Source organism: Actinoplanes sp. NPDC051861, assembly GCF_040681145.1.
Classification (GTDB): Bacteria; Actinomycetota; Actinomycetes; order Mycobacteriales; family Micromonosporaceae; genus Actinoplanes.
This window is the reverse complement of record NZ_JBFAYE010000020.1, coordinates 1-57,671: the sequence shown is the minus strand read 5'-3', so window position 1 is coordinate 57,671 and position 57,671 is coordinate 1. Positions and strand designations below refer to the sequence as shown.

General features: G+C 69.6%; 41 protein-coding genes (1 of these 41 running past the window's edge). 24 read left to right on the top strand and 17 right to left on the bottom strand.

Features of this window, described 5'->3' with window-relative positions:
- Together AB0M02_RS36055 and AB0M02_RS36050 are read left to right on the top strand one after the other, a co-directional pair.
- Positions 1-914: the final stretch of a TIR domain-containing protein gene (locus AB0M02_RS36055; RefSeq protein ID WP_364235394.1), read on the top strand. Its footprint begins 2,452 nt before the window's first position; only the last 914 of its 3,366 coding nucleotides appear in the window; its start codon lies off the left edge, out of view; the stop codon is at positions 912-914.
- A gap of 182 nt (positions 915-1,096) precedes the next feature.
- Positions 1,097-2,707 carry a lysyl oxidase family protein gene (locus AB0M02_RS36050; protein ID WP_364235392.1) on the top strand — a complete coding sequence of 537 codons (1,611 nt, stop codon included), beginning with the start codon at positions 1,097-1,099 and terminating at the stop codon, positions 2,705-2,707.
- 63 nt (positions 2,708-2,770) lie between these two features.
- Here the strand turns inward: AB0M02_RS36050 and AB0M02_RS36045 are convergent, their stop codons facing one another.
- Entirely contained in the window at positions 2,771-5,965 is a 3,195-nt protein-coding gene (locus AB0M02_RS36045) for a VCBS repeat-containing protein (protein WP_364235390.1), read from the bottom strand.
- A 234-nt stretch (positions 5,966-6,199) separates the two neighbouring features.
- Between AB0M02_RS36045 and AB0M02_RS36040 the strand changes: the two genes are divergently transcribed.
- Positions 6,200-7,021, top strand: coding sequence for a helix-turn-helix transcriptional regulator (locus AB0M02_RS36040; RefSeq protein ID WP_364235388.1), 822 nt, complete (start codon positions 6,200-6,202; stop codon positions 7,019-7,021).
- 20 nt (positions 7,022-7,041) lie between these two features.
- On the opposite strand, the gene AB0M02_RS36035 is transcribed toward AB0M02_RS36040, so the two are convergent.
- A complete protein-coding gene (locus AB0M02_RS36035) occupies positions 7,042-7,248 on the bottom strand; it encodes a DUF397 domain-containing protein (protein ID WP_364235387.1) in 207 nt (68 codons plus the stop codon).
- Positions 7,249-7,548: 300 nt separating this feature from the next.
- Between AB0M02_RS36035 and AB0M02_RS36030 the strand changes: the two genes are divergently transcribed.
- Positions 7,549-8,472, top strand: coding sequence for a GGDEF domain-containing protein (locus AB0M02_RS36030; protein ID WP_364235385.1), 924 nt, complete (start codon positions 7,549-7,551; stop codon positions 8,470-8,472).
- A gap of 30 nt (positions 8,473-8,502) precedes the next feature.
- On the opposite strand, the gene AB0M02_RS36025 is transcribed toward AB0M02_RS36030, so the two are convergent.
- Positions 8,503-9,429: an NADP-dependent oxidoreductase gene (locus tag AB0M02_RS36025; RefSeq protein WP_364235384.1), complete on the bottom strand. Its 927-nt coding sequence runs from the start codon at positions 9,427-9,429 to the stop codon at positions 8,503-8,505.
- A gap of 97 nt (positions 9,430-9,526) precedes the next feature.
- Here AB0M02_RS36025 and AB0M02_RS36020 point away from each other — a divergent pair, with 97 nt between their 5' ends.
- Positions 9,527-11,839: a tetratricopeptide repeat protein gene (locus tag AB0M02_RS36020; protein ID WP_364235382.1), complete on the top strand. Its 2,313-nt coding sequence runs from the start codon at positions 9,527-9,529 to the stop codon at positions 11,837-11,839.
- Positions 11,840-11,842: 3 nt separating this feature from the next.
- Here the strand turns inward: AB0M02_RS36020 and AB0M02_RS36015 are convergent, their stop codons facing one another.
- The 5 genes from AB0M02_RS36015 to AB0M02_RS35995 all read right to left on the bottom strand — a co-directional run bounded on the left by AB0M02_RS36015 (position 11,843) and on the right by AB0M02_RS35995 (position 17,875).
- Complete coding sequence (locus tag AB0M02_RS36015) at positions 11,843-13,084, bottom strand: hypothetical protein (RefSeq protein ID WP_364235380.1); 1,242 nt, start codon at positions 13,082-13,084, stop codon at positions 11,843-11,845.
- A 125-nt stretch (positions 13,085-13,209) separates the two neighbouring features.
- Positions 13,210-15,192 (bottom strand): PAS domain S-box protein, encoded by a 1,983-nt coding sequence (locus tag AB0M02_RS36010; protein WP_364235379.1) that lies wholly within the window; start codon positions 15,190-15,192, stop codon positions 13,210-13,212.
- Positions 15,193-15,270: 78 nt separating this feature from the next.
- Positions 15,271-15,771, bottom strand: coding sequence for a PAS domain S-box protein (locus tag AB0M02_RS36005; RefSeq protein WP_364235376.1), 501 nt, complete (start codon positions 15,769-15,771; stop codon positions 15,271-15,273).
- Positions 15,772-15,840: 69 nt separating this feature from the next.
- Complete coding sequence (locus tag AB0M02_RS36000) at positions 15,841-16,632, bottom strand: SDR family oxidoreductase (protein WP_364235374.1); 792 nt, start codon at positions 16,630-16,632, stop codon at positions 15,841-15,843.
- A 25-nt stretch (positions 16,633-16,657) separates the two neighbouring features.
- A complete protein-coding gene (locus AB0M02_RS35995) occupies positions 16,658-17,875 on the bottom strand; it encodes an MFS transporter (RefSeq protein WP_364235371.1) in 1,218 nt (405 codons plus the stop codon).
- A 125-nt stretch (positions 17,876-18,000) separates the two neighbouring features.
- Between AB0M02_RS35995 and AB0M02_RS35990 the strand changes: the two genes are divergently transcribed.
- From AB0M02_RS35990 to AB0M02_RS35960, 7 genes are all read left to right on the top strand, one after another.
- Entirely contained in the window at positions 18,001-18,603 is a 603-nt protein-coding gene (locus AB0M02_RS35990; protein ID WP_364235370.1) for a TetR/AcrR family transcriptional regulator, read from the top strand.
- Between the two features lie 281 nt (positions 18,604-18,884).
- Positions 18,885-19,388: a hypothetical protein gene (locus AB0M02_RS35985; protein ID WP_364235368.1), complete on the top strand. Its 504-nt coding sequence runs from the start codon at positions 18,885-18,887 to the stop codon at positions 19,386-19,388.
- Positions 19,389-19,417: 29 nt separating this feature from the next.
- The gene (locus AB0M02_RS35980; RefSeq protein ID WP_364235365.1) at positions 19,418-20,476 is read left to right on the top strand and encodes a peptidoglycan-binding domain-containing protein; all 1,059 of its coding nucleotides are present in this window, start codon (positions 19,418-19,420) and stop codon (positions 20,474-20,476) included.
- A gap of 11 nt (positions 20,477-20,487) precedes the next feature.
- Entirely contained in the window at positions 20,488-21,168 is a 681-nt protein-coding gene (locus tag AB0M02_RS35975) for an ABC transporter ATP-binding protein (RefSeq protein ID WP_364235603.1), read from the top strand.
- Entirely contained in the window at positions 21,165-22,349 is a 1,185-nt protein-coding gene (locus tag AB0M02_RS35970) for an ABC transporter permease (RefSeq protein WP_364235364.1), read from the top strand. Before AB0M02_RS35975 ends, AB0M02_RS35970 begins: the two co-directional genes overlap by 4 nt.
- A gap of 178 nt (positions 22,350-22,527) precedes the next feature.
- Positions 22,528-23,451 (top strand): alpha/beta hydrolase fold domain-containing protein, encoded by a 924-nt coding sequence (locus AB0M02_RS35965; RefSeq protein ID WP_364235362.1) that lies wholly within the window; start codon positions 22,528-22,530, stop codon positions 23,449-23,451.
- Positions 23,452-23,560: 109 nt separating this feature from the next.
- Positions 23,561-24,958, top strand: a complete 1,398-nt coding sequence (locus tag AB0M02_RS35960) for a reverse transcriptase family protein (RefSeq protein ID WP_364235360.1) — start codon at positions 23,561-23,563, stop codon at positions 24,956-24,958.
- Between the two features lie 212 nt (positions 24,959-25,170).
- Here AB0M02_RS35960 and AB0M02_RS35955 read toward each other — a convergent pair whose 3' ends face one another.
- Positions 25,171-26,175, bottom strand: coding sequence for a LacI family DNA-binding transcriptional regulator (locus AB0M02_RS35955; protein ID WP_364235359.1), 1,005 nt, complete (start codon positions 26,173-26,175; stop codon positions 25,171-25,173).
- Positions 26,176-26,475: 300 nt separating this feature from the next.
- Between AB0M02_RS35955 and AB0M02_RS35950 the strand changes: the two genes are divergently transcribed.
- Genes AB0M02_RS35950 through AB0M02_RS35920 form a run of 7 tightly spaced genes read left to right on the top strand, consistent with a single transcriptional unit; the run spans position 26,476 to position 36,946 of the window.
- Entirely contained in the window at positions 26,476-27,411 is a 936-nt protein-coding gene (locus tag AB0M02_RS35950; protein WP_364235357.1) for a sugar ABC transporter permease, read from the top strand.
- A complete protein-coding gene (locus AB0M02_RS35945) occupies positions 27,408-28,229 on the top strand; it encodes a carbohydrate ABC transporter permease (protein WP_364235354.1) in 822 nt (273 codons plus the stop codon). The genes AB0M02_RS35950 and AB0M02_RS35945 overlap by 4 nt, the downstream gene beginning before the upstream one ends.
- Positions 28,226-30,820: a family 78 glycoside hydrolase catalytic domain gene (locus AB0M02_RS35940; RefSeq protein ID WP_364235352.1), complete on the top strand. Its 2,595-nt coding sequence runs from the start codon at positions 28,226-28,228 to the stop codon at positions 30,818-30,820. The genes AB0M02_RS35945 and AB0M02_RS35940 overlap by 4 nt, the downstream gene beginning before the upstream one ends.
- A 24-nt stretch (positions 30,821-30,844) precedes the next feature.
- Positions 30,845-32,098, top strand: coding sequence for an extracellular solute-binding protein (locus AB0M02_RS35935; protein WP_364235349.1), 1,254 nt, complete (start codon positions 30,845-30,847; stop codon positions 32,096-32,098).
- Positions 32,095-35,193, top strand: a complete 3,099-nt coding sequence (locus tag AB0M02_RS35930) for a family 78 glycoside hydrolase catalytic domain (protein WP_364235347.1) — start codon at positions 32,095-32,097, stop codon at positions 35,191-35,193. Before AB0M02_RS35935 ends, AB0M02_RS35930 begins: the two co-directional genes overlap by 4 nt.
- 56 nt (positions 35,194-35,249) lie before the next feature.
- Positions 35,250-36,413, top strand: a complete 1,164-nt coding sequence (locus AB0M02_RS35925; RefSeq protein WP_364235345.1) for a family 1 glycosylhydrolase — start codon at positions 35,250-35,252, stop codon at positions 36,411-36,413.
- Positions 36,410-36,946, top strand: a complete 537-nt coding sequence (locus AB0M02_RS35920) for a hypothetical protein (RefSeq protein WP_364235342.1) — start codon at positions 36,410-36,412, stop codon at positions 36,944-36,946. The genes AB0M02_RS35925 and AB0M02_RS35920 overlap by 4 nt, the downstream gene beginning before the upstream one ends.
- A gap of 120 nt (positions 36,947-37,066) precedes the next feature.
- Here AB0M02_RS35920 and AB0M02_RS35915 read toward each other — a convergent pair whose 3' ends face one another.
- The 8 genes from AB0M02_RS35915 to AB0M02_RS35880 form a co-directional block, all read right to left on the bottom strand.
- The gene (locus tag AB0M02_RS35915) at positions 37,067-38,089 is read right to left on the bottom strand and encodes a hypothetical protein (RefSeq protein WP_364235341.1); all 1,023 of its coding nucleotides are present in this window, start codon (positions 38,087-38,089) and stop codon (positions 37,067-37,069) included.
- Positions 38,090-38,148: 59 nt separating this feature from the next.
- Positions 38,149-38,772, bottom strand: coding sequence for a hypothetical protein (locus AB0M02_RS35910; protein ID WP_364235339.1), 624 nt, complete (start codon positions 38,770-38,772; stop codon positions 38,149-38,151).
- A gap of 61 nt (positions 38,773-38,833) precedes the next feature.
- The gene (locus AB0M02_RS35905; RefSeq protein ID WP_364235336.1) at positions 38,834-42,682 is read right to left on the bottom strand and encodes a ThuA domain-containing protein; all 3,849 of its coding nucleotides are present in this window, start codon (positions 42,680-42,682) and stop codon (positions 38,834-38,836) included.
- 172 nt (positions 42,683-42,854) lie between these two features.
- Positions 42,855-43,298 carry a DDE-type integrase/transposase/recombinase gene (locus tag AB0M02_RS35900; RefSeq protein ID WP_364235334.1) on the bottom strand — a complete coding sequence of 148 codons (444 nt, stop codon included), beginning with the start codon at positions 43,296-43,298 and terminating at the stop codon, positions 42,855-42,857.
- A gap of 571 nt (positions 43,299-43,869) precedes the next feature.
- Positions 43,870-45,513: an allophanate hydrolase gene (gene atzF / locus AB0M02_RS35895; RefSeq protein ID WP_364235332.1), complete on the bottom strand. Its 1,644-nt coding sequence runs from the start codon at positions 45,511-45,513 to the stop codon at positions 43,870-43,872.
- Positions 45,510-49,079: an urea carboxylase gene (gene uca, locus AB0M02_RS35890; protein WP_364235330.1), complete on the bottom strand. Its 3,570-nt coding sequence runs from the start codon at positions 49,077-49,079 to the stop codon at positions 45,510-45,512. Before uca ends, atzF begins: the two co-directional genes overlap by 4 nt.
- Entirely contained in the window at positions 49,072-49,680 is a 609-nt protein-coding gene (locus tag AB0M02_RS35885; protein WP_364235327.1) for an urea amidolyase associated protein UAAP2, read from the bottom strand. The genes uca and AB0M02_RS35885 overlap by 8 nt, the downstream gene beginning before the upstream one ends.
- Positions 49,677-50,522, bottom strand: a complete 846-nt coding sequence (locus AB0M02_RS35880; RefSeq protein WP_364235325.1) for an urea amidolyase associated protein UAAP1 — start codon at positions 50,520-50,522, stop codon at positions 49,677-49,679. The genes AB0M02_RS35885 and AB0M02_RS35880 overlap by 4 nt, the downstream gene beginning before the upstream one ends.
- A gap of 136 nt (positions 50,523-50,658) precedes the next feature.
- Here AB0M02_RS35880 and AB0M02_RS35875 point away from each other — a divergent pair, with 136 nt between their 5' ends.
- The 5 genes from AB0M02_RS35875 to AB0M02_RS35855 all read left to right on the top strand — a co-directional run bounded on the left by AB0M02_RS35875 (position 50,659) and on the right by AB0M02_RS35855 (position 57,525).
- The gene (locus AB0M02_RS35875) at positions 50,659-51,303 is read left to right on the top strand and encodes a TetR/AcrR family transcriptional regulator (protein ID WP_364235323.1); all 645 of its coding nucleotides are present in this window, start codon (positions 50,659-50,661) and stop codon (positions 51,301-51,303) included.
- A 112-nt stretch (positions 51,304-51,415) separates the two neighbouring features.
- On the top strand, positions 51,416-52,903 hold the full coding sequence (locus AB0M02_RS35870; RefSeq protein WP_364235321.1) for a sodium:solute symporter family protein: 1,488 nt from the start codon (positions 51,416-51,418) through the stop codon (positions 52,901-52,903).
- A gap of 407 nt (positions 52,904-53,310) precedes the next feature.
- Complete coding sequence (locus tag AB0M02_RS35865) at positions 53,311-53,625, top strand: hypothetical protein (RefSeq protein ID WP_364235318.1); 315 nt, start codon at positions 53,311-53,313, stop codon at positions 53,623-53,625.
- Between the two features lie 215 nt (positions 53,626-53,840).
- A complete protein-coding gene (locus AB0M02_RS35860) occupies positions 53,841-54,191 on the top strand; it encodes a hypothetical protein (protein ID WP_364235316.1) in 351 nt (116 codons plus the stop codon).
- A gap of 22 nt (positions 54,192-54,213) precedes the next feature.
- Positions 54,214-57,525, top strand: coding sequence for a hypothetical protein (locus AB0M02_RS35855; protein ID WP_364235314.1), 3,312 nt, complete (start codon positions 54,214-54,216; stop codon positions 57,523-57,525).
- Positions 57,526-57,671: the final 146 nt, after the last annotated feature.

The following is a 57,671-nucleotide window of genomic DNA, read 5'->3' as shown; positions in this document are numbered from 1 at the left end:
GCGCCACCGTACGCGTCCGCGACGGGGCCGCCGGGATGGCGGCCGTCAGCCCGTCCGGCGGCCTGATCGCCGTGGGCGGATTGACGGACGGCGCGCGGGTGACGCTCACCGACGTCAGCGACCCGAGCGCGCCGAGAACAGCCGGTGGGGTGCCCGGCGGGGAACCGGACGGGCGGTTGACGTTCAGCCCGGACGGGCGCACGCTCGCGGTCGACATCGGGGCGTACACCATCATGCTCTGGGACGTCACCGACCCGTACCGGCCCGATCCGGTGTCCATCCTGGACGGCGAGGGCTGGGTCGAGGCCATCACCTACAGCCCGGACGGGAACACGGTCGCGGTGGGCGAAGGGCGGTCGGTCGTTCTCTGGGACGTGACCGACCGGTCGGAGCCGGTGCGGCGCACGACGCTCAAGGGACACTCCGACGCCGTACTGGCGGCGGCGTTCAGCCCGGACGGGCGCACGCTGGCGACCGGCAGCGCCGACCGGACGGCGGCGGTCTGGGACCTCACCGGCCGGGCTCGCCGGAAGGCGATCCTGACCGGCACCAAGGCCGCGGTGTGGTCGGTGGCGTTCGGGCCGGACGGGCGGACGCTGACCACCGGGTCCGAGGACGGCTCGGTGGCGTTCTGGGACGTGGGGGAGCAGTCCGGGCCGGTCCGGATGACGTCGATGCGGCGCGCCTCACTGGGGTCGAAGACGTTGCTGCCGCATCCGGACGGGCGGACGCTGACGGCTGGCGGAGGGGAGACCGGTGGCCGGCGCGCTGTGCTGTGGGACTACTCGTCGTTGATCGCGCTGCGGGACGAGCCCGCGACGGTCGCCTGCGGGGCGGCGGGCGGCGGTTTCACGGCGGACGAGTGGGCCGCGTACATCCCGGAGGTGCCGTACCAGCCGACCTGCCCGCATTAGCGGCGGGGTGGACACAATGGACATCGATGGGGTGAAATGTCGGAGGCGCGACGAGGACTACGGGGGAATCGCGATGCCGCATCCGCATGACCTCACCGGGGGAACTGATCGTTGTCTTGACGCGACAGATCCGACTCGTTGCGACCCGACAACTCGGTTCCACTGTTCGGGGAGGATCTCGTATGACCAGCACCGCCCGCTCCAGGCGCCGATGGCGTCCGTTCGTCGCGCTCGCCATGGGCGCCTGCCTTGTCGCCACCGGCACAGCGGCGGCCAAGGCCGACACCACGCCGCCGCCACCACTGAGTCTGGTCACGACGGCGACCGACGTCACCCTCACCAGGTACGTGTACGAGTTCGGCTCCTTCTTCCTGGACCCGAACATCGGTGTGTACCTCATCGCCGGCAAGGATCCGTTCGAGATCGAGGTGAAGCGCAAGTCGTATGCCGACCCGATCGTCGCCCAGCAGGTGGTGACCAAGAACGGTAAGAAGTCCAAGGTCACCCTGCCCGCGGGTATGGTCACCGACTTCGGCGGTCTCCAGGACTTCACGACCGTCACCATGGCGGACGCGGACGGCACGGCCGTGATCTCCGGCAGCCAGGACTTCTGCCCCAACACCTATGAGTCCAGCCGGGCCCGGCCGGACGCGCCGGACACCACCCCGTACCCGGTGGACTGCTTCAACAGCAACCCCTTCCAGATCGGCAACGTCTGGGGCATCCAGAGCGGATGGACGGCCGCCATCGCGCCGAGCGAGCTGGAGGGGCTGCCGGACGGCACCTACCAGGCCAGCGTCGACATCGCCCCGAGGTACCGCGACTACTTCAAGATCGCAGGCGCCGGGACGAACCTCACGATCAAGATCGAGAGCGTGTACGAGGGTGAGCTCTCCGCGGCGGATCGCGCCCGCGTCTCCTCGTCGGATCGCGCGAAGGCGAAGGTCGAGGCCGCCCAGCCCGCCGCCGCCGGCCACGATCACGCCACCGAGGGCGATGCCGCCCAGCAGGTCTCGGCGTACTCGCCCGATCTGCGACCCGCGGCCCGCCGCCCGGAGACGGTGGCCAGCCGGGCGGCTCTGCCCAAGGGGCCCCGCCCCGACCTGCGCTCGTTGCCTGCCTGGGGCATCAGCATGTTCGACGGCGCGGACCTCGGCAGCACCCCGGGCCGTCAGTACGTCGTCTTCGGCGCCACCGTTTGGAACGCCGGCACCTCGCCGCTGGTCGTCGACGGCTTCCGCCGCACCGGCACCGACCTGATGGACGCGTACCAGTACTTCTACGACGCGAAGGGCAAGCAGGTCGGCTCGATGAACGCGGGCACCATGGAGTGGGACAGGCGGGAGGGCCACCTGCACTGGCACTTCACCGACTTCGCCCAGTACAACCTGCTCACGGCGGACCAGACGGAGGCCGTGCGCAGCGGCAAGGAGGCCTTCTGCCTGGTCAACACGGACGCGGTCGACTACACGATTGCGAACGCCAAGGTCCGGCCGACCAACACGGATCTCTCCAGCTCATGCGGCGCCAACACCGCCGTCGCCGTCCGTGAGGTGCTCGACATCGGCAACGGCGACACGTACACGCAGTTCCTGCCCGGCCAGTCGTTCGACGTCACCGACCTGCCGAACGGCACCTACTACATCGAGGTCAAGGCCAACCCGTCGGATCGGCTGGCAGAGCTCAGCACGACCAACAACACCTCCCTGCGCGAGGTGATCCTGAGCGGCTCCGGCGAAGACCGGAAGCTCGAGGTGCCGGCGGTCCACGGGCTGGACGGCCCGACCCGATAACCGCACCGCTGGGACGGGCCCGGGTCAGACGGCTGACTGACCCGGGCCCGGAACCCCGGCTGATCAGTCCGCGTGACCCCAGTCCAGGACCCCGGACACGACGCTGGTGGCGAACCCGCTGCCGGTGGAGGCGGAGCAGGACAACCGGGTGTCGGTGACGCTGCCGCCGACCCGGCGGCAGTAGTCGGCCCGGCCGTCGCCGTTGACGTCCGCCCAGCCCCGGCCGACGTGGAAGCCCCAGTCGACGGTCGTCACCGAGTTGACCTCGGCGCCGAAGCCGGTGCCGGTCGACAGCAGGCAGGACACGAACGAGTCGGTGTGGTTGGCGGTACCGCGGACGCGGCAGAAGTCCGCCTTTCCGTCACCGTTCACGTCGTTCCAGGTGCGGCTGCCGGGCTGGCCCCAGTCCGCCAGGCCGGAGACGAACGTCGGGCCGAAACCGGTGCCCGTCGAGGGCGTGCACGCCATCCTCGGCTCGGCCATGGAACCGACACGGCGGCAGTAGTCGGCCTTCCTGTCGCCGTTGACGTCCGCCCACACCCGGTCGGAGCCGAACCCCCAGTCGGTCGCCTGGGACACGTACGTCGCCCCGAAGCCGCCGCCGGTGGAGACGGTGCAGGACACGTACGCCGAGGTGTGGTTGACCGTGCCGACGACCCGGCAGAAGTCCGCCTTTCCGTCGCCGTTGAAGTCGGTGAACGCCCGCCCGGCGGCGGCGCCCCAGTCCAGGTTGGACGAGTTGACGTCGGCGCCGAAACCAGTTCCGGTCGAGGGGGTGCAGGACACGAACCCGTCGGTGTGGTTGGTGGTTCCGCGCACCCGGCAGTAGTCCGCCCTGCCGTCGCCGGTGACGTCCGCCCAGGCCCGGCCGACGGAGTGCCCGGCGTCGAGCTTCGCGGAGACGATGGCGGAGCCGAAGCCGGTGCCGGTGGACGGCGTGCAGGCCGCGTACGCGTTGGCACGGTTGTCGGCACCGCCGATCCGGCAGTAGTCGGCCCTCCCGTCCCCGTTGATGTCGGCCCACTGCCGCCCGGTGAGGTATCCCCAGTCCATGACGCCGGACGTGATCGTCGCGCCGTAGCCGGTGCCGGTCGACAGCGTGCAGGAGACCCTGCTGTCCTGCTGGTTGACCGTGCCGACGCGGCGGCAGTAGTCCGCCTTGCCGTCACCGTCGGCGTCGGCCCAGGTCAGCGCCGCCGGCCCGTACTCGCGGATCCCCGCCAACTGCTTGTCCAGCACCATGGGCAGGCTGGACGAACACGCCGGCGACTCGGGGCAGCTCGCCGCCCGTTCGACGTTGCCCTGCAGCGCCCGGTAGAGCACCCCGGCCTCGTTGACCATGAGGGTGCCGTCCGAGGGCGTGAGTGGCATGGCGGTGTAGGCGCGGCTCGGGATCCGCTGGACCCGCTCGGACCATTTCGGGCCGATGACCGCGGTGGCGTCCGCGCCGCTGCCGAACGGGACGCGTGCGCCGCCGACGACCTGTGCGACCGCCGTCAAGGTGCCGCCCGCCTTGCCCTGCACCAGGGTCTTCCCCGCCGGCGCGGTCGGCAGTGCCTGATATGCGCGTGGTGGCACCGCGCGTACGTGCAGGGCCCATTCGGCGCCGTAGCCGACGTCGACGACCTCCTGCGGGTTGGCGAAGGGGACCACGGCACCGCCGACGATCTTGGCGACCGGGGTGCTGCCGTTGATGCCCTGGATCAGGGTGCCGTCGGCCGGTACGTCCGCACGGAGCTCGTTGAACGCCCGGATCGGGATGATCTGGACCTTGCTCGGCCAGTCCGTGCCGTAGCCGGCGTCGATGACCTCCTGCGGGCTGCCGAAGTTGATCCGCGCTCCGCCGACCATGGTCGCCACCGGCGTCGACGCACCTCCGCCGGCGCCCTGGATCAGGGTGTTGTCGGTGGGCACCCGGGCCCTCGCGTTGAAGAACCGGGCCGGGACAGCGCGAACCTTGCTCGCCCAGTTCGTGCCGTGCCCGGAATCGATGACCTCCTGCGGGCTGGCGAACGGGATGATCGCCTTGCCGGCGAGCGCGGCCACCGCGGTGGAGACACCACCGGCCACGCCCTGGATCAGCGTGCCGTTGGCCGGGTCGAACCCCAGCGTGTGATAGCTGTTGCCGCTGATCGCGGTCACCTTCCGCCCCCAGTCGGTGCCGTGACCGGTCTCGATGACCTCCTGCTCGTTCGCGAACGGCACCAGCGCACCACCCAGCGTCGCGGCGACCGGCAGATCGGTGCCGTTCGACACCGCCTGCACCAGGTTTCCGTCCGCGGGCAGCCGGTTCATGTGCTCCCGGGCATCGATCGACCAGTCGGACACCTTCACCGGTGTGCCGCAGTTGACCGGGGCGGCGCACGAGTCCTGCCAGAGCGGTGCGCCACCGACGAAGAGGTACACCCTGCCGCGCTGGTCGATCGCCGACGAACCGTTGCGCGGCGTGGCCGGACCGGCGTTGATCACGCTCTGGTTCGTCGGCCGAGACTGCGGCTCACAGATCCCGTTGTCGCAGGTCGCCTGCCACACCGGCGCCCCACCCACCATCTTGTATATCCGTTTCGTATCCGTCGTCGCCAGCACCGTGCCGTCGGCCACGGTTCGCACGTCCGTCACCGGCTGCGGCCCCGGCGGCGTGGGCGGCGTCGTGCCGCCGGTGCCCGGTCCCTGGCCCGAACGGATGACGCCGACCCCGCACTCCTCCTCGAGCGTCATGTTGTCGTGCACCTTGCATCTGCCCCAGGACGTGGGCACCCGAGCCACGGACGCCGAAATCCCGCAGTAACCGCTGCCGTCGGTCTTGTTCCACTTGGTGATCACTTTGACGAAACGGTGCAGGATGTACGGGGTCATCGTCACGAACTCACCAGGGACGGTACGCACGACCTCGCTGTCCGACTCCGCCTGGACCACCGAGATCTGCGACTGATACACGCCACCCAGCTCGAGAACCTTCCCGAGATCCAGCGAACCCTCGACCGTGATCGAAGCCGACCGAGTCGTCGACCAGTTCACGGCGTACGTCTGCTCGGTAGCAATCGTTCTGTGTCCATATCGCCGCCGGACCAGATCAGGCGCCGCCTCCAACTCCGTCTCGGCCCACGACAGCACGATGTTCTCCTGCTGCGCGTTGAAACACGGATCCCGATACCAGTCGTCGGCCGCCGCCGGCGCGGGCCCGATCACCACTCCCACGGCCGACACCAGCACGGCCATGGCCATCAGCATGAGCAGTGGCCGCCCGCGTCTGTCCATGAAACTGAAATTCCCTGACATTGAAATATCCCAATCTTGTGGCGATTTGCCAGGGAGGATAGGGACGCTCGCTTACATTTCTCTTGCGTGACGCTGGCGCAGGAACGCGGGGGTGCGGCCCGGCTCCATAACACGTTCGGTGCGCAACGACGGGTCGCCTGTTGACAGCGCGGCGTTGCGGGTACGGTAGTCGGCGTCACCGTCCACATGGGTTCGGCAAGGCGGAGGTAAGGCGTGCCGGTCACAGGCCAACGCGTCGTGCGGCGAGCGTTGGGGCGGCGGTTGACTCGGCTGCGCATGGCGTCCGGCATGAGCCGGCGAGACGTGGTGGAAGCGCGCCTGGGCATCTCGGAGCCGACGCTGCACCGCATCGAGACGGGCAAGGTGCCGGTCACCGGGGCGAACGTCCGCGCGCTCTGCTGGCTCTACGGTGCGGACCAGAGCATCACCGACGCGCTTGCCGATCTCGCGCTGGGCACGTCACAGCAGGAGTGGTGGGACGCCAGCCCGGTCATCCCCGAGTGGTTCAAGCTTTATGTCGGGCTCGAGGCGTCCGCATCCCGCATGTTCGGGTACGAGGCCGAGGTCATTCCCGGCGAGCTGCAGACCCCGGATTACGCGCGAGCCGTCTTCGGCGCCCAGCAGCCGGTCGACACGGAGGTCGCCGAGCGCCACATCAACCTCCGCATGCAGCGGCAGAAGACGCTGTTTCTTCGCAACCCACCGATTCGCCTCGTGACGGTTCTCGGTGAGGAGACATTGACGCGGCCGGTCGGCGGCGAACAGGTGATGAAAGGGCAGATCGAGCACCTGCGGCGGCTGTCCCGAGAGGAAACGGTCGACATCCGGGTGCTGCCGTTCTCGGTCGGGGCGCACGCGGCGATGGCCGGTGCCTTCCGGATCCTGGAGTTCGACGATCCGGACGACCCCGACGTGGTCTACCTCGAATCCCACGTCGGTGCGCTCTATTTGGAGGAGCAGGCCGAGATCGACGAATACCGGCGGATCTTCGACCTCATCAGCAAGGACTCAGTACCCGTCGGAGAGTTCCGGTAACACCTGAACGGCCGGCGTGATCAGTCGGTCAGGAGCTCGTCGAACTCGCCGCGCTTGGCGCCGAACAGGAACGAGTCCCACTCCTCGATCGTGAACACCACGGTGCCGGCCTCGCGTGCCTTGCTGTTGCGGACCTCGATGAGGCCGTCCTGGCGGCGGGCCTCGACGCAACTGCCTCCGTTGCCTGCCGACCTGCTGGAGATGATCCAGCCAGTTTCGCTACTCATCAGTGCTCCTCCCCGTGGAGCGCTCACTGTGGGTAATCGATCTGCCACCGATTGATGGGCCGAGTGTGGCCCTCAAATCCCGCCCGACGTGCAGAATCGCAATCTCATGTCCAAGGGCGGCTCTTTCACCACGAAAGTGCACGTACATACGGTAGCCGAAACCCGCCTTCGATGCATCATGTCATCGCGACAGTTGTCTCCGTGAAATCTTGCACGGGCCTTGGTCGACTGTCATGATTCCACTGTGGCGCCAGGCGATCCCTCGCCGCTGGTCCACCGCAGGTTTTGAGAGGACGGCCGATGCGGATCCTCGATCCCGCCGCCGCCGACACGGGCGGTGTACTGCAAGATGACGCCCAGCGGGGGACCGAGTCCGAAACCGCCCGCCTCCAGGCTCGCATCGATCAGCTCGCGGCCCACGTCCAGCAGCTGGAGCAGGAGCGAGCCTCGCTGCGATGGCTGGCCAGCCACGACGAGCTCACCGGACTCGCCAACCGCCGCCTCTTCCACGCGCTCGCCCCGGAGGTGCTGCGCGGCGACGATTGCGCGTCGGCCGTCCTGATCCTCGACCTCAACGGTTTCAAGCCGATCAACGACACCTACGGGCACGATGCTGGCGACGAGGTCCTCTGCATGGTCGCCCGGCGCATGGCTGACTGTCTCGGCGACCATCTGGTGGCCAGGTTCGGCGGTGACGAGTTCGCCGCGCTGCCGCGCGCGCCGCGCGCCGACGTCCCGGAGGCGTGGTGGCACGAGGTGGCCGGCTCGCTGAGCGCTGCGATCGCGCCGCCGATGCAGGTGCGGGGCCACACCCTTTCCGTCACCGCCTCGATCGGCGTCGTGCCGGCCGGGCGCCCCGCCGAACTTCCCGATCTGCTGCGCCGCGCGGACCAGGCGATGTTCAGCGCCAAGCGGCACGCGAACACCACCGACAGGACCGGTATCACCTGGGTCGTGGCTACCGAGAGCGGGGAACACATCGAGACGTACGAGCCGGCTCCGCAGAAACTGCCCGCGTACCGGCCGGGCGACCGGGTGTGGGTGCACCGGAGCAGCACCCGCCGTGCGGGAGTCGTCGAGAGCGCCTGCGAGTGGGCGGCGCTGGTCCGTTACCGGTGCCTGGACGGTGCCGGCACGGCGGTCGACACGATCCCCACGGACTGTCTCACGACTCGGGCGGACGCCGATCCGTACCTGGACCGGAAGTCCTCAGCCTCCCTGTGACGGCGTGAGCTGCCGGTCGGCACACCTTCGTCAGCCCACCGTCAGCACGAGCTTTCCGCGCAGCCCACCTGCCAGCACCCGCCGGTGGGCGTCGGCCGCTTCGGTCAACGGCATCGTGACCGCCACGCGCGTACGCAAGCGCCCGGCCGCCACCTGCCCCACCAGGTCGGCCAGCAGCTCTCGGTCGAGCCGGATGAGTTGCAGTTCCTGGCGCACGCCACGTGCCGGAACGAAGTCCGGCGTGGGCCGGGTAACGACCACGACTCCCCGGTCCTCGACGGTATCGGCCGCCGCCTGGCCGACGGGGACCGCGTCGAACACCGCGCCGACCGGTCCGACCGTGGACAGACCGGCGGAACGGGAGACCACCTCGTGAGCGCCGAGATCGCGTACCCATTGCTCGTCGCCGTCGCTCGCCTGGGCCACGACGCGGTAGCCGCCCTGAAGGGCGAGCTGGGCGGCGAAGCCTCCGACACCGCCGCTGGCGCCGGTGACCAGAATGCTGCTGCCGGCCGGCAGCATGGCCAGTGACACCAGTGACAGCCCCTGGTGTGCGGTCTGGGCGTTGAGCGGCACCGTGGCCGCGGACACGAAGTCGAGCTCGTCCGGCAGCCGCACCAGCCAGTCCGCGTCGGCGGCCACGAACTCGGCATAGCCACCGGGTGTGCCCCGCGTCAAATACCACGGGATCATCCCGACGACACGATCACCCACCCCGAAATCCGCCGAGTCGGGGCCGACCGAGGCCACCTCGCCGGCGATGTCCCACCCGGGCGAGAACGGTGGCGGAACCGGCCCGCGAGGAATTTCTCCGGTGGTGGCGGCGATGTCGGCCGGGTGCACACAGACCGCGCGGATCCGGACCACCACCTGCCCGGGCCCCGCCTCGGGCTCGGGCAGCTCGGTCACCTGCAACACCTCAGGCCCGCCAAGCGCGGCCGCGACGACTCCCAGCACGCGTCCACTCTAGACCGTCGCCCGCCAGATCTTGTAGGGGCTCGGATCACGTGCTCGCGTAACCCGGCAGACATCGACGTACAACTATGCTTGCCCGGTGTCCGAGCTGTCCCGGCGAGAGATCGCCGATGTGACGACCGTCGCCGCCCTGGCCGCTGTGCTGCGCCGGCTCCGCCGCCGGGAGGCCCGCCGGGAAGGAGCGAGCCCGCTCACCTACCGTGAGCTCGCCGCCAAGACCGGCTGGTCGCACGGCATCATCGGCGAGTACCTGGCGGGACGGGTGCTGCCACCCACCGATCGTTTCGACGTGCTGATCCGGTTGCTCGGCGCGACCCCGGCCGAGCAGGGCCTGCTGGCCACCGCCCGCGACCTGGTCGAGGAGCGCCGTCGCCCGGGCGCCGGCCGGGTGCTCGGGCAGCTGCCGCCGGCCCTGCCGGATTTCACCGGCCGGGCCGGGCCGCTGGCCGAGCTCGACCGGCTGATCGATCCGGACGGCCGCGATGCGGCGCCGGTGGTCACCGTCTGGGGCACGGCCGGCGTCGGCAAGACCGCGCTGGCGCTGTACTGGGCGCATCGGGCGGCCGCGCGGTTCCGCGACGGCCAGCTCTATCTCAACCTGCGCGGTTACGATCCGGCGGGCGTGCCGGTCTCGCGGGACGACGCGGTGCGCGCGGTGCTGGACGCGCTCGGCGTGCCGCCGCACCAGATGCCGCCGACAGCGCCGGCCCAGGCCGCGCTCTACCGGAGCCTGCTCGTCGAGCGCCGCCTGCTGCTGGTGCTCGACAACGCCCGTGACGCGAGCCAGGTGCGGCCGCTGCTTCCCGGCGGCGGTTCCTGCCGCACGCTGATCACCAGCCGCGACCGGCTGGCCGGGCTGGTCAGCCTCGACGGTGCCCGGCCGATCAAACTCGACCTGCTCACGGCCGGCGAGTCCCGGGAGCTCCTCGCCGCCCGGCTCGGCGCCGCCCGGCTGGCCGCCGAGCCGGGGGCCGCCGACGCGATGGTGGCGTCCTGCTCGCGTCTGCCGCTGGCGCTGGCGATCGTCGCCGCCCGGGCCGCCCTCAACCCGGAGTTCACGCTGGGCGCACTGGCCGGTGAGCTGTGCGCGGCACGCGGCGGGCTGGAGCCGTTCAGCGGCGCCGAACAGCGCTCCGACGTCCGTACCGTGTTCTCCTGGTCGTACCGATCGCTCAGCCCGCCCGCGGCCCGGCTGTTCCGGCTGCTGGCCCTGCACCCCGGCCCGGAGGTCAGCGGTGCCGCGGCCGGGAGCCTTGCCGGGTTGCCGTCGGCCGAGGTGCGCCCGGCGCTGCGGGAGCTCACCGATGCCTCCCTGACCGCCGAATCAGCACCGGACCGCTATTCGTGCCACGACCTGCTGCGGGCCTATGCCGCCGAGTTGGCCGGCGCCGAAGACACCGCCGCCGGCCGGCGTGCGGCGATCGGCCGGCTCCTCGACCACTACCTGTGCACCGCGCACGCCGCGGACCTGCGACTCGACGAGCACCGCGACCCGATCCCGGTCTCGCCGGCCGCCGCCGGGGTGACGTCCGAGCCGATCGCCGGCCATGAGGCCGCGCTCGCCTGGTTCGACACCGAGGTGCCGGTGCTGGTCGGGGCGGTCTCGCTGGCCGCGGCCGAGGACTTCGGCAGGCACGCGTGCCGGTTGGCCCGGACCCTGGCGCACTTCCTGGAACGCCGCGGGCACTGGCCGCGATGGGTGGCGGTGCAGCAGGTCGCGTTGCCGGCCGCGCGGCGCCTCGGCGACCCGGCGGAGGAGGCGCCGGTCCACCGCGGTCTGGGCCGGGTCAGCGTGCACCTCGGCCGTCCCAGCGAGGCGGTCGCCCATCTGACCGTGGCCCGCGACCTGTACCGCGCGGCCGGTGACCTCTCCGGGCAGGGCCGGATCGAGTTCGACCTGACCTGGGTCGCCGCGCGGCAGGACCGGCACGACGACGCGCTGTCCCACAGCGAGGAGTCGTTGCGCCTGTTCACCGCCGCGGGCAACCGGTCCGGCCGGGGCCGGGCGTACAACAGCATCGGCTGGTCGCTGACCCTGCTCGACCGGCACGTGGAGGCGGTGGAGTTCTGCCGCCGGGCCCTCGAGGTGCTTCAGGAGATCGGCGACCGCTTCGGCGCCGCCAACGCCTGGGACAGCCTCGGGCAGGCGCAGCACATGCTCGGCCGGTACGACGAGGCTGCCGAGTCCTACCTGCGAGCGCGTGCGCTGTGGCACGCGCTCGGCCATCGGTACCAGGAGGCGGACTCGCTGGTGCGGCTCGGCGACACACTCGCGGCAGGCGAGAACCTCGGCGCCGCCGAGCGTACGTGGGAACAGGCGCTGGAGATGCTCGATCAGCTCGACCACCCGGACGCCGGCCCGGTGCGAGCCAGGCTCGGCCGGGCCGGCTGATCGTCAGCCGAGCAGGATGGTGGCGCTCATCTCCGCCAGGCCCGTGGTGATGTCCTCGAAGAAGATCCGCGAGGAGCAGTTGCGGTCGGACGTGTCGTACCCGCGGCACGTCACCTCCTGGGCGCTGCTCCCGCCGCTGATCGTGCCGTGGGCCAGCACCCGGCCGGTGCCCGCGCCGTCGAAGGACACGACCGGGCCACCGCTGTCACCCTCGCCGGCCGCGGCGAGCCCGTCGAGCTGATCGGCACGCACCTGCCCGCACACCCGCACGGTGCCCTCGGCCGGCGTCGAGAGGTTGATGCACAGTCCGGTGGCGCTCACCGAGACCCGGCACCGGGATCCGGAGAACGAGCCCGATGTGCAGAGGATGTTCCCGACCTGGTTGGCGCGGGTGCCCACGACCGGGCTGGAGAACTCCTGGACCACCCGGCCCAGCGAGTCGAAGGTGTTGAGGTACACCCGTCCCTGCGAGTTGCCGTTGATCACCATGACGTCGTTGCCGTCGTCCTCGGTACCCACCCGGCCGATGTCCTGTCCGGTCGGATCCTCGGCCAGGTGGTTCGGCTCGCCGCAGTGCGCGGCGGTCAGTACCCGGTTGACGCCGGCCTGTACCACGCCGAAACCGGTGGAACAGCTGCCGCCGCGGGTGGCGTTCTGCCAGCGCGCGCCGCCGGACCACGGCGGCGCGTCGTTGACCCGGGTCAGCGCCACCGGCTTGACGTTCGTCTCCAGCGTCACCGGGACGCCCGCGTACCGAGCGGCCGGGATCGCCGCGCCGTCGGTGCCGACGAGCAGCCCGGAGCCGTCGGCCCGGGGGCCGACCATGGTCACCTGGTCGCCCGCGCGAGCCAGCAGCCGCTCGGCCGCGGCTTGCAGGTCACGCTCGGAGTAGAGGGCCGGCAACACCCGCATGGGTACGGACGAGCGCACCCTCGCCGACAGCCCGGCCGGTGCCGCGCCCTTCCAGTACACCCGCAGCTCGCGGGTGGCCGGGTCGGCGATGACGCCGGCGTACCCGGAGCGCTCGTCCGCACGTCCGGCAGCGGTGACGCGGGCGCCGGCGACGTTCATCCGGTCCTGGGTGGTGAACAGCTCCGACCACGATGCGAAGCCGCCGGGCACCGGCTCCGGATCGGCGCCGAACGTGCTGCCGGGCGGTGCCGCGTGGGCGGGCGGCGCCGCGAGCCCGGCGACTGCGAGTGCCAGGGCGCAGGCCGTCGCCGCCAGTCGTCCTAGGTTCCTCACTGGTCCTCCTTCGGTAGGTCACCGGTCGGGGTACCGGCGCCATCGAGGAGCGACGATGTCGTCACCCGGGCGGAACCGCCCCGGATCCTGGACACCGTTGGACACAGTTGGACGCGTCTGGCTCCTTACGCGCCCCCGGTGGGCAGGGTGACGACGAAAGCCGATCCGTGTCCGGGAGCGGGTTCGTAGTGGATGTCGCCGTTGTTGGCGCGGGCGAGTTCCCGCACGATGTGCAGGCCGAGTCCGGTGCCTTTGACCGTGGTGGCGGTCGCGGCGGCACGAGTGAATCGTTCGAACAGGTGTTCTCGCAGGTCGGTGGGGACGCCCGGGCCGTCGTCACAAACGGCGATCCGCACGGTGGTGCCGGTGGCGCGGGCGGTGATTCTGGTGGCTCCGCCGCCGTATTTGGCGGCGTTCGACAGCAGGTTGCTCAGAATCTGCGCCAGATGTCGGGGCTGTACGCGGGCGGTCAGGTCGGTGGGGCAGTCGATCGCGGTGCTGGTGCTGTTCACGGTGTTGGTGAGTGCGACGCGGAGGTGGTCGTGGACGTTCACCGATTCGGGGGTGGCGGACAGCCGGCCGGCGTCGAGGGTGACCATGGTGAGGACTTCGCGGACGATGTCATCGAGCTGGTGGGCGTTGCGGTCGATGGCGGCCAGCATGGTTTTCTGGGTGTCGGCCGACAGGTCGTCCCAGGTCTCGGCGATCGTTTCGGTGTAGCCGAGGATCGCGCACAGCGGGTTGCCGATTTCGTGGCCGAGCATGCCGATGAGGTCTTGTTTGAGCTGGTTGGCGTCCTGTAGCTGGCTGTTGCGGTCGGCCAGATCGGTGATGGCGGCATCGCGGGCGGCTTCGGCGGCGCGGCGCGCGGTGACGTCGGTGTTGATCGACAGGACGGCCACGGGCTGCCCGTCAGCGTCACGTTGCAGCGCCTGACGGGCCAGGACGATCACCGGCCGGCCGTCGGCGCGGCGATGCTCGAGTTCGCCGGCCCACACACCGTGCTCGTCGAGGGCCCGGTCGATGTCGTCGCGGGTGGTGCTGCCGCAGCAGACGGTACCCAGCAGGTGGTCCAGGTCGTGGCCGGCCGCGGCGCCGGCGGTCCAGCCGTAGATCCGTTCGGCTGCCGGGTTCCAGTAGGCGATGTGCCCGCGAAGGTCACGCAGGATGACCGCGTCCTGGGTCAGGTCCAGCAGGTGGGCGCGCTGGTGCAACTGCTGGGCGATCGCCCGTTGTTCGGTGATGTCCTCGACCTGCGTGACCAGGTAGCGGGGCCGGTTGTGATCGTCACGGATGACCGCGATGTGCGTTCGTACCCACAGAATGTGCCCGTCGGCGTGCCGGAACCGCGACACGGTGGTGAACCGGTCGGTGGTTCCGCTCAGCAGCAGCCGCAGCGCCTCGTCGGTCGCGGGATGCTCGTCCGCGTGGTGCAGGTCGTGGACCCGCATGCCGGTCAGGACGGTGACGGGGTACCCGGTGATCCCGGCCATCGCGGCGTTGGCGCGCAGGATGACGCCGAGGTTGGCCGCGGTCAGGTCGGTCAGGACCATCCCGAGTGGGCTGTCCTCGAACGCCGACCGGAAACGCGCCTGGCTGTCGTGCAGCGCCGCGTTGGCCTCGGTGGCGCGTTGCAGCGCTTCGGCTTCCAGCCGGATCGCCTCGGCGTGCCGCAACGCACCGGTCAGGGCGTCGGCGAGCAGTGTCAGGTGTTCGATGTCGGCGTCGTCGAAGGCGTGCGCCTGCCGGCTGGAGACGCCAAGTGTGCCGAACACGGCGCCGTCGGCGAACAAGGGTGCCACGATCATCGAACCGACAGAGGCGGCCATGCGGTTGGTCCGCAGCACCCGGGCATCGGTGGCGGTGTCGTCGCAGTGCAACGTGGTGCCGGAGGTCACGACCGAACCGGCCAGCGAACCCGCGACCGGGACCCGGGACCCGGCGAAGGCCCGCAGCACACCGGTGGCCGCCGCGGCATACAGTTCGTCGCCGTCGACCAGGCCGACCATCGCCGCGTCGGCGCCGGCCAGGGCCTGCAACGCCCGTTCGGCGACCAGCGGCAACACGACGTCACGGTCGGTGGCCGCGGCGGCGACCTCCCGCTGCACCGCGATGATCGTTCGCAGCCGGCCGGTCGCCCGGTCAGCGTGTTCCTGCGCCCGTTTGCGGGCGGTGATGTCCTCGGCCTAAACCAGCAGCCGCCGCCCGCCGTCCGGGCCGCGGATCGCGGTGATCGTCACCCGCGCCCACACCCGGGTCCCGTCCGCCCGGACCAGCCGGACCTGCCGCACACCCGCCGGCACCCGAGCGGCGCCCGCCGCATCGTCCGGATCGGTGAACTCCCGCGAGTCGCACCCGGCCAGAGCGGCCGGCTCGTAGCCGAGCATCCGCGCATACGCGGCGTTGACCTGAACATACCGGCCCAGGTCGTCGGTGATGGCCATCCCGAGCGGACTGGCCTCGAAAGCAGCCCGTGACTGCTCCTCCGCCCCCGCACGATCGCTCAGCAGCTCACTGAGCGGCCGGCCCACCGCCTCGCACTCACTCCAGCCGAGCAGCCGTTCCGCCGCCACGTTCCAGGTCCGCACCACACCGTCGGCGTCCATGCTGACGAACGCGTCCGGCGCCGCGTCGAGGATCCGCAGCAGACCGGCAGCCTGCGCCTGCTCGAACAGCCGACCCGCCATGCCCCTCTCATCGGCCACCCGCCCGCACCGATTTAGCGCAGCCCGTACCGAAGATCGGCGGCACGGCTGCTACAGGTGTTTCACCTGGCCGCCGTCAATGAGCAACTCCGCACCGGTGATGTTGCCGGGCGAGGCGGCGAAAGCGATCAGTCGAGCGACCTCCTCGGGTGTGGACATACGTCCGGAGGAGGCGCCCAGCGACTGCTGCAACTGGTCTGCGAACATCTCATGGTCCATACCTTGACGGCGGGCGAGTTGGCCGATGAAACCGTCGGCGTCGAGCCAGAGCCCGGTGCTGACCGGACCGGGTGACACCGTGATCGCCCGCACCCCGCGTCCTCCGTACTGTTCGGCGATGACCTTCGTGAGCGCGTTCAGGGCGGCCTTCGCGACGTTGTAGTGCGCGGGGCCGGCGCTGACGATCCGCGCTCCGGCCGAGGACACATTGACGATCACTCCACGACGTTCGGCCAGGCTTGGCAGCGCCGCGCGGCTCATCCGCAGAGCACTGTAGAAGTTCACGTCGAACGTGTGTTCCCATTCGCTGTCCGGCAGATCCTCCACCAGGAGCAGCGCGCCGTCGGCGAGCCTGGCGGGGTCTCCGACGCCGACATTGTTGATCAGCACGTCGATGCCGCCGAGTTCGGCAAGGGCGGCATCGACGAGCTGGGCCGCGCCATCGGGAGTGGCAAGATCCACCACGACCGGCACCGCGCCGGTTTCCTTCAGTTCCGCGGTGATGGTCCGCGAGCCGGTGACGACTCTCATTCCTTCGGTACGGAGTGCGCGCACGACCGCGAGCCCGATGCCTTTGCTTCCGCCCGTGACGACAGCGGTCTTGCCGTGGAGTCCGAGGTCCATCTGGTGTCCTTTCGGGGTTACTCGATTACTGGGCTTCGATGGCGGCCGGTTGCACCGGGCTGCCGACGGGGGAGTGGGAGGGCGGCGGCTTGAGGAGGTTGGTGGCCCACGCGAGCAATACCGACGCGGCTGACGCGGCCAGGGCGGTGACCACGGGGCCGGTGCTGCCGGAGTGGTCGAGCGCCCAGCCGCCGACGACGGCGCCGACGGCGATGCCGGTCGTGACAGCCGACGCGGGGAGACTCGACGCGAGGTCGCGACCCGGACCGGCCAGCAGGACGACCCGGTGCTGCAGGGAGGGCACCAGGCCGAAGCCGACGATTCCCCAGAGCGTCATGGCCACGGCCACCGCCACCGCGGATCGGCCGAACACCAGCAGTACGCCGAAAGCCGCTGTGAGCGTGATGCAGCAGGCCACCAGGGCGATCCCGGGGGCGCGGTCGGCCGCTGCCCCGCCGGCGAAGGTGCCGACCGCGTTGGCCGCGCCGAACGCGAGCAGGAACAGGCTGATCACGCCGCCGGACATGCCGGTGACCTCCGACAGGAACGGCGCGATGTAGGTGAGCGCGGCGAACTGCCCGCCGAGGACGACCAGACCCAGCGCGAGCAGTGCGAGCACTCGCGGCGCGAGTGCATGCCGGGCCTGGTCCGCCGATCCGCCCTGTCCGGCGTTCGGCACGGGCGGGACGACGAGTACGGCACCGGCCAGCGCGATGACTCCCAGGAGCGCGATGCCGATGAACGAGGCCTGCCATCCGGCGGCATTGGCCAGCAGAGTCCCCAGCGGTACGCCGACGGCACTGGAGACCGCGACGCCCCCGATGACCACGGCGATCGCTTTGCCGGCACGTTCGGGAGCAACCTGACGTGCGGCCACTCCGAACGCCACTCCGATGAACAGTCCCTGCAGTGCGCCGGTCAGACCCCGCAGTGCGAGGAGCAGTCCGAACGAGCCCGACATCGCGGCGGCACCGGTGGCCGCGACGTAGAGGGCAAGCGATACGAGAAGGAGGGGGCGGCGCGCCATCCGGATCGTCAGCGCGGTCAACAGGGGCCCGGCGAGGGCGATGCCGGCCGCATATGCCGTCACGAGAAGGCCTGCCCTGCTGACGGGCACGGAGAAGTCAACCGCGATCAGATCGAGAACGCCGACCACGATCAGTTCGGCGCTGCCCATGACGAATGTGCCGGCGAACAAGGTCGCCAGGACCAGCGAGCTGCGGCGGGACGTGTCGGAAGCCATGGTGGCGACGCTAGCATGTTAGGGATCGTTTCCTAACATCGCTTTGGGAGGATCTCCGCCATCGTTCGCAGCAATCCCGCCAACATGCAGAGAAGGGCTCCCTAACAAGGCGATACGCTGTTCGCATGACCAACCAGACTCGCCGTTCCGCCGCGGACACACGCGAGCACATCCTGCGGACCGCCGCGGATCTCTTCTACTGGACCGGTCTGCACGCCACCGGGGTCGACCGCATCGCGGCCGAGGCGAAAGTCGCGCCGACCACCCTCTACCGGTCCTTCCCCTCCAAGGACGAGCTCGTCGCGGCATATGTGCGCCGCGTCGACGAGCAGACCCGGGAGTGGATCGAAGCCGCGATCCAGGCCGCTCCCGACAACCCGCGCTCGGCGGCCTTGGCCGTCTTCGAGGAACTTCCGAAACGACTCGCCCCCGAGTCGTACCGTGGCTGTGCCTGCCAGATGACACTCGCGGAGTACCCGGATCCCACCTCGGCCGCGCATCGCGACGCCGTGGCCGCCAAGGTGTGGCTGCGTGACAGGTTCGCTGAACTGCTGCGGCCGGCCGGCGTCGACGCCGACACGCTCGCTGACCGGCTCCTGATCCTCTACGAGGGTGCCCTCGCCGCCGCGCAGAGCACCGCCAGCGCCGAGCCGGCCGTCCACGCGGTCGCGATGGCCGAAACCCTTCTTGACGCGGCCGGGGTCTGGGAGCCACGGGCCGCATCCTGACGAACTGGAATTCGGCTTCGGCCCGGTCGGTATGACCGGCCCGAACGAGGGTGATCCGCCACCACGGTGACGCGCGTGCCGCAATTCGCGTGAGCCGGGCGCATGTGCTGTGAAAGCGCCGCCTGGCAGCGTGGGCGCCTGGTGGTCCCCGAAGCAAGTCGAATCGTGTTCGAAAGGTATCTCTCATCGTGTCGAGAACGTCTCGTGCCGCCCTCGCGGCGGCCGGCCTTCTGCTGCTGCTCGGATTGAGCGCCTGCGGCAGTGCTTCGAACGAACCGGGAGTGGCGACGGCGGGCAGCCCCGACCTGCCCACCCCCAGCGCCACAGCGGACGTTCTCACTCAGTACGTCGACGCACAACGCCGATGGGTCGACTGCATGCGGCAGCAGGGACACAACCTGCCCGACCCCGATGTCAAGGGTGCCGTCGATGTGTCGGCCTACCTGAACAGCAAGAAGGTTTCCAAGGCCGACGCCGGTTTCCGTGCGGCGCAGAAAGAGTGTTCCGGGTTGAAGCCCACTGTCCCGGCGGAACTGGAGGAGCGGCCCGCGATAACGGCCGAGCAACTGGCGAATCGGCAGAAGTACGCCAAGTGCATGCGCGAGAACGGCATGCCCCAGTTTCCGGATCCGGATCCGGCCGGCGAGTTCCGCCCCAGTGGGCAGGGCGGGGAACAGACCGAACAAGAGGCGTTGGACAACGAGAAGGCGCTGCAGATCTGCGATCCGGTGATCGACGGCAAGCCGAAGGGCACGTGGGATCCGAACAAAAAGGCACAGGGATGACCTGGAGGGGCCGGCCCAGGTGGCCGGCGGTGGCGGCGACGGCAGGCGGGTTGCTTGTTCTGCTCACTGTCGGTGTGGTGGGCGCTCTCGGGCTGGGCGGCGCGAGCGAGGCCCAACCCGATGCGCGCCGTACCGGACCCGCTGCCACCACCACCGTCACCCGGGAGACTCTGGTCGAGGAAGTCACCGCGTCCGGTGAGCTGGGGTACGGGCGGGCCACCCCGGTGACCTCGACCGCTGCGGGCACTGTCACCTGGTTGCCCAAGGTGGGCAGCCGCGTCGAACGGGGCGGCTCACTGCTGCGCGTCGACGATCAGCCGGTGGTGATGCTCTACGGGGCGCTGCCGATGTATCGGTCGCTCAGCGCCGGGCTGGTCGGCTCCGACGTGCGGCAGTTCGAACGGAATCTATCGGCACTCGGTTACCGCGGGATCACCGTTGACGAGACGTTCTCGCCCGAGACGACAGCCGCGGTGAAACGGTGGCAGAAGGATCTTGAGGTGCCGGAGACCGGCGTCGTCGATCGCTCTCGCGTGATCTACACGCGGGACGCGGTGCGCATCTCCCGCAGGCTGGTGCGTGTCGGCGGTTCAGCGACCGGGGACGTGGTCGAGTACACCGGCAACATCAGGGTCGTCACGGCCGACATGAACCGGTCGGAAGCCGGCTGGGCGGTCAAGGACGCGAAGGTCACGCTGACCGTGCCGGGCGGCTCGCCGCAGGCCGGCACGGTGACCGCGGTGTCCGGCGAGACGGCGCCCACCTCGGGCGGTGGGGACGAAGGTAAAGGCGATGACGGGCCGGGCGAGAACAACGTGACGATCACGATCGGCTTCGCTTCGCAGAAGGCTCTCGGCACCGAGGCCGGCGTGACCGTGAGCGTCCGGCACGTCCTGCAGAGACGGGAAGACGTCCTGACGGTTCCCGTCAACGCCCTGCTGGCCCTGGCTGAGGGCGGCTACGGCGTGGAGGTCGTCACCGGCGACGTACGCGTCGTCGCGGTGGAGGCCGGCCTGTTCGCCAACGGCCGGGTGGAGATTCGCGGTTCCGGTATCGAGGACGGCACCGTGGTGGGTGTCCCGGCATGAGTGAGGGAGCGGTGGTCGAGCTGTCCGGGGTGTCCAAGACGTACCCCGGTGGTGTGGTGGCCCTGCAGGACGTGCACCTGAGTATCGGGTACGGCGAGCTGGCCGGAGTCGTCGGACCGTCCGGTTCCGGAAAGTCGACCATGCTGCACCTGATCGGCACGCTGGACAGGCCCTCGACCGGCTCGGTCCGCATCGGCGGCTACGACGTGTCAGCGCTCAGCGATCGGCAGGTGTCGGCACTGCGCGCCCAGCAGATCGGCTTCGTATTCCAGCAGTTTCACCTGGCCGTCGGTGTCGCGATCCTGGAGAGCGTCGCTGACGGCCTGCTCTATTCCGGCCTGCCGGCACGCAGGCGCAGACGCCGCGCGGAGGCCGCCCTGCACCGTGTCGGACTCGGGCACCGGCTGAGTCACCGGCCGCACGAGTTGTCCGGAGGCGAACGGCAAAGGGCCGCCATCGCCCGCGCTGTGGTCGGCGAGCCACCCCTTCTGCTGGCCGACGAGCCGACCGGCAACCTCGACTCGGTCTCCGGCGAGGCCGTGCTGGCGCAGCTGCGCGGGCTGCACTCAGCGGGAACCACGGTTGTCGTCATCACCCACGATCAGCAGATCGCGGCGAGTCTTCCACGGCAGATCGTGATGCGCGACGGCCGGCTCGCGTTCGACTCGGCAAGGCCGGTGATGACGCGATGACAGGAGGCAGGCGCCTCCGCGCGGCCCGTCTCAGTCCGATCGATCTCGCCCGGTTGGGTGTCGCCGGCCTGAGGGCGCGGCCACTGCGGGTGTTCCTGGCCACGCTCGGCATCGCCATCGGTATCGCCGCCATGCTGGCGGTGGTCGGCGTCACCACGTCGAGTCAGGCCCACCTGGACCGGGAGCTGAAACGACTCGGCACCAACCTGCTCACCGTCGAGGCCGACGACGAGCACGGAGGGCTGCCCGCAGAGTCGACCCGTATGGTCGCCCGGATCGCGCCGGTCGAGTCGGTCGGCGCGACCGGCAGGACCGGCGCCGCGGCGTACCGCAACGATCACGTTCCCGCACCGGAGACGAGCAGCGTCGAGGTCCTCGCCGCGGAACCCGCGCTGGCCGCAACGCTCGATGTCACGGTCGCCGCGGGCAACTGGTTCAGCCCGGCGACCACCACCTATCCCGCCGTGGTCCTCGGTGCCACCGCCGCTCGGCGTCTGGACGTACCCAAGGTCGGTTTACGTCTGTGGATGGCGGGTGAGTGGTTCGTGGTGATCGGGATCCTCGAGCCGGCCACCCTCGTCCCGGAACTCGACGCCGCGGTGCTGGTCGGCTGGGGCGCCGCCCGGACGTACCTGAACTTCAACGGCCGGCCAACGACGATGTACGTGCGAGCATCCGAGCACCAGGTGGCCGCCGTCCGTGACGTGCTCGGGCGTACCGCGAACCCGGAGTCGCCCCAGCACGTGCTGGTGTCCCGGCCCTCCGACGCGCTCGCCGCGAAGCAGGCCACCGACGCCACTCTCAGCGGCACGCTGCTGGGGCTGGGCGCGGTGGCTCTGCTGGTCGGCGGCATCGGCATCGCCAACACCATGGTGATCTCGGTGCTGGAGCGGCGGGCCGAGATCGGCCTGCGCCGGGCGCTCGGTGCCACCCGTGGCCACATCCGCATGCAGTTCCTCATCGAGTCGCTGCTGCTGGCCGGGACAGGCGGGGCCACCGGCGTCGTTCTCGGGGTCGTGGCCGCCGGCGTCTACGCGTACAGCCGGCAATGGCCGGCGTTCGTGCCGACCTGGGCGACCGCGGGCAGCATGGTCGCGGCGTTGCTCATCGGCGCGATCGCCGGCCTGTACCCCGCGGTACGCGCGAGCCGCCTCGCCCCGACAGCGGCTCTGGCCGGCTGACCACCTCGCGGGGCGGTGGTGCCGAAACGGGTCGGCAACAGAATGAACACAAAGGTGAGCATCGATCTTTCAGGAGGCACGGTGATGGGCACAGCGACGCGGCACCCCGGCCGCGGCGTGTGGGTCTCGTTGTCTGGCGAGAGGAGCCCGTCCCGTGTCCGGACGAAGAATCGTGTTGGTGACCGCTGGTGTCCTGATGGCTGCCGGCCTGGCAGCTCCGGCCGCCGCATCCGCGTCTGCTGCTGGTGGCGTCGTCGACGAGCCGGTGCGTACCACCGGTTGCGGATCACGTCCGCCTACACCGCCCGGCGTGCCGGCCACCCGGACGGTCGTGAGTGGCGGTATGGCCCGTACCTATCTGCTGAGCCTGCCGGCCGGCTACCGGCAGGGGCGGGCGACACCGGTCGTGCTGGCCTTCCATGGGCGTACCCGCACCAGCGAGTATCAGCAGGAGCTCACCGGGATGGACCGGCTGGACGCGATCGTCGCCTACCCCCAGGGTACGGTCGGTAACGACGGCGAGCCCTCGTTCCAGGGTGCGCCCTACTCGTCCGGCGTGGACGACGTGCTCTTCACCAGCGACCTGCTCAATCAGCTGCAGCGTCAGCTGTGCGTCGACGCGAGCCGCATCTATGTTTCCGGAAAGTCCAACGGTGGTGGCTTCGCAGCCGTGCTGGCCTGCCGGCTGTCCGGGCGGATCGCCGCATCGGCTCAGGTCAGCGGTGCCTTCTACCCTCAGGGCGGCGCCTGCGAACCGGCCCGGCCGACGCCGATCCTCGAGTTCCACGGTTCGGCCGACGCCACGATTCCCTACGACGGGAACCCGGTCAAGGAGCTGCCACCCGTGCGGACTTGGCTGGCGGGCTGGGCCGCACGCAACAGGTGCGCCGCCGAACCTGTGACCAGCACGCCGGTCGACGGGGTGACCAGGTACGCCTGGCGAAGGTGCGCCGCGGCGGTCGAACACTACCGGGTCGAAGGGCTGGGCCACGACTGGCCGAGCACCACACCCAACCTGGACTCGGCCACCCCCACGGTGATCGACGCGACCCCGATCATCTGGAGATTCTTCCTCGGGCACCGCCTGCCGACCTGTCGCTGACGGCGTCGCGTCGGTCTCTATGCTGCTGGGTGGCAGCGTGTCCCGAGCTGGCCGTCGCACGTCGTTCACGGCGGCGAGGGTCTCTTCGGGGTAACCCCGAGGAAGCTGAATGACCACCGCAGCGCATCGCCGGCGCGCATCCGCGCTTCGCGCAGCCCGGCGCAGGCACGACCGGGAATCGTCGGGGCACGCTGCCGACCAACCCGGGTACGCACCACGCCGGCAGCACCCGTCCCACGTCGCCGGCGCGCTGGCCGACGCCCTGCTCACCACGAGCTGGCGGCCTGAGGACATGCTTGCGACAGTACGGTCGGTGGTCCCCGGCCGCCCGGCATGGGCGCGGCGACTGGTCACCGTCGTGCTGCGGTCCTATCCGCGCGCACCCGCCGACCGGCCCCGTGAACTGCGACAGTTCCTGGTCAACCTGGACGGCACCCCGCGGGTGGCGGTGCGACGAGCGGTCATCCGGCACCGGCTCGCGGCGCCGACCCGTGTCGTACGCATGCGGTGGGGTGCCCCTGGCATCGGTGATCTCGGCGAGCTTGCCGAGTTCCTCGGCCTCGACGACGCCGCGCTCGACTGGTTCGCCGACCGCCGCGAGATCAACCGCCACGCCCGTGACGAGCGGCTCCGCCACTACCGCTACACGTGGCTTCCGCATCGGCTGATCGAGGCGCCGAAACCGCGCATGCGCGCCCTGCAACGACAGGTGCTCGATCAGATCCTGACGGCCGTGCCCGTCCACGATCGCGTCCACGGGTTCGTGCCGGGACGCGGAACGCACACCTCCGCGCACATGCACGCCGGCAACGCCGTTCTGGTGAGTTTGGACCTGCGCGCCTTCTTCTCCGGCATCACGGCGGCGCGAATCCACGGGCTGTTCCGCGGCATCGGCTACCCCGAACCGGTCGCCCACGCCCTGACCGCCGTGACCACCACCCGCACGCCGGCCCACATCCTGCGCGCCGCACCCGGCCCGTACCTTGCCGCGCTGCTGCGCCAACCGCACCTGCCGCAGGGAGCGCCGACATCTCCCGCGCTGGCCAACCTCTGCGCCTTCCGGCTCGACCGTCGGCTGAGCGGACTCGCCGACCGCCTCGGCGTCAACTACACGCGCTACGCCGACGATCTCGCGTTCTCCGGCACGCTCAGCAACGGCCGCATCGACCGGCTCGTCACGCTCGCCGGCCAGATCGCCCACGAGGAAGGGTTTGCGATCCATCCCCGCAAGACCCGGATCCGGCGACAGTCTCAGCGTCAATCCCTGACCGGCCTGGTCGTCAACGCCCGCCCCGCCGTGCCGCGCGAGGACTACGACCGCCTGCGCGCCATCCTGCACAACGCGGCCACCCACGGACTCGCTGCGGCGAACCGCGACGGCCACCCCGACTTCGCCGCCCACCTGGCCGGCCGCGTCGCCTGGATGTCCCACCGCCACCCGTCACGCGCCGCGAAGCTCAACCACCTGCTCGAACGCGCGCGATCCGGTCCAGCGGGCGCGCCCTGACTTCAAGGACTGCCGGGTTTCCGCCAACAGTTTCTCTGATTTCCATAACGCGCAGGCGTATTACGGCTCGGCGGCCAACGACTGGTGGGCCTACACGCTCAGCGACAACGGGGAGCGCCCGGCCGTCCGGCGGCCGGGCGCTCCACAACGGACGGCCAGCTCCGCCACGTCGAGCAGCTGTTCGTCCCGGTACGTGTTGGGGAGAGAGGGGATCAGATGGCCGCAGTGGTGCGGCGTACGACAAGGGTGGGCGTCAGTTTGACCTGGGCGGTCCGGCGGTCGCGCTGGTTGATGCGCTCGACCAGCAGGCGGGCGGCGTTGGCGCCCATCTGCCGGCCGTCCTGGTCGACGCTGGTCAGCGAGATCGGCCCGAACGCGGCGAGAGCGCTGTTGTCGTATCCGGCCAGTGAGATGTCGCCGGGCACGGTCAGCCCGGCTTCGGCGATCGCCTCCAGCGCGCCGAGCGCGACGACGTCGGCGCCGGCGAAGATGGCGGTGGGCCGGATCCGGCGGGCGAGCAGTTGCCGGGCGCCGAGGTAACCGCCCTGCTGGGTGTAGCTGGTCGAGGCGATGTCGATCTCGCCGGCCAGGTTGTGGGCGATCATCGCGTCGCGGTAGCCGCGGGCGCGCTGGGCGTTGGGCATCTCGGCGAGGCGGACCGGATCGGTCTCGTGGTGCTCGATGTGGGCGATGCGGCGGTGGCCGAGGCTGACGAGGTGGTCGACGACCAGGGCGGCGCCGGTGATGTCGTCGTCGGTGACGCTGTCGTAGGTGGGGGAGGAGCCGTGCCGGCCGACGACCACGGTCGGCACGCTGCGGGCGACTTCCGTGAGGCGCTCCTTCGCCGAGACCGGGGCGATCAGCACGAGGCCGTCCATGCTGCGGTCGATCATTGCCTCGGTGACCCGGGCCTCGTTGGTCACGTCGTCGCAGCCGGACGTCATGAACAGCTGGTATTCGGTGTCGTCGAGGTGTTCGGCGACACCGTCGAGGATGTCGGCGAAGAACGGGTTGCGTACGTCCGGCAGCATCACGCCGACAGTCCAGGTGCGCCCGCGTAGGGCGCGGGCGGCGGCGGAGGGCCGGTAGCCGAGCTCGTCGACGGCGGCGCTGACCCGGCTGCGCATCTGCGGGCTGGTGCCGTACGCGTTGCGCAGCACCTTGGACACCGCGGTCGTCGACACCCCCGCGTGCCGGGCAACGTCCACGATCGTCACCCTTCGGGCCGTAACCGGCGGTTCGTGCATGCGCGCTCCCTGCTAGTGAAACGTTATCCAAGATAGAGATGATCACGTCATCACGGAAGTGGGCGCCGGCAGTTGGAGCCGCCCCGAGGCGCGCCGATATTGAGTGTCTAGAACCCCTTGACGCTGTTCGGCACGCGCTCGTAAGGTCGGCGAAACATTTGGAAAACGTTGCCCACATCCTTCCGGCGCTGGGGTGACCGCCTCGGTCGCGGCGCTGGTGCCGCGACCGTTCCACCTGATCATGAAACGATTCAGCAAGGTGGGTTTCCCGTGACAACCGATCTCCAACAGCGGCGCTCCCGCCGAGCTGCGGCGGCAGCGCCACCGCGCCGCCGCGGACATGCCGCACCGCCCTGGTGGTTCACCGTCCCGGCGCTGCTGCTGTTCGCCTTCGTGGTGCTCGTGCCGAGCGCCCGTGGCGTCTACTACGCCTTCACCGACTGGGACGGCCTCAGCACCGACTTCGCGTTCATCGGCCTGGACAACTTCCGGGCGATGACCGATGACCCGGACGCGTTGCAGGCCATCTGGCACACGTTGCTGGTCGCGGTCGCCATCACGGTCATCCAGAACGGCATCGGCCTGTTGCTGGCCCTCGGCGTGAACACGGCCATCAAGAGCCGCAATGTCCTGCGGGTGCTGCTGTTCGCCCCAGCCGTGGTTACACCGATCGTCACCGCATACCTGTGGCGCTACCTGCTCGGCTGGGACGGCGCAGTGAACAGTCTGCTCGGCGGGGTGGGCCTCGGCTCGCTGCGGCAGGACTGGCTCGGCGACCCGGACCTCGCGCTCTGGATGGTTGTACTCGTCGTGGTCTGGCAGTTCGCCGGCTATTCCATGGTCATCTTCGTTGCCGGGCTGCAGTCGATCCCCAAGGAGATCTACGAGGCCGCCGCGATCGATGGCAGCGGACCGGTGCGCAGGTTCTGGTCGATCGTCCGGCCGCTGCTGGCTCCGGCAATCACGATCAACCTGATGCTGTCGATCATCGGTGGGATCAAGCTGTTCGACCAGGTGTACGCGCTGACTGGCGGCGGCCCCGGCCACGCCACCGACACCATCTCCACCCTCATCTACAAGGACGCGTTCACGCTCGGTGAGTTCGGCTACAGCATCGCCCTCGCCGTCGTGCTGACCGCCATCGTCGCGATCGCCTCCGCCGGCCAGTACGCCGTCCTGAACCGCAACGAGAAGGCGGCATCATGACCCGCTACACCTCACGCACCCTTGCGCTCGAGATGCTGATGATCGCGGTCGCCGTCGTCTTCGCTTTCCCGGTCTATGTCCTGGTCAATCTGGCGGTGCGGGCGCCGAGCGACACCTCGTCCCCGATCGCGCTCACCTCCAGCCCGACACTCACCAACTTCACCCAGGCCTGGCAGGAGGGCGGGCTCGGCGGCGCCCTGATCAACAGCGTGATCGTCACCGCGGTCAGCGTGCTGATCGTGCTGGTCGTGTCGTCGCTGGCGGCGTACCCCTTGGCCCGCAGCACCGCGCACTGGTCCCGGGGCGTGTTCCTGCTGATCATGCTGGGCCTGATCCTGCCGTTCCAGCTCGCCGCGCTCCCGCTGTACCAGACCATCCGCGACCTGGGGCTGCTCGGTTCGGTGTGGTCGCTGGTCCTGTTCTACGCAGGCCTGCAGGTTCCGTTCACCACGTTCCTCTACGTCGGCTTCCTCCGGGCGCTGCCCCGCGACTTCGAGGAGGCCGCCACCATCGACGGGTGCGGACCGCTCACCGCGTTCCGCTACATCATCCTGCCCATGCTCAAACCGATCACCGTCACCGCACTGGTGCTCAACGCCGTCAGCGTGTGGAACGACTTCTTCACCCCACTGCTCTACCTGTCCGGCAGCGACCAGCAGACCATGCCCGTCGCAGTCGCCGGGTTCGTCGGCCAGTTCGTCTCCGACTGGAACCTCATCTTCGCCGCCCTGCTGATCAGCATCGTCCCGGTCCTGGCGGTCTACCTGGCGCTTCAGCGCTCCATCATCAACGGCTTCGCCGGGGGGCTGAAAGGATGATCGTTTACGGCCTGAGCACCGAGCAACGCACCGAGCCGCTCGGCATCGACGAGAAGCACCCGCGGTTGTCCTGGAAGCTTCGCAGCGAACGGCACGGCGCCGCACAGAGCGCCTACCGGATCACTGCGTTCGCCGGCGACGAGACGATCTGGGACACCGGGCGCCGGGAATCCGCCGACACGATCCTGATTGCCTGGCAAGGACCGACCCTGCGGCCTGCGACCCGCTATCGCTGGACAGTCGAGATCTGGGACGAACAGGGTACGCACGCAGCCGCCGATACCTGGTTCGAGACCGGCCTGCTCGACGCGACCCCATGGACCGCGGCGTGGATCGGCCGTAATCCGCTGACCCTGCCCCCGATCGACCCGCCCACCGACGACGACCTGAACAACCCAAGTCCCGCCGAGGCGCCGATCCACCTACGCCGCGCCTTCCACCTCACGGCGGCACCTGTGCGGGCGAGGCTGTACGCGACGGCCCGCGGTGTCTACCAGGCCCAGCTCAATGGCGAGCGTGTCGGTGACCACGAACTCGCACCTGGCTGGACCGAATACCACCAGAGAATCCAGTACCAGACCTACGACGTCACCGAGCACCTGCGTCGAGGTGACAACAAGATCGAGGCGACCGTCGCCGACGGCTGGTGGAGCGGCTACATCGGCTTCGACCCGCGCCGCCCGGCCCGCCACTACGGCGACGCCCCCGGCTTTCTGGCCCAGCTGGTGCTGGACTTCGCCGATGGCTCCCGCCAGGTCATCGCGACCGACAGCGACTGGACCGAGCACGACGGCCCGATCCGGTCCGCCGACCTGATGATGGGCCAGTTCACCGACGGCAGCCGCGAACTGTCCGCACCCCGGCCGGTCGCTGTCGCCGACACCGAACCCGGCCCGCTGGTCGCCGAGCCAGACGACCCAATCCGAGTCACCGTCGAGCTGCCGGCGATCACCATCACCAACGGCATCGCCGACTTCGGGCAGAACCTGGTCGGCCGGGTCCGCCTCACGATCCGCAACGCCCGGCCCGGTCAGCGGATCACCCTGCGGCACGCCGAAGTCCTCGACGACGGCCGGCTCTACACGGCCAATCTGCGGCGGGCCGCGGCCACCGACACGTACCTCTGCAAGGGCGTCGATCATGAGGTTTTCGAACCAGCGCTGACGTTCCACGGCTTCCGGTATGCCGAGATCACCGGATACAAGCCAGACCCGGGCGATGTCATCGCGTGCGTGCTGCATAGCGACACCCCGTGGGCAGGCCGGTTCGAGTCCTCGGACCCGGCCGTGAACCAGTTGCACGCCAACATCGGCTGGGGGCAGCGTGGCAACTTCGTCGCGGTGCCGACCGACTGCCCGCAGCGCGACGAGCGGCTCGGCTGGCTCGCTGACGCGCAGGTGTTCGCGCCGACCGCCACCCGCAACGCCGACGTGTCCGCGTTCTTCGCCCGCTGGATGCGCGACGTCGTCGGCGGCCAGAACGCCGACGGCGCGTTCCGTGACGTGGCGCCGATCATCGCGCTTGACCGGGAAGGCGCCCCGGCCTGGGGCGACGCTGGCGTGATCATCCCGTGGCTGCTGTGGCGCGCCTACGGCGATCGGCGCGTTCTGGAACGCAGCTTCGACGCGATGGCCGCGTGGGTCGAGCACATCCACCGGCACAATCCGGGCCTGGTGTGGGAGCACCGCACCGGCAACTCCTACGGGGACTGGTTGCAGATCGACGCCGACACCCCGCGCGACGTGCTCGCCACCGCCTACTTCGCGTTCAGCACCGCGATCGTGGCGCAGGCCGCGCAGGTGCTCGGCAAGCCGGCCGATGGGTTCCATGATCTGCACCAGCGGATCCGGCAGGCGTTCCAGGACGCCTACGTCGCCGACGATGGCAGCGTCAAAGGCGCGACGCAGACCGCATACCTGCTGGCTCTGGCCTTCAATCTTCTTCCCGACGGCGCCGAGGGCCTCGCCGTCGGCCACCTCGCCGCCGACATCGAACGCCGCGGCAACCGGCTGACCACCGGTTTCGTCGGCGTCTCCCTGCTCTGCCCGGTGCTGACCGAACACGGCCGTGCTGACCTTGCCTACGCGCTGCTGCACCAGGACGAGTTCCCGTCCTGGCTGTACTCGATCCGCAACGGCGCCACCACGATCTGGGAGCGCTGGGACGGCTGGACCGAAGAACACGGCTTTCAGTCCGCCGCGATGAACTCGTTCAACCACTACAGCCTGGGCAGCGTCGGCGACTGGCTCTACGGCCGGGTTGCCGGCATCGACCAGACACCCGGCTCGGTCGCCTACTCCGAGTTGCTGCTGCGCCCCACCCCGGACCCGACCGGCCGGCTCACCTGGGCCCGAGCCGAACAGGAGACCGCCCGCGGGCTGGTCGCCTGCGGCTGGTCGATCGAAGACGACCGGCTCACCGTGACCGCCACGGTGCCGCCGGGAAGCACCGCCATCCTTCTGATCCCCACCAGCGCCCCCGGCAGCGTGCACGCTGCCGGAACGCCCGGGGTTCTACGGGCCGAACCGACGTCCGCCGGACTCACCCTGCGGCTGACGTCCGGCCGATACACCTTCACCACCCCCGCCTGAGCATCTCCAACCCAGGAGAAGATCATGAAGAAAGTCCTCGCCGCCCTTGCGGCAGCATCCCTTCTCGCCGCCTGCTCCAGTGGCACCAACGCCAATTCCGGCAGCTCCGGTGACAACCAGACCCTGACTATCGCCTCGGTCGACCAGGGCTCGATCGAACCCCTCGTCGAGGCATTCAAGGCCGCCAACCCGGGCGTGACCATCAACCTCACCACCAGCGGCGCCGACGCCCACCAGCAGCAGATCCGCACCCAGCTCGCCTCCGGCACCGGCCCCGACGTCATGTCGGTGTGGCCCGGCAACGGCAACCCGGGCGCCACCTACGTGCTGGCCAAGCCCGGATACCTGCTCGACCTGTCCGACCGGCCCTGGGCGTCCCGGCTACCGGAGTCGTTCCAGAAACTCGCCCAGTACGAGGGCAAGACCTACAACGGGCTCTTCGGGCTCAACGGCATCGGCGCCGTCTACAACGACGAAGCGATGACCAAGGCCGGGCTTACCGCACCAGGCACCTGGACCGACCTGCTCGCCTTCTGCAAGGCCGCCAAGGACAAGGGCACCCCGGCGTACGCGCTCGGCATCCAGGACAACTGGGTCACCCAGCTCGCCGCGTACGCGCTGGTCGCGACCACCGTCTACAGCGCCGACAAGGAGTTCGACACCAAGATGGCGGCCGGGCAGGCCACGTTCGCCGGATCGCCGTGGACCACCGCGATGGCCAAGTACGAGGAGATGAACAGCGCCGGCTGCTTCCAGCGGAGCCCACTGAGCACAAGTTACGAGGCCAGCCAGACCTTGGCGGCGACCGGTAAGACGCTCGGCATCATTCAGGGCAACTGGGTCGTCGCGCTGCTCAAGGGCAAGAACCCGTCGGGGAAGTTCACGATGAAGGCGCTGCCGGCCACCGACGACGCGGCGCAGTTCTTGATGCCCGCGGCCGCGGGCATGGGGTACGGCGTCAACGCCAAGGCCAAGAACAAGGAACTGGCGATCAAGTTCGTCGACTTCGTGATGTCCCCGCAAGGTATGAAGACCATCACCGAGGCGCAGGGCAGCCTGCCGACCCTGCCGGACGCCGGCACCACCGTCGACCCGGGCCTGGCCGAGTTGACGACATTCGTGAACGACAACCGCACCGTGCCGTTCATGGACCAGCTGTGGCCCAACGCTAAGGTCCAGCAGACCCTGCTCAGCGGCCTGCAAGAGGTCTTCAGCAGCCAGGCCACCGCCGACGAGGTCCTCAAGGACATGGACACCGACTACAAGGCCGGCGCATGAAACGCCGCACCGCACTCGGACTGACCCTCGCCGTCCCTTCCGCGACTTTGCTGACCGCCGGACCCGCCGAGGCGACCGGCCACGGCCACGGTGATGGGCCCGGTCTGCGCGTCGTCGGCCTGCGTATCGACGGCCGCGGTGACCAGCCACTCGGCCTGGACTCGCCGAACCCGGTGTTCAGCTGGCGGTTCGCCGAGACGTCATCGTCGGCAGCGGACCGGCAGAGCGCCTACCAGATCCGGGTCTACGACACCGACCGTGACCGGCTGCTCTGGGACTCCGGCAAGGTGAACTCGGCGGTCCAGTCCGGCGTCCGTTACAGCGGCCGGACGCTGACCTCCCGGCAGCAGATCAGCTGGCAGGTCCGCGCCTGGGACGCCAACCGGCACGCCACCGACTGGAGCCGCGCGTCGACCTGGGAGACCGGGCTGCTGAAGCAGGGCGACTGGGGTGGCGCCCGCTGGATCGAATATCCCGGCCGCGTTGAGACCCAGCCGATGCCGATCTTTGCCCGGCAGTTCACCACCGACATGCACCGCAAGGTCGTCCGGGCCAGGCTCTACCTCTCCGGCGTCGGCCTGCACCTGGCCACTGTCAACGGCCGGTCCCTGACCGACGAGGTCCTGGCTCCGGGCTACTCCAACTATCAGCTCTCCAGCGAGTACCGGGTCTACGACATCACCGGCGAGCTGCGCAAAGGCGCCAACACCGTCGGGGTACGCCTGGGCAACGGCCCCGCGTACGTGCGGCGCAGCGCCACCAACCCCGCTGTCGGGCGCACCGCACCGTACTCGTGGTGGCAGAGCCAGCTCAAAGGCAGCGGCACCCTGATCAATGCCGTGGAGGCCGGCGCCACCACGGTCACGCTGTCCAGCGTCACCGGATACCACATCGGCGGCACCGTCAACGTCGACACCGGTGGTGGCGGCGACAACCTCGAATCGCGGGTGATCACCGCGATCGGCCCGGACAGCATCAGCTTCACACCCGGGCTGTCCAAGCCGCACCCGGCCGATGTCACGGTCACCGGCTCCGGCAACAACATCGCGGCCAGCGACGCCAGCGCCGGAGCGGCCGTCACGCCTCGATTCATCGCGCGACTCGAGGTCACGTACACAAATGGGCTTGAAAGGGTGATCGTCTCCGACCGTGAGTGGCGCACCGCGCCCGGCCCACTGACCACCGATGCCTGGTACTCCGGCAGTGACCACGACGCCCGCCGGGAGCAGCCCGGCTGGGATCACGCCGGATCGGATCTGACGGCGACCGCGAAGCGCCGCGACGGCGCCCCGACCGGGTGGATCGCCGCCGGCATCGCCCCGCCACCCAACCTGGCCACCGAGCTCGTCGGCCGGACCGCGCCGCCGATCACGATCGCCGACCGCTACGAACCGGTCGCGATCACCAACCCGGCGCCCGGCACGTGGGTGTTCGACTTCGGTCAGAACATCGTCGGATTCCCGCAGCTGACGGTGAAAGGCCTGCCCGCCGGCGTCACCGTCCGAGTCTCGCCGGCCGAGTCTCTCGCGGCCGACGGCACCGTGGACCAGGCGTCGCTGCGGGGCGGTGGTGGCAGCCGCGGTGTGGACCTGTTCAACACCTACACCACGGCCGGGCTGCGCGGCGGGGAGACGTGGCGGCCGGACTTCAACTACTTCGGCATGCAATGGGTGCAGGTCACCGGCCTGCCCGACGGGTATGTGCCGACGAAGGAGACAATCACCGGACTGCGGGTGCAGGCCGAGACGCCGATCGCCGGGTCGGTGACCACGTCGAACGCCCGGGTCAACCGGCTGCACAAGATGGCCTGGTACTCGTTCGCTGGCAACATCATGAGCGTCTTCACCGACTGCCCGGGCCGGGAGAAGCTGTCCTACCCGGCCGACTACACGATGCCGATGGGCTCGATCCACCGTAACTTCGACCTCGACGCCTACCTGCGCACCCACGAGCGGCACCTGGTCGAAGGACAGTCGGTCGCGGACACCCCGATGGCCGGCAACGTGGCGCTCAAGACCCCGGTCTACGACTGGGGTTACACCGGGCGCTTCGGCGATGAGATCAACTGGGGTAACGCGATCATCCTGGTGCCGGGGTTCCTGCGACAGCTCTACGGCGACACCGAGACGGCGGCCCGCTACTACGAGCCGATGGTGCGGTTCGCCGACTACATCGCCCGGCAGAAAGCTGTCGGCCACATCGTCGACGCGGCCCTGGCCGACTGGGTCTCGGCCGAACCGGTGTCCGGCCGAATCACCGGCACCTGGGGCTACTACCTGATGATCAAGGAGCTGGCCGAACTGGCCCGGCTGACCGGACATCAGGCGGACGCCGTCAGATACACGGCCCTGGCCGCCGACATCAAGGCGGCGTTCAACACCGCCTTCTGGGATCCGGCCCGGCGCCTGTACGCGGACAACGGCGCCGTGTCCCAATCCGCGCAGGCGCTCGCGCTCGACGCCGGTCTCGTGCCGGACGCGGAGCGTCAGGCGGTCCTCGACGGCCTGGTCGCGATGATCTACGCGTTCCACCCGAACGGCGACGGCCCGCACTTCAGCGGCGGCACCATCGGCATGGCGCCGACCGTGCGGGCGCTGTCCGCGGGCGGCCGCGACGACGTGCTCTGGGACGTCATCCACTCCGACGAGCAGCCCAGTTACGGCTACTTCATGGAGTCCACCGTCGCCAACCCGGGCGGCATGACCACCATGGGGGAGCGGTGGACCCGCGGCGACTCCAAGAACCACATGATCCTCGCCCAGATCGAGGAGTGGTTCCACGCCGGCCTCGCCGGCATCCGCGCCGCCGACGGCACGCTCGCCTACCGGGAGCTGGTCATCCAGCCGAAGGTGGTCGGTGACCTGACGTTCGTGAAGGGCCACTACACCACCCCGCAGGGCACCGCCCGCTCGGAGTGGCGGCGCGACGGCAACCGGCTGCGGATGACCGTCACCGTCCCGCCGAACACCACCGCCACCGTCCATGTGCCCCGGCTCGGCGGCAGGACGGGCCGTACCCCGCACCGCGCCACCTTCGTGGGTGTCGACGGTGACTACACCGTCTACCGGGTGCCGTCCGGCACCTACCACTGGTGAACCGCTGCCCGGCCGCCGTCCCCGCGGCGGCCGGGCAGCCCTTCGAAAGGACCGGCGTGCGTCTTCCGGACGGCTTCCTGTGGGGCAGCGCCACCTCGGCCCACCAGGTCGAGGGCGGCAACACCAACAACGACTGGTGGGACTTCGAACAGAACCCCGCCTCTGCCGCGAGGTGGTCGTCCGGCGACGGCATAGATCACTTCCATCGGTACGCCGATGACTTCGCGCTCCTGGCGTCCCTGGGACACAACGCCCACCGGCTGTCGCTGGAATGGTCCCGCATCGAACCGGCGCCCGGACAGTTCAGCCGAGCGGCGATCAGCCATTACCGGCGAATGCTGACCGCCCTGGCCGGCACCGGCATGACCGCCTTCGTCACCCTGCACCACTTCACCCTTCCGCGCTGGCTGTCCGCCCGCGGCGGCTGGCTCGCCCCCGACGCGATCGACCTGTTCACCCGGTACTGCGCGTTCGTCACCGACACGCTCGGCGACCTGATGCCCTACATCTGCACCATCAACGAACCGCAGATGATCGCCCTGCACGGCTACCTGGAGGGCTACCACCCGCCCGGCGTCACCAACCCGACCCTGTGGCGGCGCGTCGGCGGTGTGCTCCTCGACGCCCACCTCGCGGCCGTCCCGGCGATCCGGGCGGCCGGCGGCGCGCAGATCGGCCTGGCTGTGCAGCTGCCGCTGCTCGACGGCCCGGAACCGTTTCTCGGCCTGATGCGCCACGAGATCGTCGACCGCTACCTCGACGGCCTGACCGGCGTCGACGGCGGCGACTGGCTCGGCGTCCAGTACTACCGCAAACAATGGGTCGACCCCACGTCACCGTTCTTCTTCGCGCCACCACCGCCCGGCATACCCGTCACCCAGATGGGCTGGGCCGTGCACCCGGACGGGCTGCGCGAGGTCCTGCACCGCGCTGCACAGACCGGCCTGCCGCTCTATGTCACCGAGAACGGCATCGCCACCGAGGACGACACCGAACGCATCGCCTACCTGCGCTCGCATGTCGCGGCGGTCGAGAAGGCCATCGCCGAAGGTGCCGACGTGCGCGGCTACCTGCACTGGTCGGCGTTCGACAACTTCGAATGGTCCGAGGGATACCGGCCCAAGTTCGGGCTGATCGCCGTCGGCGACGACTTCACCCGCCATCCCAAACCCAGCGCACACGCCTTCGCCGACCTCATCCGACAAGGAACCCCGCTGTGAACCTCACCCTCGAGGAGAAGGCCGCCCTCTGCCTCGGCTCCACCTTCTGGCACACCGCGCCGATCGAACGGGCCGGCATTCCGGCGATCGGCGCCGAAGCCCGAGCCCTGGGCGTCGCCGTGGTCCTCGGGCCCGGCGTCAACCAGGCGACCGATCGGCTGCGGGTCAGTGCCGACGTCGACGAGCGCACGCTGCGCGAGATCTACCTGCCGCACTTCGAACGCATCCGCCACGACGGCCCGTCCATGGTGAGCAACGACTGCTTCCCTCTTAAGCGTGAAGGGGTGTCGTATGTGCACTTGACCCACGCCTATAGTTGGCGCATGGATTCGGTGCCGGTGCGCCTGGTGGGCGCGCATGAGATTCGCTTGCGTATCGGCGCGGTCAGCCGTCAGCGGGCGTACGAGCTTGCCAGGCGTCCTGACTTCCCGGCCCCGGTGGCGAAGCTGGCGCAGGGCAGCGTCTGGCTCGCCGACGAGGTGGATGCCTGGATCGAGGCCAGGCGGCGCAGACTGAGCGGCGGCGACCAATAGCGCCGCTGTGCGCTGACCGGCCTGCCGGTGTGCGGGGTGTGTGGGCGAAGGTTGGCCGGGCATTGGGTGAACGGGCGCGCCGGCTGTCGGTGCCGTCACGGCAGGACCAGCTTCGACACGTCAGGCTTGGCCCGCGGACCGGCGACCCTCCTCACGGGCGAGCTCCAGCATCCGGGTTATCCGGCGGCGGCGCAGGCGGACCGACGTGCGCAGAGCCAGCGCCAGCGCGACGGCCGCAGCCGTCAGGACGAGCTGCGCCCACGGCAGCGCCCAGGTGGTCACCGTGACGGTCGTCGGGGCGGCGGCGGTGCTGGTTCCTGTGGTGCCGGCGATCGACGGGGTCAGCGTGAGCGTGGTCCGCAGCCGGCCCGCCGCCCACACCCCGCCGATCCGGACGTCTGTCGTGTGATCGCCGCCGGGCAGCAGCTCTCCTCCGCTGACGTCCCGGCCTCGGACGTGCGTGCCGAACAGTTCGGCGACCTCGGCCCGGCCGCGGGCCTCGACCCGGACGTTGCCGGTGTTGGCCGCCGTGTACGTCACATGGATCGTGCCGGAGCGCAGCGGATTCCACGAGCGCTCGTAGCGGACCCTGACGTGATCAGCCGACAGGGCCGGGCGGAGCGCGCCGCCGGCGCGCAGCAGTACCCGGAACCCGACGCGACTCTCCAGCTGCACCGTGCCCGTGCCACTGGAGATCGACGCGGCGATGCCCGCCGGGTGGTCGCCCGGGGTGGCGTTTCGCGGCACGGTGATGGTGAACGGCACCACCTTCGTCTCGTTCGCCGCGACGGTCACCGTTTTCTGCACGGCGATCCAGGTCCCGCCGTCTGTGGACGGCTGGTCCGAGGCGAGCATGTTGAAGCGGCCCTTGTCCGTGAGGTACCCGTCGGCCGCGGTGAGGGCGAAGACCGCGGAGGCATCGCTGAGGTTGCGCACCGCCAGGTGCTCGGTGACCACCGCACCCGGTTCCAGGTCGCGCTCGATCCAGCGACGGCCGTCCGGGCCACCGGCGGCGGCCGGCTGGACTGTCCAGGTGAGCGTGGCCCGGTTCGGCTCGGCGGTCGCCACGCCCGGGGTGAGGGGAATGGCGAGGGCCGCGACGAGGAGCGCGGTGAGCGCTCGGCGCGGGAGGTGGACCGTCAAGATGGAGTCCTTCGACAACGGAGGCCGGCGGGGGCCGTCGTGGCCCCCGCCGGATCGGATCACTCGAACAGGGAGATCGTCAGGGTCCCTCGGTAGGAACCGGCGGCCACGTCCGCCGGGGTTCGCAGGTACAGGTCGGCGTTCACGGTGTACGAGTCGCCGACGACCTCCGCCGAGTCGTACGTGGAGACCAGGAGTTCCTGGTCGGTCAGGCCGACGTTGTTGCCGGGCTGGGTCGGGTCATCGATGACCGTCACCACCTCCTCGCCCTCGGTGACCTGGCCGCTGGTGCCGCCGTCGATCAGGCGCGGCTTCCAGCCGAGGTGACCGGCGGAGATCGAGGGCTGCCCGGCGGTCCCGGTGAAGGGGCTCGAACTGCCCAGCACAGCCCAGTTCGCGCCGGCCGGCACCTCGTCCGCGGTGCGTGTGTCGGTGACGGTCACCGTCGGCAGGGTCCCGGTGAACTGCCGGATGAGGAGATCCGAGCCGTTCTCCTGCAGTGTGACCGCGTTGCCGGCGATGCTGAGCGCGAGCACGCCCGGCTCCTTGATCTCGGTGATGTCGACGGTCACCTCGACGTCGGTCGAGTCGCCGGGCGCGCCCCAGACAGCCGATGGGAAGGCGGCCGCGACGACGGCGACCGCCCCGACGGCTATCGGGCGCAGGCGGTTGCGTGTGTTCATGTGTACTCCAGAAAAAGCATGTGTACTCCGGACGGGAACACTTGGGACGGGAACAGAAGGGTCAGGTGCCGCAGGTTTCGGCGGCGTATTCGGCGTTGACGGTGGTGGTGACGTCCCCGCCGCCGACGGTGCCGGTGGCCCGAACGGTCACCGAACCGGCCGGGACCGCTGCCGCCCGCACCGCGAACGACTGGAAGGCGGCGGCGCCGGGGGCGACGTCGGCGAAGGACCGGTTGCCGTACCGGGTCTCCATGACGACGTCGACCGCCGAGTTGTGGTCGTTGAGCACCCGTACCGCGAGGTACGCCTTGCCTGCGATGCACCGGGGCTGGACGGTCACGGTGACGGGCACCCTGGCGAAGCCTTCGTTGTAGATCGCCGCCACGTTCGCCGCGCTCAGAGTGGACGTGTACACCCGTACGTCGTCCATCAGTCCGTCGAACGCCACGTCCGGGTAGCCGTTGCGACCCAGCCAGTTGTTCGTTGTCGGGCCGACCTCCGTCATCCCGACGGTCAGGTCGGTCCGGGTCGCGATCGCCTCGCCGTTGAGGTACAGCGTGCCGATCGAACCCTGCCGGGTGAAGGCCACGTGGTTCCACTCGCCGGCGGCCACGTCCCGGACCGGAGTGGCGTAGATCCGCTCCTCAGGGCCGGTCTTGCCCTTGAAGGTGACCGCGAGCCCGGTGTTGCCGGCGGCCTGGGTCTGCATCTGGATCTGGTAGTAGCTCCCGGCGGCGGCGAGCCCGTCACCGATGTGGAACAGGCCGGTCCAGTTGCTCTTCGTGTCGGGGCGCACCCAGAACGCGGTGGTGAAGTTCGCCGCACCCATCAGCAGGTTGTCCGGCAGGTCGACCGCGTTGCCGTTGCTGCCACCGGGCAGGTCGATCGCTTTGCCGAGCACACCGTTGGTGGACCAGCCCGTGGCCCCGGTCAGGACGGCAGCCCCGGCCCCGCCTCCATCGCCGGTGTTGGCGGCGGTGGTACCCGCGCCCTCCTCGAACTCATACCGGACAGGGATACCGGCGGCCGTTGGTGGTGGGGCGTTGTCGCCCACGATCACCAGGTCGTCGATCGTCAGGCTGGCGCCGTTCCCCGTAGCCGTCAGGCTGAGCGCCTGTGCAGCCGTCGCGGCCGTGAAGGTGCCGGCATACGTGCCGTAGGCGGCCGTCGAGGGCAGGGCTGTGGTGGCGGTGAGCGTGGTGTTCAGGTCGCCGATCGACAGGGTGGCCGTCGCCGCCCCGGTCCCGGCGGACCGGGCGTCGCGTGCATAACGCAGCGAGATCCGGTACGTCCTGCCGGGGGTGAGATCGTTGACTGTGCGTTCGATGCTGCCCGCGGTGCCCAGGGCGAGCTGGTAGCCGGTGAGGCCGAGGCCACCCTGGCCGGTGGCGGTGCCCCGGACCAGCTGGACCTGGCTGTCGACCGTCCACGGCCACATCCGGTTGTTGCCGGCGGTGACGTCGACGGTCGCGGGCGGGTTGGCGGAGCGCCACTCGCCGGGCACACGCGGGTACTCGAACTGGTCGACGACCCGCGGGTTGAGCTGCGTCATCACGACCGACGGGTCGATCTTGACGATCTTCGCGGCCGACGGGGTGCCGGTGCTGTCCCAGACGAACAGCATGTACGACCCGGGAGGGGCGTAGTTGCCGTTGACCGGTGACGTGATGTTGACCGTGTTGCCGGACTGGCTGAATGCCAGGTCCTGGAAGTTCTGGTCGTTGTTGAACCCGTGTGTCACCGAGCCGTTACGGACCAGCGTGACCCGGGAGACGGTACCGGTCGAAGTGACCTGGAAGTTGCCGTTGTAACCGATCTTCTCCGGCGCGGTGCTGATCACCGGGCGCGAAGCGGCGTTGTTGCCGTCGAACAGGTACCCAGGCGAGTAGTACTCGACGTCCGTGTAGTTGCGCGGGCCGGGGGCGCCGCCGCCACCGATCATCACGCGGCCGTCGGGCAGGAGCAGCGCCGTGGAGTGGTAGAGACGGGCATGCTCGTGCGGGATGGCGACCTCGGTCCAGTTGCCGGTCTCCGGGTCCCAGATTTCGGGGTTGGTGACGTATGCGTCGTTGCCGTTGTTCGACCGGCTACCACCAGTGACCAGCACCTTGCCGTCGGGCAGCAGTGTCGAGGTGGCCCAGTGCCGCTGGTACTTCATCGGCTGGGTCGCCGTGACGACCGGGTTGGCGGTGCCGCCGGTGATGTCGACAGTGAAGGCGGCGCGAGCGCCGTCGGGGCCGCCGCCGTTGGCCCACCAGCCGCCACCGACCTGGAGGATCTTGCCGGGGCGATACATGACGGCGGTGGACGTGGCACCGACCGGGTTGCCGTCGGCGCCCTGGTTGGCGATGTTGCCCGGCAGGGTACCCCGCAGCGTGATCTGGCCCGTGCCGCCGTTGCCGGCGGGGTCGAGCTCGTACATCTGCGTGCCGGTGATGTTGAACAGCGTCCCGGTCGTCGGGGCGACGAACGCCCGCGGGTACCACCAGCGGTTCTCGTCCTGGCCGGGGTGGTCGGAGCCGCCGTCACCGTACGCGGCGGGGCTCCTGGCGCCGGTGAGCAGCTTCCAGCCGGAATCCTGCATCGGGGTGTAGATCTCGGGGGTGAGCACTCCGGGGCCGCCCGGACCGCCACGGAGGCTTCCGCCCTGCACGACCACGTCGCCGTTGGGCATGGTGGTGCCGGTCGGGTACCAGCGGGGGATGTTCATGGGCGCTTCGTTCTGCAGCCCGTTGTTCGTGCTGTAGCTGGTGACGCCGATGGCCGCGTCATTGGGGGCGTTGCCGCCCAGGCTGTCGTCACCGCCGACCGTCATCGTGGAGTGGTCGTGCGGGCTCTGTACCTGCATGGAGCAGAACAGGTCGGTGTACGTGGTGTTCGGGATGATGCCTGCGCGTACGTTCGCCAAGGTCCGTGGCTGCGCGGGGTTCCAGATGTCGACCTCCATGTGGCCGCCCTGGGTGACCGAGCCGTTGCCGGTCCAGTCGTACGGCGTGGTGTCGGTGCCCCAGCCGCCGACGCTGCCGAACGACTGCACCCGACCGTCGGAGGTCAACGCCATGTTGATCGGGACCAGCGGCCACGGCGTGACACCGCTCCAGGCACCGGCGGTGTCCTTGACCGGCGGCGAGCAGTCTGCGGTGAGCAACTTGGCGGCGTAGGCGAGGCCGTTCCTCATCTGCGCACGCATGTACGGTTCGCCGTACGCGCTGCCTTCGTGGCCCATGGAGGTGTACCAGGACCGACCTGAGTCGATCTTCTGGCACCAGGTGACCGGGTGCGAGGAACCCTGCCGGCCCATGCCGTAGGAGGTCTCGTCGGCCTCGATCAGGGTGCGAACCCAGGGTGCCGGGTTGACCACCCAGTCGTACCACTCGTCGCTGCGGGTGATCGACGCCGTCACACCCTCGGTGAGCGGGTGGCTGGTGTCCTTGACCACCACACGGCCGGGACGGACGCCGGGGTTCTCCGGGTGGCCCTCGGAGACGGCGCCGACCAGGCGGGCGTAGAACGGGTTGACGTCGTGCTCGCTCTCACCGACCGACCAGCCGGTGTAGTGCAGGCCCAGGTAACCGCCGCCGGCGCGGATGTACGCCTCCAGCGCGGACCGCTGCGCGGCGTTGAACAGCACGCCACCGGTCTGGGCGAAGACGACGGTGTCCTTGTCGGCCAGGTTGCTGGTGTTGAAGACCGAGGCGTCGTCGGTCTCCTGGATCTCCACCGGCTGCCCGTACTGGGTGCCGAGTTCGTTGACCAGGTCACGCACGGCCTGCCGCGCCTGCACGTGGGAAGCATGGAAGTTGGGCTTGTAGAACAGCAACACGTTGAGCCGGCCGTCGGTGTCAGGGGCGGCGAGTGCTGTGGCGGGGAAGGTGACGGAGGCTGTCGTCGCGGCGACAAGTGCCAGCACGACAGAAGCTACGCCGGCCCGGCCAGACAAACCCCTGAACGACCTGGCTAAATGGACAAATATGCGGAAGCGGGCAGACCTGTAGGGCGCTTTCATAGGAGATCCCTTGAGGTTCGGCGGACGTGACGGCGAGGCGGGCACCACCACGGAGGGCCTGAACGTAGGACACGCCTCAAGGCACAGTCAAGAACTGCGTCCACATATGTGGACCAGATTTTCTGGCATCCGCGTATGAGAATCGAGTCCGAATTCCTAAGATATGCAGCCCGATCAACACTTTCTCAGTAGTGCCGTGCGGGGGGTCAGGGGCACTCAAAGGTAGGCGGTGGCGTTCACGGACGAGCTTGCGGCTACGAAACTGCGACCCGCGGTCGGTGTGCAGCACGCAACCGGCCACGTCACCGCGTCGCGTCACCGCGCTGCGCAGGGCGTTGACGGCCAGCCTCGACTTCATCCGTGAGTCGATGGAATAGCCGACGGTCCGGTTGGACCACACGTCCTTGATCGCGCACAAGTAGAGCTTGCCCTCGCCGGTGCGGTGTTCGGTGATGTCGGCCAGCCACAACCGGTTCGGGCCGTCGGTGGTGAAGTCCCGTTTGACCAGGTCGTCGTGCACCGCGGGCCCGGCCTGCCACCCTTGCCCCGGCGTCTCTTACGGCTGAACGCGCTCCACCAGCCCATGCCGGAGCAGATCTTCCATGCGGTGCGCTCGGTCATCGGCTGTCCACCGGTGCGGGCCTCGTCGGCCAGGAACCGGTAGCCGAACTCCGGGTCGTCACGGTGGGCGTCGAACAACGAGTCCGCCCGGTACACCTCGGCCAGATCGGCGTCGGTGACCGGACGGGCAAGCCACCGGTAGTAGGGCTGTCGAGCGATGTTCAGCACCCGGCACGTCACCGCGACGGGGATCTCGTCGGCGGCGAGCTCGTTCACGAGCGGGTAGAGCCTTTTACCGGCAGGTTCGCCTGCGTGACGCGTACGCGAGAAGCGCTGCGAAATTGCCGACGCAGACACGCCGGAACCGATCATCAGAGCTCACATGCTGTCCATATCCGGCATCGGGCCAACCGTGGCACGACGATGCCGCCGGCTGACCGGGTCCCGATTGCGAATCCGGCTGGGGCGGTTCGTCCCGGCCGCAACAACATGCGCGTTGAGCGCTCGCCGCGATTTCGGACAGTCGCGGATCAGCCGGCCAGCCAGGAGCGCCAGCTGCCGTAGGCGGTGATGTCGGTGCCGGTGGCCGCGGCGTCGGCGGCGCAGCCGAAACCGGTCACCCAGCGGCCGTCGTCGAGTTCGACCGGGCCCAGGTTCATCGGGGCGGGCAGCGCGGCGAGGAACGAACCCAGCGCCGCGACCGGGAGCTGCCACAGTTCGCCTTCGATCGGGGATCCGCCGGATCCGGTGCGCACCAGCCCGGGTTTCGCCTGCGTGGTGGGTAGCGCGCGCAGCTCGTACGATGCAGCGGTTTTGACCGGGCCTGCCCACCGCGCGCCGCGCGTGACCAGCTCGTGTTCGAGCGGCTGGCCGCGCAGGTGCGCGCCCACCACCAGCAGCGGTACGGCTGTCGCGCCGGCGTGCGCGGGCCAGGGCATTTCCGGGGGCGGCAGCGGGGGAGCGGCGCTGGGACCGGCCACGGATTCGGCCGGCACCGAGACACGGCGGGCCAGGTCGAGCGCGACCGCGTCGTGGAACGGCCGTGCGAGCACTGTCACCCCGAACTGCGCGCCGTCGACAGTGCCGGACGGTACGGCGACCGCACACAGGTCGAAGAGGTTGCAGAAGTTCGTGTAGGTGCCGACCCGCGAGTTCACCGCCACCGGTTCCGTCGCCACTTCGGCGATCGTGGGGTGGCAGGGCGCAGTCGGGACGAGCAGCGCGTCGAAGCCGTCGAGCTGAGCCAGCGACGAGACCCGCAGCTCCTGCAGACGAATCGTGTCGCGCACGAAATCGCCGGCCCGCACCGAACCGGCGGCACCGATGATCGCGCCCACGGTCGGGTCCACCAGATCGCGGTGCGCGTCGATGAATTCGCCCACCGCCGCGTGTCGTTCGGCGACCAGCGCGCCCTCGTAGAGCAGCTTCGCGGCCTGCAGGAACGTCTCGAACGGCACCGGTTCGACAACGCACCCGCCGTCGCGAAGCCGATCGGCGGCGCCGGCGAACGCGGCGGCCCAGCCGGGAGCCATGGCCGGCAATTCCGCCGGGATCGCAACCCGGGCCGCGGTGGGCGCCGCAAGTGGTGCGTCGGCCGGCCACGGGCGAGTGCCCGGGCCACCGGCCATCGCCGCCATGGCCGCGTCGGCGGTGTCCAGGTCGCGGGCGAAGATGGTGACCGCGTCCCAGGACGGGCAGGCCGGCACCACGCCGGCGGTGGAGACCGTGCCGAGCGTCGGCTTGATCCCGACGATGCCCTGGAAGGCGGCCGGCACCCGGCCGGATCCCGCGGGGTCGGTGCCGATCGCGATGTCGGCCTCGCCGAGCGCGACCGCCACCGCCGATCCCGAGCTGGAGCCGCCGGAGACGTACGCGGGGCGGCGAGCGTCGCGCACCCCGCCGTACGGGCTGCGCTGCCCGACCAGCCCGGTGGCGAACTGGTCCAGGTTGGTCACGCCGACTACGGTCGCCCCGGCGGCCTTGAGCCGCGCAACGGCGACGGCGTCGGCCGCGGCCGGTTCGGGGGCGTACGCCGGGCACGCCGCGGTCGTCGGGAACCCGGCCACGTCGACGTTGTTCTTCACGGCGAGCCGGAGCCCGGCCAGCGGACCGGTGGCGGTGCCGAGGTCTGCCGTGACCTGTTCGGAGGCTCGCTGCGCGATCCAGTGGCTCACGCTGTCACCGGAGCCAGCACGACCAGCGCTTCGCCGGGCGCCACCTGGGTGCCCGGCCGGGCGATCAGCGCGGTGACCACTCCGGCTGCCGGCGCGGTGACCGCGGCCTCCATCTTCATGGCTTCCAGGACCACCAGCGTCTGCCCCTGCTGGACGTGTTCTCCCACCGCGACCTCCACTTTCCAGACGTTGGACACGAACGGTGCGTCGACGCGGGCACCGCCGTCGGGCACCGCGACGTCGGCCGGTTCCGGCCCGCCGGTTTGTGCGACCGCCCCGGCCCGGTCGAACTCACCGGCCGCCTGCCAGGCGTCGCGTTCGGCGGCGAATGCGGCGCGTTGCCGTTCGCGGAACGCCGCGATCGATTCCGTGTTCTCGGCGAGGAACCGAGCGTGCTCGGCCAGCGAGAACGTGTCGTCGGTGATATCGGGTGGTGTGCCGCGGCCGGCGGCCAGGTCGGCGCGCAGGTCGAGCAGTTCGTCGGCGCTGACCGGATACCAGCTGATCCGGTCGAAGAAGCGCAGCAGCCACGGGGTTTCCCGGTGCCGGCTCCACACCTGGGTGGTGCGGCCGACGAACTGGTAACCGCCCGGCCCCTCCATCCCGTAGATGCACAGGTAGGCGCCGCCGATGCCGACCGAGTTCTCCGCGGTCCACGTCCGGGCCGGGTTGTACTTCGTGGTCACGAGGCGATGCCGCGGGTCGAGCGGGGTGGCGACCGGCGCGCCCAGGTAGACGTCGCCGAGCCCGAGCACGAGGTAGTCGGCCTCGAACACGGTCCGGTACACGTCATCGACCGAGTCCAGGCCGTTGACCCGGCGGATGAACTCGATGTTCCACGGGCACCAGGGCGCGTCGTCGCGGACCCCGGCCATGTACCGCTCGATCGCGAGGCGGGTCGCCGGGTCGTCCCAGCTCAGCGGCAGTCGTACCCGCCGGCTCGGCACCACCAGCTCGGTCGCGGACGGCAGCGTCGCCTCCAGTTCCACAAGAAGATCGAGAAGCTTCGGTACGGCCAACACGTCCGGATCCACGTGCACCTGCAGCGACCGGATTCCCGGGGTGAGGTCGACGACGCCCGGCAGGGACAGCTCGGCAACGGCCGTGTGCAGCGCGTGCACCCGAGCGCGCAGGGCCAGGTCGAGGACGATGTCGCCGTACTCGATCAGCAGGTTGTCGTCGCCGCCGCGCCGGTAGGTGACCGCCGGATTCCCGTCAAGGCGCAGCAGCACCCCATCGTCGCCGTCCCCGCAGCGGTCTGCGTACACCGGCAGGGTGAGCCGCCGTGGCGAGGGCGCGTCGGTGGCCCGGACCGGCCGGAACGAGACGGTGTCGCCGGGGCGCAGCTGGCCGAGTTTCCAGCGTTCGGCACTGATCACGGTCACCGGGCAGACGAATCCGCCGAGGCTGGGCCCGTCCGGTCCGAGCAGGATCGGGGTGTCGCCGGTGAAGTCGAGCGCGCCGATCGAGTACGCGGTGTCGTGGATGTTCGACGGGTGCAGGCCGGCCTCGCCGCCGTCGGTGCGGGCCCAGCCGGGTTTCGGGCCCGTGAGGCGTACGCCGGTGCGGGCCGAGTTGAAATGCACCGCGTACTTGGTGGCGAACAGCTGGCCGATGTCGGCGCGGGTGAAGAACTCGGGCGCGCCGTGCGGGCCCTCGGTGACCGCCAGGTCCCAGTGCTCCCCGAAGACGGGCCGTAGCCCGGCGGCGACCGGCCCGGCCGGGGTGCCGGTGGCCAGCGCGGTGCGCAGCACATCGCCGGGCCGCAGCGCTCGGCCGCCGTGCCCGCCGAACTGCCCGAGTGTGAAGGTGGCCGTGCTGCCCAGATAGGTCGGTACGTCGAGGCCGCCGGCCAGCGCGACATAGGTCCGCAGCCCGGCGGTCGCCTCGCCGACGTCGAGTGTGCCCCCGGCGGGTACCGCGACCGGTTCCCACATCGGCACCGGAACATCGTCGACGGTGACCGTGGCAGGCGCGCCGGTGACGCACACCAGGGTGGCGTGGGTGAAGGTCAGCTGCGGTCCGCTCGCGGTGCACTCCAGGCCGGTCGCGTTCTCGTCGTTGCCGAGCGCCAGGTTTGCCAGCCGCAGCGACCGGTCGTCCATCGCCCCGCTCGGCGGCACCCCGACCTGCCACAGGCCGAGCCGTCCGGTGGCGTCCTGGACGGTGGTCATCAGGCCCGGCCGGCCCACGGTGATGCGCGGTTCGGGGTCACCGACGTCGGCGAGGGTGGCGGTGGAGTGGACGGTGTCGCGGAACGCGGGCAGGGTGCTGACCGCCCGGAGCAGGCCCAGGTTGACCTCGATGCCGTCGAAGCGGGTGGCTCGCAGAGCGTCGTGCAGCCGGCCGACGGCGGTGGCGCGGTCCGGGCCGCTCGCGATCACCTTGGCCAGCAGCGGGTCGTACGCGGTGCTGACCTCGGTGCCGGTCACCGCCCACCCGTCGACCCGGACGCCCTCGCCGACGGGCAGTTCGACCCGGGTCAGCGTGCCCGCGCTGGGCCGGAAACCGGCGGCCGGGTCCTCGGCGTACACCCGCGCCTCGACAGCGTGCCCGCTGACCGGCACGACACCGTCGGTGAGATACGGCGCCAGTAGCGAGTCGTCGCCGCCGGCCAGTCGCAGCATCCAGCCGACCAGGTCGACGCCGGTGACCGCCTCGGTGACCGGGTGCTCGACCTGCAGGCGGGCGTTCACCTCGAGGAACGAGGCCTCCTCACGGACCGGGTCGTAGATGAACTCGACCGTGCCGGCCGAGCGGTATCCGACGGACGCCGCCAGGTCTCGGGCGGCGGCGTGCAACCGCGACCGGACCGCGTCGGGCAGGGCTGGGGCCGGCGCTTCCTCCAGGACCTTCTGGTTGCGGCGTTGCAGCGAGCAGTCCCGGTCGCCGAGCGAGACGACCCCGCCGGTTCCGTCGCCGAAGATCTGCACCTCGATGTGCCGGGCGCGTTCCACGTACCGTTCGGCGAAGACGCCGCCGCTGCCGAAGCTGGCCATGGCCAGCCGGGTGACCTTCTCGAACCCGGCCCGCACCTCGTCCGCATCGCGGCAGACCGTCATGCCGATGCCGCCGCCCCCACCGGTCGCCTTGAGCATCACCGGGTAGCCGATCGCCGCTACCTGCGCGACTGCGTCCTCGGTGTCGGCCAGCAGGCCCGTGCCGGGGAAGACCGGCACCCCCGCGGCCACCGCCGCTTCGCGTGCGGTGTGCTTGTCGCCGAAGGTCCGCAGCTGGTCCGGGGTGGGCCCGACGAACGCCAGGCCGGTGGCCTCGACCCGGGTGGCGAAGCCGGCATCCTCGGACAGGAAGCCGTAGCCCGGGTGCACGAACCCGGCGCCGGTGGCCCGCGCGGCCCGCAGCACCGCGTCGACGTTCAGGTAGCTCTCGGCCGGCGGGGCCGGGCCGAGCCGCACCGCCTCGTCTGCCAGATGCACGTGAGCCGCGCCCCGGTCCGCGTCGGAGAACACCGCGACGGTCCGCATCCCCAGCTCACGGGCGGTCCGCAGGATCCGGCAGGCGATCTCACCGCGGTTGGCGACGAGCAGGGTCCGCGGGTCAGCCACCGGTCACCACCATCTCGGCGCGGCTCGGGTCGAAACCGTTGCACGGGTTGTTGATCTGCGGGCAGTTCGAGACGACGACCAGAACGTCCTTCTCGGCGCGCAGGCTCAGTGACAGGCCGGGCGCGGAGATTCCGTCCACGATGCCGAGCGCGCCGTCCGGATCGACCGGCACGTTCATGAACCAGTTGACGTTCGAGACGTGGTCGCGTTTGCCCATGCCGTAGCGCGACAGCTCGCGCAGGAAGTTCTCCACGCAGGCGTGCTGGGAGTACGTGTGGTGGCCGTACCGCAGCGTGTTGGACTCCTTCGAGCAGGCGCCGCCGAGCGTGTCGTGCCGTCCCACGCCGTCCGCGACGACGGTGAGCAACGGGTCGTATTCGCTGTCGCGCAGCACGCTGCCGGTGGTCAGGAAAATGGTGTCCTGCGCCTGCAGCGTGGCCTGTGCGCTGTAGGCGCGGCTGGTGTCGTGCGCGTCGTAGGCGAGGAAGTCGACCGCCTGGTTCCCGTCCAGGTCCACGATGGTCAGAATCTGACCGCGGGTGAGGATCCGCGACCACGGCGCCCGCGGCCGTACCGTCTCGCGGAAGATTTCGCTGCTCATGCCGGCAGTCCCCGTCCTTTGCGGTAGTCGGCGGTGTTCTCGAAGGCACGCCGCCCTTCGGGCGTCGCGTCCCAGAGGTCGTCGGTGGGCGCGGTCACCCGGTCACGCCAGGCCGTTATCCGCAAGGGCGATGAGGTGTACGCCGTACGCGGGTCGAGCGGGTGCGCCGCGTTGGCGATCAGCACGATCACCGGCAGTTCGGTCCGGAGCGTGACCGTGGCGCCGGGTCCCGCCGAGCCGAGCCACTCCGGCCGCCCGTCGGCGTCGATGCGGACACCTTGGAAGAAGGAGATCGAGGGTGGCACGTCGCGGCGCCCGAGCCCGTGCTTGGACGCGCCGAGCACGAACAGTTCCCGGCCGGCGGGGCAGGGGCCTTCCGGTGAGCCGTCGCCGTACCGCTGCTCGTTGCGGGCCTGGGCCGACGTGCCGTACATGGTGTCGTGCCGGCCGGAGGTGTCGCCGGTGACCGTCGCGAGGACCCGGGCCTGGTCGCTGAGCAGCAGCTGGCCGGTGGCGGTGTAGACCTGCCACTGCACCTTGACGGTGTCCGCGACGTTGAGCCGCTCCCACGGCATGTCCGCGTTGTAGAGCAATAGCGACGCGCAGGCGTCACCGTCCAGGTCGGTCAGTTGGATCGCCGCGCCGGCTGCGAGCACCCGGTGCGCGTAGCCGCCGGGCGCGACCTGCTCGGCCCAGACGACGTCGCCGGGCACGTCTGCGGCGGCGGCCGGAACGGTCGGCCGGTGCGGGAAGCCGCCGTCGTGGGCGGCCTGCTCCTGGGCGCGGGCGTGTGCGCGGGCGCCGGCTGTGGTGGCCGTCGGCTGCGGCTGATCGATCGGCACGAGCACCACCCCAATTTCTGTCGATTGACCGAAAGTCAATCGGCTGGGGCTCTCGGCGGCGTTTCCGTTCCATGAACACGGTGTAACCGGGCCTGCGGATCGGGCCGGGCGATCACCGCTTGGTACGTTGCGTGCCATGGCACGAGGACGGGGACGCCCGCGCGCATCGGGTGGGCCGGCCTCGGGGCTGAGCACCGAGGCGGAGATCCGGGCGGCGGCCGCCCGGCTGTTCTGCACTGAGGGCTACGGGTCGACCAGCACCTACAAGATCGCCCAGGCGGCCAGGATCTCGCAGGCGACGATGTACCACTACTTCGCCGGCAAGCACGAGATCCTGCTGGCGCTGCTGCTCGACACGGTCCGCCCGTCTGTCGCCTACGCCGCTTCGCTGGCCGCGAGCACCGAGCCGGCGGCCACCCGGTTGTGGCGGCTCTGCGCGTACGACGTGCGGCTGCTGCTGTCCGGTGAGGAGAACTTGGGCTCCCTCTACCTGCTGCCCGAGCTCGGCGACGAGCGGTTCGCTCCGTTCCACGCCGAGCGGCAGCGGCTGATCGAGACGTACCGGGAACTGGTAGCCGCCACCGGTGACCTGGCCGGGCCTGACCTCGCGGCCGTGACCAGCCTGGTGTTCGGGCTGGTGGAGAGCGTTATCCTGCGCCGGCGCGCGGACACCGACCTGGGGTCCGGGATGGACGCGCGGATCGCCGACGCCGCGCTGCGCGTCACCGGGCTCGACGAGGCCGCGGTGAACGGGGCGCGGGCCGCCGCGCAGCGGTTGTGACGGTCCATTAACAAAGTTGTCCCGGTGCGGGAAGCAACACCGTAACAAGGCGACGGCCCAATGGTGACCAATATCTGTCGAGTGACAGAAAGCAAGTCACCCAGGAGCCCTCATGATCATTACCGGAGTCGCGCTCACTGTCTTCATAGTTCTGGCCGTCGGTATCGCGGTCGCCCGGAAGGTCGACGGCGACAGCGCCAACTACCTCGTCGCCGGCCGCCAGCTCGGTGTCCCTCTCGTCGCCGTCGCCCTGACCACGGCCGCGGTCGACAGCAACGCGACCGTCGGCAACACCGACCTCAGCTCCGCCTACGGCTTCTGGGCCGGCGCCTCCCTCGCGCTCGGCCTGGCGATCTGCCTGCTCCTGGCCGGCCTGTTCCTGGCCAAACCGATGAACCGGATGGGCCTGTTCACCCTCGGCGACTTCTTCGCCCGGCGCTACAACCGGCCGGTCGAGGTTACCGCCTCGGTCCTGATGATCTTCGCGTTCACCATTCTGCTCGCCGGCAACCTGGTCGCCATGGGCTTCCTCGTCGAGTACTTCACCGGCATGTCGTACACGATCGGTGTGGTCCTCGCGGTCTGCCTCGTGCTCGCCTACACGATAGGCGGCGGCCTGTTCTCCGACGCCTACACCGCCGTCATCCAGGCGGTCATCACCGGCGTCGCCACGATCGTGCTGTTCGCCTGGGTGGCGAACGAGTACGGCATCTCGATCCCGGACGGCCTCGGCCCGTTCGACTTCGGCCAGCTCACCGAGAGCAGCCAGGGCGCGCCGGTCAACTGGGCGACGCTGATCTCGCTTGGCATCGGTGACCTGGTCGCCATCGACTTCATGCAGCGCATCTTCGCTGCGCGTACCCCGCAGGTCGCCCAGCGTTCCTGCTTCATCGGCGCCGGCGCCACCGCGGTGGTCGGCGTGCTCTGGTCGCTGGTCGCCCTGACCGGCGTGTCCGCGCTTGGCCTGTCCGCCGAGGAAGCACCGATCATCTACCAGCTCCTCGACGACCATGCCCCGATCATCATGGCGGTCCTGGTGCTCTCCGGCATCGTCGCGGCCTCCTTCTCCACCGCCTCGGGCGCCATCCTGGCCACCGCGGCCGTCGCGGTCCGCAACGTCTTCGGAGTGCGCCGGGAGGTCACTCCCGGCCACCACGACCCGCTGCTGCGCTGGACCCGCGTCGCCATGCTTCCGGTCGTCGTGCTCGGCGTCTTCCTCGCCCTGCGGGTCAGCCAGACCGGTATCCTGCTCACCCTGGCCTTCGACCTGATGCTGGCCTGCCTGATCGCGCCGTTCCTGCTCGGCCTGTTCTGGAGCCGTTCGACCTCGATCGCGGCCCTGGTCGGCGCCGGCGTCGGCCTCGTGGTCCGGCTGGTGTTCCTGGCGCTCACCCCGACCCTCTACGGCGTCCCGAACGACCTGCATTACGTCGAGAACAGCCTGGTCGGAGCCGGTTTCGACGGGTGGGCCACGATGGTCGCCGCAGTCGCCGGGGTGGGCTCCTTCGTGGTGACCGCGCTGCTGACCACCTCGGACCACACCGAGGAACTCGACCTGCGCCACACCGACCGCACAGCCGAACCGGTCAGCGCCGCCTGACCGGCGCTGCCTCACGAAATGGTCGCGGCCAGGCCGGCGACGGCCAGGGGCGGCGGCGTCGCTGAGGTTGCCGTAGCCGAGGACCAGGCCTGGCGGGCCAGGCTCGATGCGGTAGTCGGCGAGGGTCATGATGTCGACGCCGGCGGCTCGGGCGGCTGCGGCTTTCTCGTCGAGGGTGGGCCAGGAAAGACCACGTGCGGGCCGGCGGAGACTCCTTGGGTGGTCGCGGCCGGTAGGTGGTGGACAGGGCCGCAGTGAGCAGGTCGCGGAGGGTGCGGTAGCGCTGGCGGGTGCGGTGCAGGTGGCGAGGTCCAGTGTCTTGTGGGCCGAGCCGGTCAGGACGACGCGGTCGGGGTCGAGGCCCTGCAAGCAGCCGACCGGTTTGTGGTAGTAGCTGAATTGCCGTCGTGGCGATCAAGAAGGCAGCACAAGCCAAACTCGGCCTTACCGAGACGCCGCCAGCGCGAATGACCGAGGCGCAGATCGCCGCGATCGTGGATGCCTTCGGCGGGCTCCTCGGCCTGCTCCGAAGGGTGGACGTGCACGATCGCCCGGAGATCTATTCCCGGATCGGGTTGGAGACGACCTACCGTCCCGGCACCGAAACGGTACTCGCGGAGATCCGGTCGAAAGAGATCGACCGTGTACCTGTGTGGTGTCCGAGGCCCAACACTCGGCTCATGCACACGGTCCTTGCGTCGTGCGAGCTCTCGTGCCGGTAGGCATCCCGACGCGTTGGTGTGTCGCACGCATGTCCTCACCGCGACCAGGTAGCCGCCGAGTGCTTCACTCGATATGACCTGCTCGGCATCCGCCGCAGCCGTTGCGCTGCTGGCTCCTTCTAAGAGACGACATGCGACGAGCTTTAAGGTCCGGCCTTCGCTTCGGGTGGCCGGACCATCTGGCCCTTCATAGCGGTTTTGGCAGAATGGCAGACATGAAACGGTCGACGATGATCGTCGTTGCGACGTTAGGCACGGTGGCGGTGCTGGCGTTGGTGCTCTGGCTCCTCGACGACAAGCGCGCTGGGCAGATCGGCGGGGCAGTCTCCGCGTTGGCGGGGGTCGCCGCGGTCGGCGTTGCCATCTGGGCCGCGCTGCGTCAGTCGAGCGGGCGTATTCGCGTGGCTGGAACGGGTGAGGCGATGGCAGGTTCGTCCGGCGCCGCGGTCAGTGGGCTCTCCGTTCAGTCGGAACAGTCAGCAGCGTTGCCTGACGTCAACGTCGAAGAAACCGGTCGGGCTGAGGCCACCGGTGGCGGTCAGGCCACCAGCGGCGTCATCCTCTGATCCGCGGCAGCAAGCATCAGCGATGCGGCGCCAGATCGACGTCTCCCGCACCGGGCCGGCGACGGCCACCAATGGTGGCGTCGCCATTTCAGGCGTGCACCAAGGCGACATCCATGTGCATGGGCAGGCACCGAGCAGATCGGTGTACCGCGACCGGGTGGTCGCCGGGTTGGCCCCGAAGTCGTTGGGTGGGCGTCAGACCGAGATCGAGGAACTCGTTCGATTCTGCACACGGCGCGACGGTGACTCCTACGTGTGGTGGCAGGGACCAGCGTGGTCGGGCAAGACAGCATTGCTGTCGTGGTTCGTATTGAACCCGCCGCCAGGCGTAGGCATCGTCTCGTTCTTCATCACGGCCCGCTTCAAAGGTCATGCGGATCGGTCGGCGTTTCTTGAGTTCGTCCTGGAGCAGTTCTCGGAGATCCTCGATGAGCCGATGCCGATGGTCACCGACGCCTCCGCGGAGGTTGCGTTCCTCGACCGGCTTGCCCGCGCCGCGCAGCTCTTCGCGGAGCGAGATGAACGTTTGGTCCTGGTTGTCGACGGGCTGGATGAGGACCGCGGGGTCATGGCGAGTCCGGATGCGTACAGTATCGCGGCCCTGCTCCCTGAAGACCTGCCAGTCGGTGTGAAGGTGATCGTTTCTGGCCGCCCGAATCCGCCGGTTCCCGATGACGTTCCGTCGTCCCATCCCCTTAGAGACTCGTCCGTCGTACGGATGCTGACCACATCGCCGCACGCGACGGCGGTCAAGCGCGACATGCGTTCGGAGATAAGGCGGCTGCTGCTTGGTTCACATCTAGAGAGGGAACTCCTGGGCCTGATCACCGCGGCCGGCGGTGGACTGAGCGGACGCGACCTGGCTGAACTCATCCAGCAGCAAGACTTTCTCGTGAACGAACATCTTCGGACCGTCTCCGGCCGCACGTTCGCACGACGCGCCGCAGGCTGGGGATCCGAGTCCCAGCCCGAGGTGTACCTGCTCGGGCATGAGGAGATTCAGGTGGAGGCCATCGACTGCCTCGGTGAGACGGCATTGCGGAATTACCGTGAGCGAATCCACGTGTGGGCGGACAGTTACCGCGAACTAGGTTGGCCAGCGGAAACTCCGGACTATTTGCTTCGTGGTTACCACCGCCTGGTGCAGGAGCTGCGCGACCTGCCCAGGATGCTGGCTCTCGGGACTGACAGCAAACGCCATGATCGGCTGTTCAGCGTCACAGGCGGCGACTTCGCCGCACTAGCTGAGATCGGCGCGGTTCAGATGATGCTTCATGCCGATACTGCTGATGATCTTGCGGCGCTGGGGCGCGTGGCGGTGCATCGACTGCGAGTTATCAGCCGGGCGAAGAGCATGAGGGTCAACTTGCCGCAGGTCTGGGCCCGACTCGGTCAGGCGGAACGGGCGGAAACGCTGGCCCGGTCGATGCCAGATCCGGCTCGACGGGCTTGGGCACTCGCAGGTGTCGCTAGAGCCGTTGCCGATAGGGGTCATATAGAGGAAGCGCTAAGGGTAGCGGCCTCCATTGCGGAGCCTCGATGGCAAGCGTACGGCCTGACCGGGATCGCGCGAGCATTGGCCGTTTCAGGTGATGTGACACGTGCTCGGCAATTGGCACAGGAAGCTGAGAACTCTATCGAAGGCCCCGAGGCGTTGGCTGGTCTAATGGAGGTCCACGCCCTATGCGGAGACGGCCTTCACAGGTTTCTTCCCCTCAGCGACAAAGACGCGCACTTTTTCGCCGGACCATTGGCGGCCACCGCGGACATCGCTGGAGCGCAAGATGTGCTCGAATCAGTCACCGAACCGCGGTGGCGGACGTACGCGTTGATCGGGATTGCTCGGGCACTGGCCGCCGCCGGAAATCGTGCGCACGCTCAGGTGTTCGCTGCGCGGGCTATCGCGGAGGCGTCAAATATCGATGATTCGGTGATACGTGGATTCGCGCTGGCGCCGCTTGTCGCCGTGCTCTCCGGTATCGGCGAACGCGAACAGGCGAAGCGGACGGCCGAGCAGATCGAACGAGACATCGCCGTAGCCAATTCCACCCGCTACGAGGCATACGCGTGGGCGGAGCTTGCCAAGGCGGTCGCCGCCACGGGAGACATGCAACGTGCCGGCAAGTTCGCGGATCGCGCCGAGGAGGTCAGCCTGGCAGAAACCATGATGGACCGCGAGCGGGCCGCTCTCGTGCGCCCGCTCCTTGCAATCGGTGAGCCCGAACTGGCTTTGCGTACTGCCACGCAGGTCGCTGACCCACACACACGTGCCTGGGCACTGTGCGCTACGGCCGAGGCATCGCCTGGCACCGTCATCACGGCTGCCAGAGCAACGGCGGGCCTAATCCCTGAGCCGGAGTCGCGCCTTGGCGCACTAGGCGCGGTTGCGGACGCTGCACTACGTGTCGGCGACATCGCCACAGCAACGGAACTTCGAGACGCCTTCGTCGAGGAAGCTGCGACACCGAATGCCACCGAGAGCCCAGCGGCGGGTGTAGCGCTGGCCCTGGCGGTCGCGGTCTCCGTGAGGCTGGGGGATCCGGACCAGGCACGCGAACTTGCGCACCGCCTGTCGTCTATCGCCAATCCGTCGGTTCGAACGTATGCTGCGCATCTCGCACTTAGCGCCTTGGCGACACATGCGGACGTCGATCTGACTCGGGAAATCGTCCGGAAATGCGAGAATATGGCGATCGAAGCCCAAGACGACTTCACGCCAATCCATACGATCGCCGTGTTGGCCGAGGTTGACAAAGAGCGTGCGAGGAATTTCTTCGAGCGCTCGGTGCGCCCCGTGTTGGATCCATTCGATGAGATAGAAAAGTCGATGATTCTCACTGAAGGCTCCGATCCCAAAGATGAGAGAGCGCGATTCCGACGGGATTGGAAAAGGCTATCTATCGCGCAGGTCGTTCAGGTTGCCGCCCTCATCGGAGATTCAGGTTGCGCGCTAGCGATCACGCACTCAATGGACCTCATCTTAGACAGGCATCCTGAGGAGTGGGACGACCCAGTTCGAGTCATACTTCTTGGCGCGATGGCTCGCATAGGGGAATCCGTCATTGCCTGCGGTCTAGCCGCTAAGATCCGTAGCGAGCCGATCCAAGCCTGGGCAATGGCCGAGACAGCCCTAGATTCGGATCAGCGCCGTACGGCGATAGGTGCCGCGTTGCGCGTTGACGATTGGTTGCCGATTTGGCAGCCCTCTCTGTCGCCGCAGCACACAGCGCCGCCTGAGCTGCGCATTGATCTGCCGCTCGTTCCTGCACGATGTCTTGCGGTATCTGCGCCGGAAGCGCTGAGGGCAATCGCCGATGAGCTAATTCAGGTTTGACCACCGACGTGGCAATGTCGATGCCTGAATTTACTCCGTTCGCGAGTTTGGGGCTCTGGCGCGAACTGTGTGATGGATGCCGGACGATGAGTCGTTGTCCGGCTGTGTGACGCTGTCGAGCAACTCCTTCCTCACCTCGCCGACCT

Bases quoted from the DNA above. Each gene is read 5' to 3' on its own strand.
- AB0M02_RS36050 (WP_364235392.1), top strand. From the start codon at position 1,097: ATGACCAGCACCGCCCGCTCCAGGCGCCGATGGCGTCCGTTCGTCGCG.
- AB0M02_RS36045 (WP_364235390.1), bottom strand. From the start codon at position 5,965: ATGGACAGACGCGGGCGGCCACTGCTCATGCTGATGGCCATGGCCGTG.
- AB0M02_RS36035 (WP_364235387.1), bottom strand. From the start codon at position 7,248: ATGAGTAGCGAAACTGGCTGGATCATCTCCAGCAGGTCGGCAGGCAAC.
- AB0M02_RS36030 (WP_364235385.1), top strand. From the start codon at position 7,549: ATGCGGATCCTCGATCCCGCCGCCGCCGACACGGGCGGTGTACTGCAA.
- AB0M02_RS36005 (WP_364235376.1), bottom strand. From the start codon at position 15,771: ATGGCGGGTCGGCTGTTCGAGCAGGCGCAGGCTGCCGGTCTGCTGCGG.
- AB0M02_RS36000 (WP_364235374.1), bottom strand. From the start codon at position 16,632: ATGGACCTCGGACTCCACGGCAAGACCGCTGTCGTCACGGGCGGAAGC.
- AB0M02_RS35995 (WP_364235371.1), bottom strand. From the start codon at position 17,875: ATGGCTTCCGACACGTCCCGCCGCAGCTCGCTGGTCCTGGCGACCTTG.
- AB0M02_RS35990 (WP_364235370.1), top strand. From the start codon at position 18,001: ATGACCAACCAGACTCGCCGTTCCGCCGCGGACACACGCGAGCACATC.
- AB0M02_RS35970 (WP_364235364.1), top strand. From the start codon at position 21,165: ATGACAGGAGGCAGGCGCCTCCGCGCGGCCCGTCTCAGTCCGATCGAT.
- AB0M02_RS35960 (WP_364235360.1), top strand. From the start codon at position 23,561: ATGACCACCGCAGCGCATCGCCGGCGCGCATCCGCGCTTCGCGCAGCC.
- AB0M02_RS35945 (WP_364235354.1), top strand. From the start codon at position 27,408: ATGACCCGCTACACCTCACGCACCCTTGCGCTCGAGATGCTGATGATC.
- AB0M02_RS35940 (WP_364235352.1), top strand. From the start codon at position 28,226: ATGATCGTTTACGGCCTGAGCACCGAGCAACGCACCGAGCCGCTCGGC.
- AB0M02_RS35935 (WP_364235349.1), top strand. From the start codon at position 30,845: ATGAAGAAAGTCCTCGCCGCCCTTGCGGCAGCATCCCTTCTCGCCGCC.
- AB0M02_RS35930 (WP_364235347.1), top strand. From the start codon at position 32,095: ATGAAACGCCGCACCGCACTCGGACTGACCCTCGCCGTCCCTTCCGCG.
- AB0M02_RS35910 (WP_364235339.1), bottom strand. From the start codon at position 38,772: ATGAACACACGCAACCGCCTGCGCCCGATAGCCGTCGGGGCGGTCGCC.
- AB0M02_RS35885 (WP_364235327.1), bottom strand. From the start codon at position 49,680: ATGAGCAGCGAAATCTTCCGCGAGACGGTACGGCCGCGGGCGCCGTGG.
- AB0M02_RS35875 (WP_364235323.1), top strand. From the start codon at position 50,659: ATGGCACGAGGACGGGGACGCCCGCGCGCATCGGGTGGGCCGGCCTCG.
- AB0M02_RS35870 (WP_364235321.1), top strand. From the start codon at position 51,416: ATGATCATTACCGGAGTCGCGCTCACTGTCTTCATAGTTCTGGCCGTC.
- AB0M02_RS35860 (WP_364235316.1), top strand. From the start codon at position 53,841: ATGAAACGGTCGACGATGATCGTCGTTGCGACGTTAGGCACGGTGGCG.
- AB0M02_RS35855 (WP_364235314.1), top strand. From the start codon at position 54,214: ATGCGGCGCCAGATCGACGTCTCCCGCACCGGGCCGGCGACGGCCACC.